58 protein-coding genes, 1 tRNA gene and 1 pseudogene (2 of these 60 running past the window's edge) are annotated in these 55,448 nt (G+C 69.4%); 39 read left to right on the forward strand and 21 right to left on the reverse strand.

What is annotated here, in order from left to right; all coding sequences use genetic code 11:
• From ACWESM_RS27965 to ACWESM_RS27975, 3 genes are all read right to left on the reverse strand, one after another.
• A protein-coding gene (locus tag ACWESM_RS27965; protein WP_364430501.1) for a winged helix DNA-binding domain-containing protein crosses the window boundary here: on the reverse strand, positions 1-612 show its 5' portion. 567 nt of this gene lie to the left of the window's left edge; the window shows 612 of its 1,179 coding nt (coding positions 1-612); the start codon lies at positions 610-612; its stop codon lies off the left edge, out of view.
• The gene (locus tag ACWESM_RS27970; protein ID WP_452494253.1) at positions 599-1,012 is read right to left on the reverse strand and encodes a hypothetical protein; all 414 of its coding nucleotides are present in this window, start codon (positions 1,010-1,012) and stop codon (positions 599-601) included. Before ACWESM_RS27970 ends, ACWESM_RS27965 begins: the two co-directional genes overlap by 14 nt.
• A gap of 116 nt (positions 1,013-1,128) precedes the next feature.
• Positions 1,129-1,476, reverse strand: coding sequence for an ArsR/SmtB family transcription factor (locus ACWESM_RS27975; protein ID WP_356967776.1), 348 nt, complete (start codon positions 1,474-1,476; stop codon positions 1,129-1,131).
• Between the two features lie 106 nt (positions 1,477-1,582).
• Here ACWESM_RS27975 and ACWESM_RS27980 point away from each other — a divergent pair, with 106 nt between their 5' ends.
• The 9 genes from ACWESM_RS27980 to hisH all read left to right on the forward strand — a co-directional run bounded on the left by ACWESM_RS27980 (position 1,583) and on the right by hisH (position 12,243).
• Complete coding sequence (locus ACWESM_RS27980; protein ID WP_452494255.1) at positions 1,583-2,803, forward strand: MFS transporter; 1,221 nt, start codon at positions 1,583-1,585, stop codon at positions 2,801-2,803.
• 123 nt (positions 2,804-2,926) lie between these two features.
• Positions 2,927-3,811, forward strand: a complete 885-nt coding sequence (locus tag ACWESM_RS27985) for an alpha/beta hydrolase family protein (protein ID WP_355078278.1) — start codon at positions 2,927-2,929, stop codon at positions 3,809-3,811.
• Positions 3,812-3,873: 62 nt separating this feature from the next.
• Positions 3,874-4,734 (forward strand): arylamine N-acetyltransferase family protein, encoded by an 861-nt coding sequence (locus tag ACWESM_RS27990; protein ID WP_412806503.1) that lies wholly within the window; start codon positions 3,874-3,876, stop codon positions 4,732-4,734.
• 26 nt (positions 4,735-4,760) lie between these two features.
• The gene (locus ACWESM_RS27995) at positions 4,761-6,542 is read left to right on the forward strand and encodes a penicillin-binding transpeptidase domain-containing protein (RefSeq protein ID WP_397279436.1); all 1,782 of its coding nucleotides are present in this window, start codon (positions 4,761-4,763) and stop codon (positions 6,540-6,542) included.
• A 99-nt stretch (positions 6,543-6,641) separates the two neighbouring features.
• Positions 6,642-8,273, forward strand: coding sequence for a serine/threonine-protein kinase (locus ACWESM_RS28000; RefSeq protein WP_364430482.1), 1,632 nt, complete (start codon positions 6,642-6,644; stop codon positions 8,271-8,273).
• A 210-nt stretch (positions 8,274-8,483) separates the two neighbouring features.
• Positions 8,484-9,821: a histidinol dehydrogenase gene (gene hisD, locus ACWESM_RS28005; protein ID WP_452494258.1), complete on the forward strand. Its 1,338-nt coding sequence runs from the start codon at positions 8,484-8,486 to the stop codon at positions 9,819-9,821.
• Positions 9,818-10,951, forward strand: a complete 1,134-nt coding sequence (locus ACWESM_RS28010; protein ID WP_364430478.1) for a histidinol-phosphate transaminase — start codon at positions 9,818-9,820, stop codon at positions 10,949-10,951. Before hisD ends, ACWESM_RS28010 begins: the two co-directional genes overlap by 4 nt.
• A gap of 45 nt (positions 10,952-10,996) precedes the next feature.
• On the forward strand, positions 10,997-11,611 hold the full coding sequence (gene hisB / locus ACWESM_RS28015; protein WP_039797249.1) for an imidazoleglycerol-phosphate dehydratase HisB: 615 nt from the start codon (positions 10,997-10,999) through the stop codon (positions 11,609-11,611).
• Positions 11,608-12,243, forward strand: coding sequence for an imidazole glycerol phosphate synthase subunit HisH (gene hisH, locus ACWESM_RS28020; RefSeq protein ID WP_452494260.1), 636 nt, complete (start codon positions 11,608-11,610; stop codon positions 12,241-12,243). Before hisB ends, hisH begins: the two co-directional genes overlap by 4 nt.
• Before the next feature lie 40 nt (positions 12,244-12,283).
• Here the strand turns inward: hisH and ACWESM_RS28025 are convergent, their stop codons facing one another.
• Both ACWESM_RS28025 and ACWESM_RS28030 read right to left on the reverse strand, forming a co-directional pair.
• On the reverse strand, positions 12,284-12,745 hold the full coding sequence (locus ACWESM_RS28025; RefSeq protein WP_364430473.1) for a hypothetical protein: 462 nt from the start codon (positions 12,743-12,745) through the stop codon (positions 12,284-12,286).
• Between the two features lie 436 nt (positions 12,746-13,181).
• On the reverse strand, positions 13,182-13,700 hold the full coding sequence (locus ACWESM_RS28030; protein WP_397279429.1) for a nuclear transport factor 2 family protein: 519 nt from the start codon (positions 13,698-13,700) through the stop codon (positions 13,182-13,184).
• Positions 13,701-13,956: 256 nt separating this feature from the next.
• On the opposite strand from ACWESM_RS28030, the gene priA reads away from it, so the two are divergent.
• The 5 genes from priA to hisI are packed head-to-tail and all read left to right on the forward strand — an operon-like array spanning position 13,957 to position 17,681.
• The gene (priA, locus tag ACWESM_RS28035; RefSeq protein ID WP_355078269.1) at positions 13,957-14,688 is read left to right on the forward strand and encodes a bifunctional 1-(5-phosphoribosyl)-5-((5-phosphoribosylamino)methylideneamino)imidazole-4-carboxamide isomerase/phosphoribosylanthranilate isomerase PriA; all 732 of its coding nucleotides are present in this window, start codon (positions 13,957-13,959) and stop codon (positions 14,686-14,688) included.
• Positions 14,685-15,500 (forward strand): inositol monophosphatase family protein, encoded by an 816-nt coding sequence (locus tag ACWESM_RS28040; RefSeq protein ID WP_355078268.1) that lies wholly within the window; start codon positions 14,685-14,687, stop codon positions 15,498-15,500. The genes priA and ACWESM_RS28040 overlap by 4 nt, the downstream gene beginning before the upstream one ends.
• A 4-nt stretch (positions 15,501-15,504) precedes the next feature.
• Positions 15,505-16,278, forward strand: a complete 774-nt coding sequence (gene hisF, locus ACWESM_RS28045) for an imidazole glycerol phosphate synthase subunit HisF (RefSeq protein ID WP_355078267.1) — start codon at positions 15,505-15,507, stop codon at positions 16,276-16,278.
• 59 nt (positions 16,279-16,337) lie between these two features.
• The gene (locus ACWESM_RS28050; RefSeq protein ID WP_397279426.1) at positions 16,338-17,282 is read left to right on the forward strand and encodes a TIGR03564 family F420-dependent LLM class oxidoreductase; all 945 of its coding nucleotides are present in this window, start codon (positions 16,338-16,340) and stop codon (positions 17,280-17,282) included.
• 51 nt (positions 17,283-17,333) lie between these two features.
• Complete coding sequence (gene hisI / locus ACWESM_RS28055; protein WP_195082714.1) at positions 17,334-17,681, forward strand: phosphoribosyl-AMP cyclohydrolase; 348 nt, start codon at positions 17,334-17,336, stop codon at positions 17,679-17,681.
• A gap of 81 nt (positions 17,682-17,762) precedes the next feature.
• Here the strand turns inward: hisI and ACWESM_RS28060 are convergent, their stop codons facing one another.
• The 4 genes from ACWESM_RS28060 to ACWESM_RS28075 form a co-directional block, all read right to left on the reverse strand.
• The gene (locus tag ACWESM_RS28060) at positions 17,763-18,215 is read right to left on the reverse strand and encodes a MarR family winged helix-turn-helix transcriptional regulator (RefSeq protein ID WP_452494323.1); all 453 of its coding nucleotides are present in this window, start codon (positions 18,213-18,215) and stop codon (positions 17,763-17,765) included.
• Positions 18,216-18,416: 201 nt separating this feature from the next.
• Entirely contained in the window at positions 18,417-18,971 is a 555-nt protein-coding gene (locus ACWESM_RS28065; RefSeq protein WP_356967798.1) for a permease, read from the reverse strand.
• Between the two features lie 118 nt (positions 18,972-19,089).
• Positions 19,090-19,545: a peroxiredoxin gene (locus tag ACWESM_RS28070; protein ID WP_452494265.1), complete on the reverse strand. Its 456-nt coding sequence runs from the start codon at positions 19,543-19,545 to the stop codon at positions 19,090-19,092.
• 135 nt (positions 19,546-19,680) lie between these two features.
• Positions 19,681-19,992 (reverse strand): hypothetical protein, encoded by a 312-nt coding sequence (locus ACWESM_RS28075; RefSeq protein WP_355078262.1) that lies wholly within the window; start codon positions 19,990-19,992, stop codon positions 19,681-19,683.
• Positions 19,993-20,181: 189 nt separating this feature from the next.
• On the opposite strand from ACWESM_RS28075, the gene ACWESM_RS28080 reads away from it, so the two are divergent.
• The 11 genes from ACWESM_RS28080 to ACWESM_RS28130 all read left to right on the forward strand — a co-directional run bounded on the left by ACWESM_RS28080 (position 20,182) and on the right by ACWESM_RS28130 (position 31,715).
• The gene (locus tag ACWESM_RS28080; protein WP_452494267.1) at positions 20,182-21,741 is read left to right on the forward strand and encodes an anthranilate synthase component I; all 1,560 of its coding nucleotides are present in this window, start codon (positions 20,182-20,184) and stop codon (positions 21,739-21,741) included.
• Positions 21,738-22,553, forward strand: a complete 816-nt coding sequence (locus ACWESM_RS28085; protein ID WP_452494269.1) for a TIGR02234 family membrane protein — start codon at positions 21,738-21,740, stop codon at positions 22,551-22,553. Before ACWESM_RS28080 ends, ACWESM_RS28085 begins: the two co-directional genes overlap by 4 nt.
• A gap of 183 nt (positions 22,554-22,736) precedes the next feature.
• Positions 22,737-23,555 carry an indole-3-glycerol phosphate synthase TrpC gene (gene trpC / locus ACWESM_RS28090; RefSeq protein WP_039797261.1) on the forward strand — a complete coding sequence of 273 codons (819 nt, stop codon included), beginning with the start codon at positions 22,737-22,739 and terminating at the stop codon, positions 23,553-23,555.
• Positions 23,552-24,817, forward strand: coding sequence for a tryptophan synthase subunit beta (gene trpB, locus ACWESM_RS28095; RefSeq protein ID WP_356967806.1), 1,266 nt, complete (start codon positions 23,552-23,554; stop codon positions 24,815-24,817). Before trpC ends, trpB begins: the two co-directional genes overlap by 4 nt.
• Entirely contained in the window at positions 24,814-25,614 is an 801-nt protein-coding gene (gene trpA, locus ACWESM_RS28100; protein WP_452494272.1) for a tryptophan synthase subunit alpha, read from the forward strand. The genes trpB and trpA overlap by 4 nt, the downstream gene beginning before the upstream one ends.
• A gap of 202 nt (positions 25,615-25,816) precedes the next feature.
• Positions 25,817-26,941: a prolipoprotein diacylglyceryl transferase gene (lgt, locus tag ACWESM_RS28105; protein ID WP_452494274.1), complete on the forward strand. Its 1,125-nt coding sequence runs from the start codon at positions 25,817-25,819 to the stop codon at positions 26,939-26,941.
• A 231-nt stretch (positions 26,942-27,172) separates the two neighbouring features.
• A complete protein-coding gene (locus ACWESM_RS28110; RefSeq protein ID WP_452494276.1) occupies positions 27,173-27,670 on the forward strand; it encodes an NINE protein in 498 nt (165 codons plus the stop codon).
• Positions 27,671-27,854: 184 nt separating this feature from the next.
• The gene (locus ACWESM_RS28115) at positions 27,855-28,607 is read left to right on the forward strand and encodes an amino acid ABC transporter substrate-binding protein (protein WP_452494278.1); all 753 of its coding nucleotides are present in this window, start codon (positions 27,855-27,857) and stop codon (positions 28,605-28,607) included.
• A gap of 12 nt (positions 28,608-28,619) precedes the next feature.
• On the forward strand, positions 28,620-29,288 hold the full coding sequence (locus ACWESM_RS28120) for an amino acid ABC transporter permease (RefSeq protein WP_355078255.1): 669 nt from the start codon (positions 28,620-28,622) through the stop codon (positions 29,286-29,288).
• Between the two features lie 103 nt (positions 29,289-29,391).
• Positions 29,392-30,810 carry a pyruvate kinase gene (gene pyk / locus ACWESM_RS28125; protein WP_355078254.1) on the forward strand — a complete coding sequence of 473 codons (1,419 nt, stop codon included), beginning with the start codon at positions 29,392-29,394 and terminating at the stop codon, positions 30,808-30,810.
• Between the two features lie 92 nt (positions 30,811-30,902).
• Complete coding sequence (locus ACWESM_RS28130; protein ID WP_355078346.1) at positions 30,903-31,715, forward strand: acyl-CoA thioesterase; 813 nt, start codon at positions 30,903-30,905, stop codon at positions 31,713-31,715.
• Between the two features lie 9 nt (positions 31,716-31,724).
• On the opposite strand, the gene ACWESM_RS28135 is transcribed toward ACWESM_RS28130, so the two are convergent.
• From ACWESM_RS28135 to ACWESM_RS28150, 4 genes are all read right to left on the reverse strand, one after another.
• Positions 31,725-32,111, reverse strand: coding sequence for a hypothetical protein (locus ACWESM_RS28135; RefSeq protein WP_364430437.1), 387 nt, complete (start codon positions 32,109-32,111; stop codon positions 31,725-31,727).
• Between the two features lie 192 nt (positions 32,112-32,303).
• Positions 32,304-32,924, reverse strand: coding sequence for an arsenate reductase/protein-tyrosine-phosphatase family protein (locus ACWESM_RS28140; RefSeq protein WP_355078252.1), 621 nt, complete (start codon positions 32,922-32,924; stop codon positions 32,304-32,306).
• 245 nt (positions 32,925-33,169) lie between these two features.
• A complete protein-coding gene (locus tag ACWESM_RS28145; protein WP_452494281.1) occupies positions 33,170-33,682 on the reverse strand; it encodes a monooxygenase family protein in 513 nt (170 codons plus the stop codon).
• A gap of 224 nt (positions 33,683-33,906) precedes the next feature.
• Positions 33,907-34,692 carry an amidohydrolase family protein gene (locus ACWESM_RS28150; protein WP_364430430.1) on the reverse strand — a complete coding sequence of 262 codons (786 nt, stop codon included), beginning with the start codon at positions 34,690-34,692 and terminating at the stop codon, positions 33,907-33,909.
• A gap of 93 nt (positions 34,693-34,785) precedes the next feature.
• On the opposite strand from ACWESM_RS28150, the gene ACWESM_RS28155 reads away from it, so the two are divergent.
• Complete coding sequence (locus tag ACWESM_RS28155) at positions 34,786-35,187, forward strand: MerR family transcriptional regulator (protein ID WP_355078249.1); 402 nt, start codon at positions 34,786-34,788, stop codon at positions 35,185-35,187.
• A gap of 106 nt (positions 35,188-35,293) precedes the next feature.
• On the opposite strand, the gene ACWESM_RS28160 is transcribed toward ACWESM_RS28155, so the two are convergent.
• Positions 35,294-35,380: transfer RNA gene (locus ACWESM_RS28160), tRNA-Leu, on the reverse strand.
• A 224-nt stretch (positions 35,381-35,604) separates the two neighbouring features.
• Between ACWESM_RS28160 and ACWESM_RS28165 the strand changes: the two genes are divergently transcribed.
• The 9 genes and pseudogenes from ACWESM_RS28165 (at position 35,605) to ACWESM_RS28205 (ending at position 47,338) form a co-directional block, all read left to right on the forward strand.
• Positions 35,605-36,222, forward strand: a complete 618-nt coding sequence (locus ACWESM_RS28165; protein WP_039797267.1) for an ANTAR domain-containing response regulator — start codon at positions 35,605-35,607, stop codon at positions 36,220-36,222.
• A 186-nt stretch (positions 36,223-36,408) separates the two neighbouring features.
• The gene (locus ACWESM_RS28170) at positions 36,409-37,650 is read left to right on the forward strand and encodes a branched-chain amino acid ABC transporter substrate-binding protein (protein ID WP_379255589.1); all 1,242 of its coding nucleotides are present in this window, start codon (positions 36,409-36,411) and stop codon (positions 37,648-37,650) included.
• Positions 37,651-37,743: 93 nt separating this feature from the next.
• Positions 37,744-38,781: a branched-chain amino acid ABC transporter permease gene (locus ACWESM_RS28175; protein WP_355078248.1), complete on the forward strand. Its 1,038-nt coding sequence runs from the start codon at positions 37,744-37,746 to the stop codon at positions 38,779-38,781.
• Positions 38,778-40,196 (forward strand): branched-chain amino acid ABC transporter permease, encoded by a 1,419-nt coding sequence (locus ACWESM_RS28180; protein WP_452494285.1) that lies wholly within the window; start codon positions 38,778-38,780, stop codon positions 40,194-40,196. Before ACWESM_RS28175 ends, ACWESM_RS28180 begins: the two co-directional genes overlap by 4 nt.
• Positions 40,193-41,149, forward strand: a pseudogene (locus ACWESM_RS28185) (ABC transporter ATP-binding protein); the annotation flags it as partial. The gene ACWESM_RS28180 and the pseudogene ACWESM_RS28185, both read left to right, overlap by 4 nt.
• A gap of 162 nt (positions 41,150-41,311) precedes the next feature.
• Positions 41,312-42,007: an ABC transporter ATP-binding protein gene (locus tag ACWESM_RS28190; RefSeq protein WP_245562527.1), complete on the forward strand. Its 696-nt coding sequence runs from the start codon at positions 41,312-41,314 to the stop codon at positions 42,005-42,007.
• 87 nt (positions 42,008-42,094) lie between these two features.
• Positions 42,095-43,783, forward strand: coding sequence for a DUF885 domain-containing protein (locus tag ACWESM_RS28195; RefSeq protein ID WP_452494287.1), 1,689 nt, complete (start codon positions 42,095-42,097; stop codon positions 43,781-43,783).
• Between the two features lie 115 nt (positions 43,784-43,898).
• Positions 43,899-46,643 (forward strand): DNA polymerase I, encoded by a 2,745-nt coding sequence (gene polA, locus ACWESM_RS28200; RefSeq protein ID WP_364430418.1) that lies wholly within the window; start codon positions 43,899-43,901, stop codon positions 46,641-46,643.
• A gap of 200 nt (positions 46,644-46,843) precedes the next feature.
• Entirely contained in the window at positions 46,844-47,338 is a 495-nt protein-coding gene (locus ACWESM_RS28205; RefSeq protein WP_355078244.1) for a beta-class carbonic anhydrase, read from the forward strand.
• Positions 47,339-47,407: 69 nt separating this feature from the next.
• Here the strand turns inward: ACWESM_RS28205 and ACWESM_RS28210 are convergent, their stop codons facing one another.
• Positions 47,408-47,722, reverse strand: coding sequence for a DUF6191 domain-containing protein (locus ACWESM_RS28210; RefSeq protein WP_355078243.1), 315 nt, complete (start codon positions 47,720-47,722; stop codon positions 47,408-47,410).
• 453 nt (positions 47,723-48,175) lie between these two features.
• On the opposite strand from ACWESM_RS28210, the gene ACWESM_RS28215 reads away from it, so the two are divergent.
• The gene (locus ACWESM_RS28215; RefSeq protein ID WP_452494290.1) at positions 48,176-48,586 is read left to right on the forward strand and encodes a 2-keto-3-deoxygluconate kinase; all 411 of its coding nucleotides are present in this window, start codon (positions 48,176-48,178) and stop codon (positions 48,584-48,586) included.
• Between the two features lie 160 nt (positions 48,587-48,746).
• Here ACWESM_RS28215 and trxA read toward each other — a convergent pair whose 3' ends face one another.
• The gene (gene trxA, locus ACWESM_RS28220) at positions 48,747-49,118 is read right to left on the reverse strand and encodes a thioredoxin (protein ID WP_355078241.1); all 372 of its coding nucleotides are present in this window, start codon (positions 49,116-49,118) and stop codon (positions 48,747-48,749) included.
• Between the two features lie 47 nt (positions 49,119-49,165).
• Positions 49,166-49,696, reverse strand: a complete 531-nt coding sequence (locus ACWESM_RS28225; protein ID WP_355078240.1) for a 2'-5' RNA ligase family protein — start codon at positions 49,694-49,696, stop codon at positions 49,166-49,168.
• 79 nt (positions 49,697-49,775) lie between these two features.
• Here ACWESM_RS28225 and ACWESM_RS28230 point away from each other — a divergent pair, with 79 nt between their 5' ends.
• Positions 49,776-50,870 carry an isocitrate/isopropylmalate dehydrogenase family protein gene (locus tag ACWESM_RS28230; RefSeq protein WP_355078239.1) on the forward strand — a complete coding sequence of 365 codons (1,095 nt, stop codon included), beginning with the start codon at positions 49,776-49,778 and terminating at the stop codon, positions 50,868-50,870.
• Between the two features lie 3 nt (positions 50,871-50,873).
• Here ACWESM_RS28230 and ACWESM_RS28235 read toward each other — a convergent pair whose 3' ends face one another.
• From ACWESM_RS28235 to ACWESM_RS28245, 3 genes are read right to left on the reverse strand one after another with little or no spacing between them, the layout of a single operon-like run.
• Positions 50,874-52,205: a diacylglycerol/lipid kinase family protein gene (locus ACWESM_RS28235; RefSeq protein WP_452494293.1), complete on the reverse strand. Its 1,332-nt coding sequence runs from the start codon at positions 52,203-52,205 to the stop codon at positions 50,874-50,876.
• Entirely contained in the window at positions 52,205-53,617 is a 1,413-nt protein-coding gene (locus ACWESM_RS28240) for a hypothetical protein (protein WP_355078238.1), read from the reverse strand. The genes ACWESM_RS28235 and ACWESM_RS28240 overlap by 1 nt, the downstream gene beginning before the upstream one ends.
• 58 nt (positions 53,618-53,675) lie before the next feature.
• Complete coding sequence (locus tag ACWESM_RS28245) at positions 53,676-54,155, reverse strand: DUF7144 family membrane protein (RefSeq protein WP_356967835.1); 480 nt, start codon at positions 54,153-54,155, stop codon at positions 53,676-53,678.
• A 295-nt stretch (positions 54,156-54,450) separates the two neighbouring features.
• On the opposite strand from ACWESM_RS28245, the gene ACWESM_RS28250 reads away from it, so the two are divergent.
• Both ACWESM_RS28250 and ACWESM_RS28255 read left to right on the forward strand, forming a co-directional pair.
• Complete coding sequence (locus tag ACWESM_RS28250) at positions 54,451-54,903, forward strand: DUF6325 family protein (RefSeq protein WP_364430402.1); 453 nt, start codon at positions 54,451-54,453, stop codon at positions 54,901-54,903.
• Between the two features lie 9 nt (positions 54,904-54,912).
• The gene (locus ACWESM_RS28255) at positions 54,913-55,239 is read left to right on the forward strand and encodes an SHOCT domain-containing protein (RefSeq protein ID WP_364430399.1); all 327 of its coding nucleotides are present in this window, start codon (positions 54,913-54,915) and stop codon (positions 55,237-55,239) included.
• Between the two features lie 18 nt (positions 55,240-55,257).
• Here ACWESM_RS28255 and ACWESM_RS28260 read toward each other — a convergent pair whose 3' ends face one another.
• Positions 55,258-55,448 carry the 3' end of a PLDc N-terminal domain-containing protein gene (locus ACWESM_RS28260; protein WP_452494296.1) on the reverse strand. The gene runs 277 nt beyond the window's last position, so the window shows 191 of its 468 coding nt (coding positions 278-468); its start codon lies beyond the right edge, outside the window; it ends in the stop codon at positions 55,258-55,260.

The raw sequence follows: 55,448 nt of genomic DNA on the forward strand, positions 1-55,448 counted from the left end.
CCAGGTGTACTGGCTGCTGGTCCAACTGCCGTTCGGCCGCCCGCGCACGATGCGGCCTTCGCAGCCGAGCGTCACCAGTACCCAGGTGGTGATGTTCGTCGGCTTCGAATACGGCTTGTCCGGCGCGGTGTTCACCTGGGTGCGCAAGCGGGGGACGTCCTTGCTCAGCTGCGCGCCGGTCGCCGCGCCGCGATCGAGCAGCGCCTTGTGCGTCTCGGTCTCGACTTCGGCCCACCAGCGCCGCACATCGCCGTCCCCGATGCCCGCCTGTTCCAGGTACTTGCCGTAGGTGCGCCGCTGTTTGTGCGCCAGCGCGTCCGCGCACGAACCCTGCAGGATCGCGACCAGCTCCACCGGCACGACGAACATGGTGCGGCGCATGGCCAGCATCCGCAGCAGCGAACGGTCGTCGTAGAGCGCCTGTTCGACATCCGCGGGCGCCAGCCCCTCGGCGCGGGCCGCGACGGAGAGAAAGACAGTCGCCGGATCGGTCGCGTGCAGGGCGACCAGCGAGCGGGCGATCTCCGCGACCTGTCCGGCCCGCTCCGGGATGGCCAGCCGGTGTCGCACCGCCAGCCGGGCGCGCCGCTCGGCGACATCAATCGAACGCATAGGCGAATCGTAGCGTTCGCACCGTCGGGTCAGAGGCCGAAGCGCTCCGGAGCCGGGTGCAGCGTCCGGCAGGCGTCGGGGACGGCCTCGGTCGCCGCCGGGCCGCACGCGCCCGCCTCGCCGCCGGGCCGCACGCGCCCGCCTCGCCGCCGATCAGGATGCCGGTGCGGACGACCGCGTCCGCCTCGGCCGGCTTGTGCATCGCTTTGGCGATCTGCCGCAGCACGTGCGCGCAGCCGAGGACCGGATCGTTCGCCAGCCGATCGCAGTTGTCCTCGAACAAGGCGCGCAAGTCGTCGACCGGGAAGTTGCGCAGCACCGGATCCGCCGCGACCAGTTCGGCGACGGTGCCGCGTCCGCCGCCGACGTCGCGTCGTCGGCCACGGCGACCAGCGCGCACAGGGCCACGGCGGCGTCGCGAAAGGACCCGCCGCGCAATTCGTTCCGCCTGGCGAGCAGTTGTTCGCGCCAGGTCGCGGCGATCTCGGGCGTCGGGTCCTGCCCCAAAGTTCTGGATCAGTCGGCGGGCTCCCAGGCGCGGACCAGGTCGAGCAAGCCGGGAAAGCGCGCCTCGAGATCGTCGACGCGGACCTGGCTGCGGCGTTCGAGTCCGTAGCGTCGCTGCCGGGTGACGCCCGCCTCGCGCAGGACCCGGAAGTGGTGCGTCAACGTGGATTTGGGGCGATCGATGCCGAACCAGGAGCACGACCGGTCGGTGTCGGGGGAGTCCAGTAGCAACCGGCGGACCATGGTCAGGCGCAGCGGGTCGCTCAGCGCGGCCAGCACGTGATCCAGTCGCAGGTCGGCGCGGGCCGGCTCGGGCAGGACGGAGGTGGCATCGGCGGTGTCGGCGGCCGCTGGCATCGCGTTCTCCTCGGATTTCGGACGACTTGTACGACTTCTATCGTACTAGGCGCTAAGTTCGATTACTGTCGTACCAGTACGAAAAAATTCGAACCAAGGAGTGGTGATGGGATCGACGGTGACGGTGCCACGCACGGAAGCACCACGGACGGGCGGACGTTCGGTGTGGGCGGCGGCGTGGCCGGTGTTCGCGGTGTTCGTGTTGTCGAACGCGCCGACCCCGCTGTACGTGGTGTGGCAGCGGGCGATCGGCTTCTCCGCCGGGACGCTGACCGCGGTGTTCGCCTGCTACATCGCCGGATTGCTGGGTGCGCTGCTGGTCGCGGGCGTGGTGTCGGACCGGGTGGGTCGCAAACCGGTGCTGCTGCCCGCGGTGGCGGCGGCGGTGGCGGCCTGTGTATTGTTCGCGGTCGCGCAGTCGGTCCCGCTGCTGGCCCTGGCGCGGCTGCTGACCGGCCTGGCGGTCGGCGCGACGGTGTCGGCGGGAATGGCGGCGGTCACCGATGTGGGCGGGTCCGACCGCAAACGGGTCGCCGCGCTGGCCGCGTCCACGGCGATGGTGCTGGGAGCCGGGAGCGGGCCATTGCTGGCAGGCATCCTGTCCGAAGCGCTGCCCGGCCCGACGGTGACGGTCTTCCTGGTCGAGATCGCCGTGCTCACTGCGGCTTTCGCGGTAGTGGCCCGGTTGCCTCTGCCCGCCGGTGCCGGCGGGCGCGGACCGTGGATCCGGATCCCGTCGGTCGTAAGGGAAGGCCGCACCGCGGTGCTGCTGGGGATCGCGGTGTTCGGACCGGGCATCACCGCGACGTCGTTCGTCCTGTCGCTGGGGCCGTCGGTGCTGGCACATCTGCTCGGTGTCGCCGACCGGGTGCTCGCCGGTGCGGTGGCGTTCGCGATGTTCCTGGCCGCGACCGGAGTCCAGTTCGCGGCCCGGCGGTTCGGTGTGGGCGTCATCCTGCTCGGCGGCACGATCGCGACCGTGACGAGCATGGCCGCGCTGGTGCTCTCACTGGTCGCGACCTCGCTTCCGCTGTTCGTGACGGCGGCCGTGCTCGCCGGTGCCGGTCAGGGGCTCGGCCAGTTCGGCGGACTGACGGCGATCAGCGCGAGCGTGCCGGGCGAGCGGCTGGCCGAGGCCAACGCCGCGCAGAACGTCGGGGGGTATCTCCCCGCCGCGGTGCTACCGCTGGCCGCCGGGTTTCTCGGCGACGCTTATGGATTGAGCGCAGGTGTCATCGCGTTCGGTGTGGTGGTCGGCCTCGCGGCCGCAGCGGGCGGACTGCTCGTCGTGGCGCGCCTGCGCCGCGATGCCGCGCTGACGGCGTGACATCATCCAGGGATGCGATGGGCATCTCTCGTATCGTGCTGCGCGTTGGCCGGTGTGCTCCTGACGACAGTTCTTGTGGCGCCACGAGTTTCGGCGGATGGGGACTGCGCCGTCGATGTGGCGGTGCGCCCTGTTTCGCTGACCGTGGACGGGGAGGAGGCGACCGGCCGGGTATACGAGCCCTATCGGTGCGCCGAGGACGACGCGACCGCGCACGCGCTCGTGGTCGCGGTGCACGGGCACGACGGGTCGTCGGCCGATTTCGCGGGCTACCTCGAGTCGATCGCCCGGCGCACCGCGACGCCGATCCTGTCGATGGATCTGCGCTCGGCGCAGAGCATGTGGCGCACCGGAGAATGGAATCTGTGGGCAGGGTGGCGCGACATCGTCGCCGCGACCACGTGGTACCGGGATACCCATCGCTCGATCACCCGCACGGTGCTGTGGGGCTGGAGCCAGGGCGGCATCACCAGTGGTCTCGCGGTGGCGCACGGCCCGCGCGGGATGTTCGACTACTGGGTCGACAATTACGGTCCCGCCGACGATTTCACGATGTGGTTGGGCGCCGGGTCCGTGGATCCGGCGCTGCCCGCGCAGATCGAGCGCGACGCGGGTGGCTGCCCGCCCGCCACCTGCCCGCTCGCCTACGCCGAACGCTCGCCCGCGCTGCTGGCGGCCCGGATGGACGTGCGGCGGGCGTTTCTCGTGCACGGCACCGCCGACGACGTGGTGCCGTATGCCACCAGCGTCGAGATGCGCGCGGGGCTGCTCGCCGCGGGCCGACCCACCTCGATGTACACCGTCGTGACCGGGCGCGATCTGAACGGGCAAGTGGTTCCCGGCGACCACAGCGTCGGACCGGCCCTCTTCGAGGGCGGTTGCGTCGTCGAGCGCCTGCTGCTCGGCGCGGAGCCGGTCGACGGCCCGGATCGCGACTACCTCGTGGACGTCGCGCACGACGTCGTCACCGCACCGGCCGCCCCGCCGGGCGCGAAGTGCGCGGCGTGAGGGAACACGATCGCCGTTGCGCGCAGTTGACCGAGAAGAACCGACGACGAAGTGAGGACGCGATGAGCAAACCCGCCGACCCGGCTTACCACTGGAACGGAGCGGATCTCGATCTGGACGCCTACCTGGCCCGGATCGGGTTCGACGGCGAGCGCGCCCCCACCGTCCGGACGCTGCACGAGCTGGTGCGGGCGCACACCACCGCGATCCCGTTCGAGAACCTGGAGATCATCCTGGGCCGGTCGATCCCCCTGGATCTGGCGACCTTGCAGGACAAACTCGTGCGGCGCCGCCGCGGCGGTTACTGCTACGAGAACGTCGGACTGTTCGCGGCCGCGCTGGAACGGCTCGGATTCGGTGTCACCGGCCTCAGCGGTCGCGTGAGCATGGGCGCGGGCACGGCGCTGCGGCCTGCCACCCATGCCTTGCTGCGCGTGACGACCGCCGACGACGACCGCGTCTGGCTGTGCGACGTCGGCTTCGGCGCCGGACCGCTGGTGCCGTTCGAGTTGTCCGCGGGCGAATTCACCGGCGGCGACTGGCAGTTCCGGCTGGAGAGCAGGCGCGGCGAGCTGGATTCCGACCTGTGGGTACTGCACCAATTCGGCCGAGACGGTTGGATCGACCGGTACAGTTTCACCTTGAATCCGCAGTACGGCATCGACTACGCCGTCGGCAACCATTTCGTGTCGACCTCGCCGCGTTCCCCGTTCACCACCCGGCCGTTCGTGCAGCGTTTCCACCCGGAGGCCCACCACGTGCTGGACGGCACCACGCTCGTCACCGAGTACCCCGACGGCACCGGCAACACAAGGGAACTGGAGCCGACCGAGCTGCCCAAGGTCCTCGCGGAGGTGTTCGACATCGACCTCACCGAGGCCGATGCCGCCGCACTCGCGAATGCTCCGTGGATACGCGACTGACCCCGCGAGCGGGCTGTTGACCGGTGATGTCCGGCTGCGCCCATTATGGTCGTCGGGTGCGTACCAACCGGAAAGCCCTCGTCCTGTTCGCCGCACCGCTGCTCGTGGTCGCCGCCTGCTCGTCAGGGCCGGACCAGCCCGATACCGTGGCAGGGCAGTTCGCCGAGGCGTTGAACCGCGACGATATCGCCGCCGCGGCCGCGCTCACCGACAATCCGGCCGTAGCCGCCGACACCCTCGGCGCGCTGTACGACGGCCTCGGCAAGGACGTGCGCTTCGACGTCCGCTCGGTCGACGACAACCGCTTCGCCCTGGCCGCCACCTGGAAGCTGGGCGCGGACGGCAAGTCGGAGTGGACCTACACCACCAACGGCGCCGCGCACGACGACGGGAACGGATGGCGGGTGAAGTGGGATCCCGCCACGGTCGCCCCCGGGCTCGCGGCCGGGCCGTTGAGCTACGGCAGGGTTTATCCGCAACCGGCCCGCATCCTCGATTCCGCAGGCGGCGAGCTGATGACCGAACAGGTCGTCACGCTGGTCGACGTCGGCCCCGGCGCCGACATCCCCGCGGTCGCGGATCTGCTCGGCCCGCTCGCGCCCGGCCTCACCGCCGGGTCGGTGCAAACGGAACTGGCGGCGGCGCAAGGAAAGCCGATCACCGCGATCACCTTGCGCGATTCCGATCTCGCCCCGATCCGAGACCGCCTGGCCGCGCTGCCCGGTGTCACCCTCGCGCCGCAGACCCGCCTGCTGACGACCGACAAGGCGTTGGCCGCCCCGACCCTGTCCGGACTGGCCGAGTTGTGGCAGCAGTCCGCCGACGCGCACGCCGGGTGGGCCGTGCGCGCCCAGACGCCGCAGGGCACCGAGCGGGTCGCGGGAACGGATCCCACGCCCACCGCCGACATCGCGACCACGCTCGATCTCGGCTTGCAGCGCGCGGCCGAGGCGGCGCTCGCCCCGATCGCACAGCCCGCGGCGATCGTCGCCCTGCGTCCGTCGACCGGCGAGGTCGTCGCGATCGCGCAGAACGCCCCCGCCGACGCGCAGGGCCCGATCGCGCTGACCGGGCTGTACCCGCCGGGTTCGACGTTCAAGACGGTCACCGTCTCCGCCGCGTTGCAGGCGGGGACGGTCACACCCGACACCGTGCTGCCCTGCCCCGGCACCGCGAACATCGAGGGTCGCCGCATCCCCAACGACAACAATTTCGATCTCGGCGCGGTTCCGCTGCACACCGCGTTCGCCCGCTCGTGCAACACCACGATGGGCGCCCTCGCCGTGCGATTGCCCGCCGACGCGCTGACGAAAGCGGCCACACAACTCGGCCTCGGCATCGATTACGTCACACCGGGCCTGACCACGGTCACGGGGAAGGTGCCCGCGGCCGAGACCTCCGCGTTACGTGTGGAGTCGGCGATCGGTCAAGGGCAGGTGACAGCGTCGCCGTTCGGCATGGCCCTGGTCGCCGCGTCCATCGCTCGCGGCTCGGTGCCCGCGCCCACCCTGGTCGCGGGCAAGCCGGGCACCCCGGACCGCACCTCGGACGCGCTGCCGCCGCAGGTCGACGACCAGCTGAAAGCCATGATGCGCGAGACCGTCACCGGTGGCACCGCGACCCAATTGCGCGACATTCCCGGCCTGCTCGGCAAAACGGGCACCGCGGAGTACATCGATGACGCCCACGCCCACGGCTGGTTCGTCGGCATCGACGGCGACCTGGCCTTTTCCGTGTTCATCAGCGACGCGGGCAGTTCGGCTCCCGCGGTGGACGCGGCGGGCCGGATGCTGCGTGCTCGCGGTTAGTCCCTTTCGGGCGATTCGAGGCAGTGTGAAGGCCCGGCTGACGCGTGCGAGCATTCCTACGCCCGCTACACTCATCCCCGGACCGCGTGAGTAATCAATATGCGGGATGTCACGATTTCGAGAAGGTTCGGAGTAGGCGCCATCGATACCGGTCAGTTGATCGCGGAGCATTACCGCCTGGTCGAGCGGATTGGTAGCGGCGGCACGGGCGTGGTCTGGCGTGCCGTCGACGAACGCCTCCAGCGCTCCGTGGCCGTCAAGCAGATCCACATCCAGCCGAGCCTGCCCGAGGCCGAACGCGACGTGGTACGCCAGCGCGCGATCCGGGAGGCCCGCAACGCCGCCCGCTTCCAGCATCCGAACGCGATCGTCGTGTTCGACATCACCGAGCACGAGGGCGACCCCTGCCTGGTGATGGAGTACTTGAAGTCCAAGAGCCTCGCCGCGGTGATCGCCGCGCAGGGCACCTTGCCGCTGACCCAGGTCGCGCGGATCGGCGAGCAGGTCGCCTCGGCGCTGATCGCCGCGCATCAGGCGGGCATCGTGCACCGTGACGTGAAACCGGGCAACATCCTGCTCGACGATCACGGCACGGTGAAGATCACCGACTTCGGCATCTCCCGCGCCACCGGCGACGTCACCCTCACCGAGACCGGGCTGATCTGCGGCACCGCCGCCTACCTCGCGCCCGAGGTCGCCCGTGGCTCCGATCCGAGTCCCGCCTCCGATGTGTTCGCGCTGGGCGCCACGCTGTTCCACGCGCTCGAGGGCGAACCGCCCTACGGTGCGGGCTCCAATCCGCTCGCGGTGCTCTACGCGGCCGCGAACGGTCAGCTGAGCGAACCGCGCAACGCGGGCCCCGCCACGGACTTCCTGCTCGACCTGCTCAGCCCCGAGCCGCGCGAGCGTCCGAGCATGCGGGCGGCGCGCGAGCACCTCGCCGCGTTCGCCGACGCGGGCCCGGCCCCGGTGGCCGCCGGATTCGTGCCCGCCAGCGAGGCATTCGCCCGGCCGAGGGCGGGCCAGTCCGAATCGGCGACCCGCGAGCTGCGGCCTTCGGCGATGGCGTCGACGCCTTACACGCCGACCGAGCGCCAGCCGCGCTCCCGTCCGGTCCCCCCGCCGCCACCCGCCCACCCGGACACCGCGACGCACCCCCGCACCATGGCCCAGCCGCGGCCGCAGTCCCGGCAGGGCTCGGGCGGCAAACGTCGCGCGATCTTGATCGGCGCACTGATCGGCGCGGTCGCCGTCGTCGGGGCCATCGTGGTGAACATGATGAGTTCGTCGGGTTCGGGCACCAGCACGGCCCAGGGCAGCACGTCTTCCGTGGTCGCGTCGACGCGCCCAGGCGCGAACACGACGTCGGCCGCCGCCTCGGTCGGGGAGACGAAGAGCGTCGGCAAGGCCGACTCGCGGCAGTCCATCGATCTAGTGGTGAACTTCTACAACAATCTGACGTACTCGAGCTTCTCCGCTGCTTGGAAACAGCTGACCCCCGCTGCCCAGCAGGTATACGGCAGCCAGCAAGCCTTCGAGGACTATTGGACGCAGAATCGGGTGTCGACGTTCAACACCGTCGACACCGGCGGCGGTTCGGGCGTCAACGCGGACGGTTCGGTGGACGTCAACGTGGCCAGCGTGTCCTACGGGAGCCGGAACAAGTCGGTGACGCTCCGGTTGATCAATCCCGGAAACGGGTCTGTGCTCATCGACAGCGACACCCGCTGACGCGTGAACCCGGCGCACCCCCCGCGATAGATCGAGAGCGGTGCCGGACTCGGCGCGCCGCGAGAACACCCCGCCGCCCGGACCTGCGCACATGGGTCCACTGCGGCCCCGCCGCCCGGACCACGCGGATAACGGCTGGCGTCGGCCCATTAGGCTGGTAGCGGCAACTTTCCTGTTGCGGAATCAGCTGGAGACAAGGACCGACACCACATGACAACCCGCATCGAGCTCGCCCGCGTCGATCTGCGCGGTCGTACTCCCTCCGTCGCCGAGCTGCGCGCCGCGCTGCCGCGCGGGGGAGTCGACGTGGACTCGGTGCTGCATCAGGTGCGCCCGGTGGTCGAGGCGATCCGTGATCACGGTGTGTCGGCGGCGCTGGAGTTCAGCGAGCGCTTCGACGGGGTCATCCCGGCGACGGTGCGGGTGCCCGCGGCCGAGCTGGAAGCCGCGCTGGAGCGGCTGGATCCGGCGGTCCGCGCCGCGCTGGAGGAATCCATCGCCAGGGCGCGCAAGGTGCACGCCGACCAGCGGCGCGCCGACAAGACCACCGAGGTGGTGCCGGGCGGCACCGTCACCGAGCGCTGGGTGCCCGTCGAGCGGGTCGGCCTGTACGTGCCGGGCGGGAACGCCGTCTACCCGTCCAGCGTCGTGATGAACGCGGTGCCCGCGCAGACCGCGGGCGTCGGCTCGCTGGTGGTGGCCTCGCCGCCGCAGGCCCAGTTCGGCGGGCTGCCGCACCCCACCATCCTGGCCGCCGCGCAACTGCTCGGCGTCGACGAGGTGTGGGCGGTCGGCGGCGCCCAGGGCGTCGCGCTGCTGTCCTACGGCGGCGTCGACGCCGATGGCGCGCAGCTGGAACCGGTCGATCTGATCACCGGGCCGGGCAACATCTACGTCACCGCGGCCAAGCGGCTGTGCCGCGGCCTGGTCGGCATCGACGCCGAGGCGGGGCCCACCGAGATCGCCATCCTCGCCGACGCGACCGCCGATCCGGTGCACGTCGCCGCCGACCTGATCAGCCAGGCCGAGCACGATGTCCTCGCCGCGAGCGTGCTGGTCACCGACAGCGAGCAGCTGGCCGACGCGGTGGACGCGGCGCTCACCACGCAACTGGCCGTGGTCAAGCACGCCCACCGGGTGACCGAGGCGCTGCGCGGCAAGCAGTCCGGCACCGTCCTGGTCGACGACATCGAGCAGGGCCTGCGCGTGGTGAACGCCTACGCCGCCGAGCACCTGGAGATCCAGACCGCCGACGCGCCCGCGGTCGCGGCCAGGGTGCGCAGCGCCGGCGCGGTGTTCGTCGGCGCGTACGCGCCGGTCAGCCTCGGTGACTACTGCGCGGGCTCCAACCACGTGCTGCCCACCGCGGGCTGCGCGCGGCACTCCTCCGGCCTGAGCGTGCAGACCTTCCTGCGCGGCATCCACGTCGTGGAGTACACCGAAGCGGCGCTGAAGGACGTGGCAGGCCACGTGGTGGCGCTGGCGAACGCCGAGGACCTGCCCGCACACGGCCAGGCCGTGCAGGCGCGTTTCGAGGCCCTGTCGTGACGCGCGCGGTGAGCGCGCCCGGCGCGGACCTGACCCTGGAAGATCTGCCGCTGCGGGAGAACCTGCGTGGCAGGAAACCCTACGGCGCACCGCAATTGACGGTCCCCGTGCAGTTGAACACGAACGAGAACCCGCATCCGCCGAGCCGGGCGCTGATCGACGATGTCGCCGAATCGATCCGGGCGGCCGCCGCGGACCTGCACCGCTATCCGGACCGCGACGCCGTCGCGCTGCGCACCGACCTGGCGCGGTATCTGACCGCGCAGACCGGTGTCGCGGTGCAGACCGGCAACGTCTGGGCGGCCAACGGCTCCAACGAGATCCTGCAGCAGCTGCTGCAGGCCTTCGGCGGACCGGGCCGCAGCGCACTGGGTTTCGTGCCCTCGTACTCGATGCACCCGATCATCTCCGAGGGCATCGACACCGAGTGGATCGAGGCCAAGCGCAACGCCGACTTCTCCCTCGACATCGAGCACGCGCTGGCCGCCATCGCCGAGCGCAGGCCGGATGTGGTGTTCGTGACCAGCCCGAACAATCCCACCGGGCACAGCATCCCGCAGGACGACCTCGCGCGCATCCTCGCGGCCGCCCCCGGCATCGTGGTGGTCGACGAGGCCTACGGCGAATTCTCCGCGCAGCCGAGCGCCATCGGGCTGATCGACCGTTTCCCCGCGAAGCTCGTGGTGACCAGGACGATGAGCAAGGCCTTCGCGTTCGCCGGTGGGCGTCTGGGCTATCTGGTCGCCGCACCCGCGGTGATCGACGCGATGCTGTTGGTGCGGCTGCCCTACCACCTGTCGGTGGTCACCCAGGCCGCCGCGCGCGCCGCCCTGCGGCACGCCGAGGAGACCCTCGGCAGCGTCGCCGAACTGGCCGCGCAGCGCGACCGGGTGGCGGCGGCGCTGCGAGAACTCGGTTACGACGTGATCCCCAGCGACGCCAACTTCCTGCTGTTCGGCCGCTTCACCGACGCGGCGCGCAGCTGGCAGCGCTACCTCGATCACGGCGTGCTGATCCGTGATGTCGGCCTGCCCGGCTACCTGCGCACCACGATCGGCCTAGCCGCCGAGAACGACGAACTGTTGCGGGTCAGCGGACTGCTGGCGGGCACCGACCTGGCGCCGCGATGAACCAGCGCCGGACATCCCTAGGCGACGATTCGATTGGACGTGAGCATGAGTAGGACCGCCCGGGTGGAGCGGGTCACCAAGGAATCCAGCATCGTGGTCGAGCTGGATCTCGACGGCACCGGCAAGACCGAGATCGCCACCGGCGTCCCCTTCTACGACCACATGCTGACCGCGCTCGGCGCGCACGCGAGCTTCGACCTGACCGTGCGCGCGGAGGGCGACATCGAGATCGAGGCGCATCACACGGTCGAGGACACCGCGATCGTGTTCGGTCAGGCACTGGGCAAGGCGCTGGGCGACAAGGCGGGCATTCGCCGGTTCGGCGACGCCTACATCCCGATGGACGAGACGCTGGCGCACGCCGCGGTCGACGTGTCCGGCCGCCCCTACTGCGTGCACACCGGCGAGCCGGATCACCTGCTGCACACGGTGATTCCCGGTTCCGGGCCCGGCGCGCCGTACTCAACGGTGCTCAACCGCCACGTCTTCGAGTCGATCGCGCTGAACGCGCGCATCGCGCTGCACGTGCGGGTGCTCTACGGCCGCGACCAGCACCACGTCACCGAGGCCGAGTTCAAGGCGGTGGCGCGTGCGCTGCGCACCGCGGTGGAACTCGATCCCCGGGTGAGCGGGATTCCGTCGACGAAGGGAACCCTGTGAGCGGCAAGTCCGTGGCCCTGCTCGACTACGGCTCCGGAAACCTGCACTCCGCCGAACGAGCGCTGGCGAGGGCGGGCGCGCGGGTGGAGGTGACCGCCGACCCCGAAGCGGTGCTGGCCGCCGACGGTCTGGTCGTGCCCGGCGTCGGAGCGTTCGGCGCGTGCATGGCGGGACTGCGCGGGGTGCGGGGCGAGCGCCTGATCGGTCAGCGGCTGGCAGGCGGGCGGCCGGTGCTCGGCATCTGCGTCGGCATGCAGATCCTGTTCGAGCGCGGCGTCGAGTTCGGCGAGGAGACCGACGGGTGCGCCGAATGGCCCGGCACGGTCGAACGGCTGTCCGCGCCGGTGCTGCCGCACATGGGGTGGAACACCGTCTCCGCCCCGTCCGACAGCGTGCTGTTCGCGGGCCTCGACGCCGACACCCGGTTCTACTTCGTGCACTCCTACGCCGCCCAGACGTGGGATCTGCCGCCCAGCGAGCACTTCGCCGCACCCAAGCTGACCTGGGCCGAGCACGGAGTGCCGTTCCTGGCGGCGGTGGAGAACGGTGCGCTGTCGGCGACCCAGTTCCACCCGGAGAAGTCCGGTGACGCGGGTGCACACCTGCTGCGCAACTGGGTGAACGCGCTGTAGGCCGGTCCCGCGCACCGAGCGCCCGAGACCGGCCGTCCGGTCAGTGCTTCCTGACCTTGCTGACCAGCCAGCGCCCGTCGACCCGGTCCACCGTCACGGTCATCGACATGCGGCTGGTCTGCGGGAGACCGTCGGTCTCGTCGCTGGTCACCGTCCGTACCACGTCGACGTCCACCTCGGCCCGGTTGTCGTCACCCGAGACGATGCGGCAATCGGCCGAGTTGGCCTCGGCGCGAATGTGCGCGGCCTCCGCGCTCGACTGGATGTTGGCGCGGAAGTTCTCGAACTCGGTCCGGAATTCCCCGGTGCTGAGGTCGAGCATCCGCCGCGCGTGGTCGCCGAACCGCGCGTAGTCGTAGGTCGCCGCGGCGGAACCGAATTCGCATCCCGCCAGCCGCGCCTCCTCGGGCGGGGCGGCGGTGGCGGCGGGAGCGGCGACGAAGGCCGCGGAGCATGCGGCTGCCGAAAGAGACAGGGCGGCAGCGAGTTTGGATCGTGACATGCACTTCCTCGGTGCGAAATGGAAGCGGCGACCGGGGTGATCGCCGAGCGGAGACGATACCGCCCGCGCCACCGGGGATCGCGGCGATCTCGCGGCGGATCACGACATCCCGGCTTCGCTGAAACCATCGAGCGATTCGCGAGCACCGTCCCCGGCGAGGACCTCACCTCGGCGCAGCGCCGACGCTGCGCCCTGATCGCGGGCACGGTGTCGCCTGCGCACCGGACCGGGCGGCAGTAACTCGGCGCTATTCGTGACCGCGGGGCTGGATCCTGTTCGACCGCCGGAGCACGCCCACGCCCACGCTCACCGAGATCGAACGGACGGCGAAGGGAGGTCCAGGTCGACCGGGGTGCGCGGATCGCGGCGGCCGTGGTGACGGCCGTGCTCGCCGCTGCGGCCCGGAACCGCTCTCGCGTGTTCGACGCGCCCCTGATCACGGGCGCGTGCCGGTGGACCAGATCGGGGTCGTCTGCACCCGGGACAGACGCCACCCTTCGCCGGTGCGGATCGCGTCGAAGCGGTAGACCTCGCCGAGGGTGTAGACCGGCTGCGGAGGTGTGCCGTCGGAGGCGGCGAGCGCGAAGGTGGCGATCAGGTTGGCCCGCACCTCCGCCGTGTCGCCGCGCAGGTCGATCAGCACATTGCCGATGACGTGCTGGATGCGCAGATGTTCGCCGTGGTTGCGGCTCGCCTGGGCGATCAGCGCGTCGCGGCCCTCGGCCGTGCCGCCGGGTGTCTTCGCGGTCGCGTCGGGGGTGTAGATCGTCCGCAGTTCGTCGAATCGTCCCTCGTCCAGGGCGCGACCGAGCCGGTCGACCAACGCGGTGATCTGCCCGCGGTCCAGCAGTTCGCGCACCTCCGCCGTCGGCGTCGCGGTGGCCGAGGCGCAGGCGGCGGTGAGTGCGGCCAGCGGGAGGGTCAGCAGGGGGAGGGCGAGCCGGACTTTGCGCATCGAACGCACCTTTCAGGATAACGTTGGTGATTCCAACATTGGCTACGCCAACTTAACAGATTGTGGGCGCAGCCAACAAATTTTGGCGAGGTGGCCGCGTGGACGTCGCGCAGGTGAAGGTCCGCGGGGTACCCGCCAGGCTGGGTCGCACACCGGCGGCCACCGGCTCGCGTCGATCGGCCCGAATCCGTGATCGAGCTCCCATCCGCCCAGGCCCTGCACTCGGACGCGGCCGGGTAACCACTAGGCTGCTCTCGTGAGTCTTGTGCTGCTACCCGCCGTCGATGTCGCCAACGGAGAGGCCGTGCGCCTCGTGCAAGGAGAAGCCGGAAGCGAAACCAGCTACGGCTCGCCTCGTGAGGCGGCGCTGGCCTGGCAGGAAGCCGGCGCGGAATGGGTGCACCTGGTCGACCTGGACGCGGCCTTCGGGCGCGGCTCGAACCGGGAACTGCTCGCCGGCGTCGTCGGCGAACTCGACGTCAAGGTGGAACTGTCCGGAGGCATCCGCGACGACGAGAGCCTGGAAGCGGCCCTGAGCACCGGTTGCGCCCGGGTCAACCTCGGTACCGCCGCGTTGGAGGACCCGGTCTGGTGCGCGAAGGCCATCGCCCGCCACGGCGAGCGCATCGCCGTCGGCCTCGACGTGCGCATCGTCGACGGCGAACACCGGTTGCGGGGACGCGGCTGGGTGAGCGACGGCGGCGACCTGTGGGAGGTGCTCGAGCGCTTGGAGCGCGACGGCTGCTCGCGCTACGTGGTGACCGACGTGACCAAGGACGGCACGCTCACCGGCCCGAACCTGGACCTGCTGCGCGAGGTCTGCGCGGCCACCGACGCCCCGGTGATCGCCTCCGGCGGCGTCTCCACCATCGCGGACCTGGTCGCGATCGCCGAACTGGTGCCGGAAGGCGTCGAGGGGTCGATCGTCGGCAAGGCGCTCTACGCGGGCCGGTTCACCCTGCCCGAGGCGCTGGCCGCGGTGAGATGACCCAGGAGCTGTCGGCACTGCTCGCGGAGGCGAGCGAGATCCTGGACTCGGTGCGCCCGCGGTTCATCGAGGGCATCGGCGCGCCGAGCGCGGTCGCCAAGGGCCGCAACGACTTCGCCACCGAGCTGGACTTGGAACTGGAACGCACCGTCTCCGCCGAACTGCGCAGACGCACCGGCATCGAGGTGCATGGTGAGGAGTTCGGCGGACCGCAACTCACCTCGGGCACCGCATGGGTGCTCGACCCGATCGACGGCACCTTCAACTACTCGTCCGGGCATCCGCTCTCCGGCATGTTGCTCGCGCTGGTTCGCGACGGCGAGCCGGTGCTCGGGCTGACCTGGCTGCCGCTGCTCGACCGCCGCTACGCCGCCATGACCGGAGGCCCAGTGCTGCTGGACGGGCGACCGCTGCCGCCGCTGCCGCGCGGCAAGCTGGCCGAGGCGATGATCGGTTTCGGCGCGTTCAACGTCGACTCGCACGGCCGCATCCCCGGCCAGTTCCGCTTCGACCTGCTCGGCCCGCTGAGCAGGCTGTCCTCCCGGGTGCGCATGCACGGCTCGACCGGCATCGATCTGGCGTTCACCGCCTCGGGCGTGCTCGGCGGCGCGATCGTGTTCGGGCACCATCCCTGGGACAACGCGGCGGGCGTCGCGCTGGTGCGCGCGGCGGGCGGAGTGGTCACCGACCTGGTGGGCGAGCCGTGGACCATCGCCTCCGGCTCCGTGCTCGCGGCCGCGCCCGGCGTGCACGAGGAACTGCTCGACATGATCTGCACGGTCGCCGATCCGGCGGCCGCGGAGAAAGGGTGAGGCAATGACGTTGGCCGTACGGGTGATCCCGTGTCTGGACGTCGACGCGGGACGCGTGGTGAAGGGCGTCAACTTCGAGAACCTGCGGGACGCGGGTGATCCCGTCGAACTGGCCGCGCTCTACGACGCGCAGGGCGCCGACGAGCTGACCTTCCTCGACGTGACCGCCTCCACCGGCGACCGCGGCACCATGATCGACGTGGTGACCCGCACCGCCGAGCAGATCTTCATCCCGCTCACCGTGGGCGGCGGGGTGCGCACGGTCGAGGACGTGGACCGCCTGCTGCGCGCGGGCGCGGACAAGGTCTCGGTGAACACCGCCGCGATCGCGCGGCCGGAGGTGCTGCGCGAGATGTCCGAGCGATTCGGCTCCCAGTGCATCGTGCTTTCGGTGGACGCGCGCACCGTGCCGCAGGGGCAACCCGACACCCCCTCCGGGTGGGAGGTGACCACCCACGGCGGCAAACGCGGCACCGGCATCGACGCCGTCGAATGGGCCGTGCGCGGCGCCGAACTCGGTGTCGGCGAGATCCTGCTCAATTCCATGGACGCTGATGGCACCAAGGCCGGTTTCGACCTGTCGATGATCCGTGCCGTGCGGGCGGCGGTCACCGTCCCGGTGATCGCCAGCGGCGGCGCCGGCGCGGTCGAGCACTTCGCCCCTGCGGTGCACGCGGGCGCCGACGCGGTGCTCGCGGCCAGCGTGTTCCACTTCGGCGATCTGACCATCGGCCAGGTCAAGGATTCGATGCGGGCGGAGAAGATCGTCGTCCGGTAGCGACTGGCGGAAATTCGCCGACCAGGAAGGCGGGTCGAAGCGGCGCGGTTGCATCGGGCATGACCATCGGAATCGCGCTGTCGCCGTTCGCCCTCGACGCCCCCGGCAACGCCGTGGACACGGCGGTGTCGCTGGGTGAGTCGGCGCTCGCCGCCGGAGTGTCGTCCGTGTGGTTCGGCCAGACGCTCAGCTACGACGCCATCGCGCTGGCCGGGATCGTCGGCCGCGCCGTGCCGGGACTCACGGTCGGCACGTCCGCGGTGCCGATCACGGCGCGTCATCCGCTGCTGATCTCCAGCCAGGCGCAGACCGCGCAGGCGGCCACCGGCGGCCGGTTCACCCTCGGGCTCGGCCTGGGCGCGAAATTCCTCGCCGACCCGGTCTTCGGCGGATCCTTCGACCGGCCGATCACCCGGCTGCGCGAGTTCCTCACCGCGCTGCGCACCGTGTTGCACACCGGCACGGTGGATTTCCACGGCGAGACGCTCACCGCCGCCACGCCGCTGCCCGCCGCGGTGGCCGGCGCACAGCCGCCGGTGCCGATCCTGGCGGCCGCCATGGGCCCGCAGGCCCTGCGCGTCACGGGTGAGCTGGCCGACGGCACCCTGCCCTTCCTGGTCGGCCCGAAGGCGCTGGCCGAGCACATCGTCGCACCGCTCACCGCCGCGGCCGAGCGGGCCGGGCGGCCCGCACCCCGGATCACCGTCCTGGTGCCCGGCGTGATCACCGCCGACCTCGATGCCGCCCGTGCGGCCGCCGCGGCCCAGACGACGTTCTACGACGACATCCCCTCCTATGCGCGGGTGATCGAGCTGTCCGGTGCCTCGCGGGCGGCGGAACTCGTGGTGATCGGCGACGAGGACCTGATCGCGGCCCGCGTCGCGGAGTACTTCGCGGCGGGCGCGACGGAGGTCGTGTTCTCGCAGACCGATCTGACCACCCCGGAGGACCAGCGGCGCACCTGGGCGGTGCTCGGCGAACTCCAGCGCTCCCGGGTGGGCTGATCGTGCACTCCCGGCGCGCTCGGTCGCGGGCGCCCTTGTTATAACGGTGCTATGAGTCTCGACCCCGCCATCGCCGCCCGTCTCAAGCGCAACGACGCCGGATTGGTTTCGGCCGTCGCGCAGGAACGCGCCACCGGTGACGTGCTGATGGTCGCGTGGATGGACGACGAGGCGCTGGCGCGCACGCTGGAAACCCGTAAGGCCACGTACTATTCGCGTTCCCGTCGGCAGTACTGGGTCAAGGGGGAGACTTCCGGCCACACCCAGTACGTGCACGAAGTACGACTCGACTGCGACGGCGACACGATCCTGCTGATCGTCGACCAAGAAGGCGCGGCCTGCCACACCGGCACGCACACCTGCTTCGACTCGGACGTGCTCCTGGCCGCGCGATCCTGAACCGGGGATGCCCCGAATGGGCGCTGTCGGACATCGTTCGTTCTCAGCCCGCGCATGGCCGCAGTGAAGGCGGAGGTACGTTCAGGAGCCGTTCGGTTGCTGGTCGTCCCGGCTCGCGGGCGTGAGTTCGCCGAGCCGGTCGAGTGCGTCGGCCAGCCGCTCGACCAGCAGTTCGCCGAGTTCGGCGACCTGCGCCTTCTGCGCCTCGTCCAAGCCGTCGAACACCAAGTGCCGCACGGCTTCCAGATATCCGGGTGCGGCCTCGACGACCTTCAGGTACCCGTCGTCGGTGAGTACCGCGTGCACGCCGCGCCGCCCCGCCGTCGCCGAACGCTGTGCCCAGCCCATGCGCTCCAATTTGGACACCACATGCGACAATCGCGATAGCGATGCATTTGCCTTGTGGGCAAGCTCACTCATCTGCAGGCGATGGCCCGGTTCCTCCGACAACAGCGTCAGTACCCAGTACTCGAAATGCGTCACGCCGGACTCGCGCTGCAGCTGGGTGTCCAAGGCTCCTGGCAGCCGCGTCATCAGCGCCACGATCGCACGCCACGCGCGTTGTTCGACCGGGTCGAGCCACTTCGTCACTGTGTGCCTTCTTTCAAGCCAAGTGACGTGGTTTTGTTCGTTGTCCTAGTGATTGTCGAAAATCTTGTGCACAGTCACCCGCGACATTGAGTTTGCCACGACTTCGCTCGACCGTCATAAAGATGCCGCATGACGTGAGTTCACTCACACGTGGCGCGGCGGCGTGTCCTCGGCCTTCGGTTTCGCCGGGTGGGTGCGCCGCCACCTGCGCAGCAGCAACAGCGCCACGGCGACGAGGAACAACAGCGTCGCGATGACGGCGCCGGTGAGCGCGGCGCCACGGAAGGCGGGCGCGTCGACATCCAAGATCCGCTGACCCGCGTGGGCGGCACTGCTGTTGCCCAGCACGATGGTCAGCGTCATCAGGTTGGGGATGGCGCACAGGATCGCGACCACCGCGGCCGCTCCGGCCAGGAACCTGCCTGCCTTACGCCGCCACACCAGCACGGCGAACAGCAGCAGGAAAAGCGTGACGACGGTACAGAATCCGCCGTAGAACAGCCCCCAGCCGATGCCCTTGGCGAAGCTTCCGTGCACCATCGACCCGACCCGCTGCGCCCACCAGCGCGGGACGAACGCGGACAGGACGAAGTACGAGACGACCAGCACCGCGAGAATCGCCGCGCCGACGATGATCCGCGTGCGCCAGACGGCTGCCGCGGGTTTGCGCTCGCCCGGCTGCACGTCGGTCGAAGTCATGCGTCCAGCCTAGGCCGCGCCGTCATCGGGAAGCGGTCACGGCGCGCGCTCTTTACGTACCTCCGGCCTTGGCTGCGGCCATGCGAAGGGCTGATACGGACTGCCCGGCAGCGCTCGTCTACCGGTTGCGCAGGTAGTTCAGCGCTTCGTCGGCGTGGACGGCGGCGCGCAGCTCGCCGGTGATGATCTTGCGGATGGTGCGGTCGGTGTCGATGACGAACGTTTGCCGCTTCACCGGTGCGAGTTTGCCGAGCAGCCCGCGCTTGACGCCGAACCTCGCGGCGACGGCGCCGTCGGCGTCGGAGAGCAACGGGTAGCCGAGGCGCTGTTTCTCGGCGAACCCGGCCTGGGTGTCCACGTTGTCGGCGCTGATGCCGACACAGGTGGCGCCGAGTGCGGCGAATTCGGCGGAGAGGTCGCGGAAGTGACAGGCCTCGGCCGTGCAGACGGGCGTGTTCGCCGCGGGATAGAAGAAGAGGACCAGAGGGCCGTCCGCCAGCAGCGCGTCGAGCGAGCGGCGAGTGCCGGATTGATCGGGAAGCTCGAAATCAGGGGCGAGCTGTCCTTGCTGCATACCCGGGAACACTACCGCGCGGTCGGTCGAATCGGGTATTTCGTGCGCGCCGGACCTGGTGCTCGTGCCCGCCGTGCGCTGTCCGCGATCCGATCGCGGCGCCGGTCATCGGGCACGAGCCGAGGGGCAGGGCGGCTACGCGCCGATGAGCGCCGCCACCTCAGGGTTCTTGATCGCCATCACATCGAGGATGCCGTGGGCCCGCAGGAACGGCCTCAGCTCTTTGATGCGGTCGCTGTGGACGGCGTATTCGTCGGGGAAGCGGTTCTTGTCGAGGGACTCCAGTGCTTTGACGTAGGTGACGAAGGACGCGAGCGCGTTGGCCGGGGCGCTTTGCTGGTAGGCCGGATGACTCGTGCCCCCGGTGCGCGGGGCGTGCGGGCGCGGGACGCTGTGGTTCGGGATGTGCCGAGAACCCTCGGGCGCTACCGATTGCGAGGGGTACATCAGTTGTCTCCTCTCGAGATGGATACCGCATGCGACGTGGAACGCCGCGAGTGTAGTGAGCCTCGCCACACCTTCGGCGACCGCGTGAGAACCGGACGGTCGACCTGATTTGTCGGGTTTGTCGCGCCGGGTCGCCGCGTCGGCGGCACCGCTCAATCGCCGGTCGGTCCGGCCTGGGATGATGAGTACATGGCAGGCGCGTCCACTCCCACCACCACGACCCGCGAGCAGTTCCATCAGCTGGCCGCGGAGCACCGGGTGGTCCCGGTCACCCGAAAGGTACTGGCGGACTCGGAGACTCCGCTGTCGGCCTACCGCAAACTCGCGGCCGACCGGGCGGGCACCTTCCTGTTCGAGTCCGCGGAGAACGGCCGGTCGTGGTCGCGCTGGTCGTTCATCGGCGCGGGCAGCCCCTCGGCGCTGACCGTCGTGGACGGCGAGGCGGCCTGGCTGGGCAATGTCCCGGCCGACGCGCCCTCCGGCGGCGATCCGCTGGTCGCGTTGCGCGAGACGCTGGAGCTGCTGCGCACCGAGCGGCTGCCCGGGCTGCCGCCGCTGACCGGCGGCATGGTCGGCTACCTCGGCTACGACGCGGTGCGCCGGATCGAGCGGCTGCCCGCCCTGGCGCTGGACGATCTGCGACTGCCGGAGATGGTGCTGCTGCTCGCCACCGACCTGGCCGCGTTCGACCACCACGAGGGCGCGATCACGCTGATCGCCAACGCGGTGAACTGGAACGGCACCGCCGAGCGCGTCGACGAGGCCTACGACGACGCGGTGGCCCGCCTGGACCGGATGACCGCCGCGCTCGGCGCGCCCGCCGACTCGACCGTGTCGGTGTTCGACCGGCCCGAGCCGCGATACCGGCGCAAGCGCACCACCGAGGAGTTCGGCGCGGGCGTGCGCCGCCTGGTCAAGGAGATCGAGGCGGGCGAAGCGTTCCAGGTGGTGCTGTCCCAGCGTTTCGAGATGGATTACGACGGTGCGCCGATCGATCTGTACCGGATGCTGCGCGCGTCGAATCCGAGCCCCTACATGTACCTGCTGCACATCCCCGACGGCGCTGGCGGCACCGCGTTCTCCATCGTCGGCTCCAGTCCGGAATCGCTGGTGACCGTGAAAGACGGTGTGGCGACGACACATCCGATCGCGGGCACCCGCTGGCGCGGCGTCACCGAGGAGGAGGACCTGCTGCTGGAGAAGGGCCTGCTCGCCGACGAGAAGGAGAACGCCGAGCACCTCATGCTCGTCGACCTCGGCCGCAACGACCTGGGCCGGGTGTGCGAGCCGGGCACCGTGCGGGTCACCGAGTACCGGCACATCGAGCGCTACAGCCATGTCATGCACCTCGTGTCGACGGTGTCGGGCCGGTTGGCGCCCGGACGGATCGCGCTGGACGCGGTGCGGGCGTGCTTCCCGGCGGGCACCCTGTCCGGCGCTCCCAAGGTGCGCGCGATGGAACTGATCGAGGAACTCGAGCCGACCCGGCGCGGCGTCTACGGCGGCGTCGTCGGGTACCTGGACTTCGCCGGTGACGCCGACACCGCCATCGCCATCCGCACCGCGCTGCTGAAGGACGGCACGGCCTACGTGCAGGCGGGCGCGGGCATCGTCGCGGACTCGGACCCGGAGTACGAGGACGTGGAGTCCCGCAACAAGGCGATGGCGGTGCTCAAGGCGATCGCGGCGGCCGGAACGGTGCGGGCCTACGGCACGGAACCCGGCGCGGCGGACGGCGGCACGCGATGACGGCTGCCCATCCCGGAGACGAACCGGACCGAGGGCGAGAACCGACGCCGGACACCGCGGGGCCACAAGCCGTTCCAGCGGCCGACGGCTCGGCCGGATCGGCGAGCGCGGAAGGCCATTCGCGCCGCAACTACCCCGTCGCTCCAGTGGCGTTGCTCGCCCTCGCCGCCGCCGCGCTGTGGGCGTCGTCCCGGATGACCTGGGTGACGGTCACCTCGTCGGACGGTCTGACCCAGCCCCGCACCGATCATCTGAACGGCGGCGTGTGGTTCGGCGCGCTGACACCGCTGGCGCTGGTCCTGCTCGCCTCGATCGCGGCCGTGCTGGCCACCAAGGGCTGGTTGCGTCGCGTGGTCGGCGTGCTGATCGCGTTGGTCGCCGCGGCGGCCGCGGTACCCGCGTTCGCGTTGCTGACCGATTCCGGCAAGACCGCCGAGCGGGCCGCGAAGCTCGCGGAGCTCCCGGCGCGCGCGCAGGTCGAGACGGCGACCACCTCGGCGTTCCCCGCCGTGCTCGCGCTGCTCGGCGCGATCGCCGCGTTCGGCGCTGGCGCCCTGCTGGCCCGCATGCCCGCCGAGACGGCGCGGCTGTCCGGCAAGTACGACAACCCGGTCTTCCGGCGCGCCGCCGCCACGGCCGAGGTCACGCAGCGGCGCGCGCAGTCTCCGGACGACCGGTCGGCACCTCAGCTGTCCGAGCGCGTGCTGTGGGACGCGCTGGACGCGGGCACCGACCCGACCGACGAACCGCAGGCCGGGCAGGCGTCCCCAGAAGATTCCGACCCGGGCGAGGCGGGCCGACGTGGCCGCTGAGCTGTCTCCGCGCGGCGGGTGTGGCGGGTGCCACCTTGCGCGGAGCCCTTCCGCATGGTTCAACCCCAGCCCCGGCGCGAACGCGCCCGGTAGGTCCATTTATTCTTTGACAGCATCGGTGAGACAGCGCCTGGGGGGATTCTCAGGTAGCAAGTCCGTCTCCCCAGAAAGGATTCGAGCCAGATGACGGTACTCGACTCGATTCTCGACGGGGTCCGCGCGGATGTGGCCGCTCGGGAAGCCCTGCTGGACTTCCAGGCGGTCAAGGCGGCCGCCGCGGCGGCTCCCGCGCCGCTGGACGCCCGCGCGGCGCTGCTCGAGGACGGCATCGGCGTGATCGCCGAGGTCAAGCGAGCAAGTCCGTCCAAGGGCGAGCTGGCGGACATCCCGGACCCGGCGAGTCTGGCCAAGGCCTACGAGGACGGTGGCGCGCGGATCATCAGCGTGCTCACCGAGGGCCGCCGCTTCAACGGGTCGCTGGACGACCTGGACGCGGTCCGCGCCACGGTGAGCATCCCGATCCTGCGCAAGGACTTCGTCGTCGGCCCGTACCAGATCCACGAGGCGCGCGCGCACGGCGCGGACGTCATCCTGCTGATCGTCGCGGCGCTGGAACAGGACGTGCTGTCCTCCCTGATCGACCGCACCGAGTCGCTTGGCATGACCGCGCTGGTCGAGGTGCACACCGAGGAGGAGGCCGACCGCGCGCTGGAGGCGGGCGCGTCGGTGATCGGCGTCAACGCCCGCAACCTCAAGACACTCGAGGTCGACCGCGACGTGTTCGCGCGGATCGCGCCCGGATTGCCCACCGAGGTCATCCGGATCGCCGAGTCCGGCATCCGCGGCACCGCCGACCTGCTGGCCTACGCGGGCGCGGGCGCGGACGCCGTGCTCGTCGGCGAGGGGCTGGTGACCAGTGGCGACCCCCGCGCGGCGGTCTCCGAGCTGGTGACCGCGGGCACCCACCCGTCCTGCCCGAAGCCGGCACGGCGGGGTCGGTGACCGGCGTGGCGGCGGTACCTCAGGCCAGCGACGGCGTCGCCCAGCGCAGCGGCCACGAGCCCGACGTGGGCGGGCACTTCGGCGTCTACGGCGGCAGGCACGTGCCGGAAGCGCTGATGGCCGTCATCGAGGAGGTCACCGCCGAGTACGAGAAGTCCCGGCTCGACGACTCCTTCCTCAACGAACTCGATCGGCTGCAGCGCGACTACACCGGCCGCCCGTCGCCGGTGTTCGAGTGCAAGCGGCTGTCCGAGCAGGCGGGCGGCGCCCGCATCCTGCTCAAGCGCGAAGACCTCAACCACACCGGCTCGCACAAGATCAACAATGTGCTCGGCCAGGCGCTGCTCGCCAAGCGGATGGGCAAGACCAGGGTGATCGCGGAGACCGGCGCGGGCCAGCACGGCGTCGCCACGGCGACCGCCTGCGCGCTGCTGGGCCTGGACTGCGTCGTCTACATGGGCGCGGTCGACACCGCGCGCCAGGCGCTCAACGTGGCCAGGATGCGCCTGCTCGGCGCCGAGGTGATCTCGGTGACCTCCGGTTCGCAGACGCTCAAGGACGCCATCAACGAGGCGCTGCGCGACTGGGTGACCAACGCCGACGACACCTACTACTGCTTCGGCACCGCCGCGGGCCCGCACCCGTTCCCGATGCTGGTGCGCGATTTCCAGCGCATCATCGGCCTGGAGGCCCGCGCCCAGGTGCAAGCCACCACCGGCCGGTTGCCCGACGCGGTCGTCGCCTGCGTCGGCGGCGGATCCAACGCCATCGGCATCTTCCACGCGTTCCTCGACGACCCCGACGTCCGGCTGATCGGTTACGAAGCGGCCGGTGACGGCGTCGACACCGGCAGGCACGCGGCCACATTCACCGGCGGGACGCCGGGAGCGTTCCAGGGCGCCTACTCGTACCTGCTGCAGGACGAGGACGGCCAGACCATCGAGTCGCATTCGATCTCGGCGGGCCTGGACTATCCGGGCGTCGGACCCGAGCACGCCTACCTCAAGGACGTCGGCCGCGCCGAATACCGGCCGATCACCGACACCGAGGCGATGGACGCCCTGCTGCTGCTCAGTCGCAAGGAGGGCATCATCCCCGCGATCGAGTCGGCGCACGCGGTGGCAGGCGCCCTGCAACTGGGCAAGGAACTCGGCGAGGGCGCGATCATCCTGGTAAACCTCTCCGGCCGGGGCGACAAGGACATGGACACGGCAGCGCGGTGGTTCGGGCTGTTCGACGAGCCGAAGGAGGAGGGCCGGTGAGCCAGCAGTCCCGCTTGGCGAACACCTTCGCCGCCTGCCGAGCCGAGGGCCGCGCGGCACTGATCGGCTACCTGCCCGCGGGCTACCCCGACCTGGCCGGTTCGATCGAGGTCGTGCGCGCGATGGTCGAAGCCGGATGCGACATCATCGAGGTCGGCGTAGCCTACTCCGATCCCGTGATGGACGGCCCGACCATCCAGGCCGCCGCCGAACAGGCGCTGCGCGGCGGTGTGCGGGTACGCGACGTGTTCGCGGTGGTCGAGGCGATCACCGAAGCCGGGGGCAAGGCCGTCGTGATGAGCTACTGGAATCCCGTGCTCCAGTACGGCGTGGATCGCTTCGCGCGGGATCTGGCCGCCGCGGGCGGCGCGGGCATCATCACCCCGAACCTGATTCCGGAAGAGGCCGACGACTGGTTCATCGCCTCGTCCACGCACAACCTGGACCGCATCTTCCTGGTCGCGCCGTCGTCCACCGAGGAACGCCTGGTGAAGACGCTCGAGGCCAGTCGCGGCTTCGTCTACGCGGCCTCGACCATGGGCGTGACCGGCGCGCGGGACGTGGTGTCCTCGGCCGCACCCGCCCTGTGCGCGCGGATCCGGGCCCACTCCGACATCCCGATCGGCGTCGGCCTCGGCGTCCGCTCGGGCGAGCAGGCCGCCGAGATCGCGTCCTACTCCGACGGCGTCATCGTCGGCTCGGCGCTGGTGAGCGCGGCGGGCCGAGGGCTGGACGCGGTGCGAGCACTCACCGCGGAGCTGGCCGAAGGCGTGCGGTCGGCGACCGTCGCGTCCTAGCAACCGGTCGGAGTCCAGCGCAGCGCACGGTTCCGAAGCGCGTCCGACGGGCTCCGACTCCCGGACTCCGGACCCGGTAGCCGCCGAATCGCCATGATCGGGCTCGGCACGGGCCTGCTCTGGGCGTCTTCGGCGAACCCCGACGCGGCGAGGGCGGTGCGGTGGTGGCGGGACGGTCGAGCATCTCCGCTACGGTGGCCCCGTGACGTTACGAGTCCTCGCAGACAGTGTCCTGGCCGACGGCGGCGTCAGCGGCGCCGTGCTGGCCTACCTCCCCAGCCCCGCGCGCGGCGTCTGGCAGCTCGGTCCGTTTCCGCTGCGGGCGTATGCCCTGTGCATCATCCTCGGCATCATCGTCGCGATCTGGTGGGGCGAACGGCGCTGGCGCGCTCGCGGCGGCCAGCCCGGCGCGATCCTGGACGTCGCGATGTTCGCGGTGCCGTTCGGCCTGGTCGGCGGCAGGCTCTACCACGTGGCCACCGACTGGCAGAAATACTTCGGCGCGGGCGGGCACCCGGTCGACGCGCTGAAGATCTACCAAGGCGGGCTCGGCATCTGGGGTGCGGTGCTGCTGGGCGGCATCGGAGCGTGGATCGGCTGCCGGGTATACAAGATCCCGTTGCCCGCTCTGGGTGACGCGGTCGCGCCGCCGATCCTGCTGGCGCAGGCCATCGGCAGGCTCGGCAACTACTTCAACCAAGAGCTCTACGGGCGCGAGACCGACCTGCCGTGGGGCCTGGAGATCTACCGGCGGGTGGGCGACGACGGTCAGCTCGACATGATGAACGGCGCCTCCACCGGCGTGGTCGAAAAGATCGTGCACCCCACCTTCCTGTACGAGCTGCTGTGGAACCTGCTGGTCGTCGTGCTGCTGGTGTACGTGGACCGACGTTTCCGGATCGGTCACGGACGCCTGTTCGCCCTGTACGTCGCCGGCTACTGCTTCGGACGGTTCTTCGTCGAACTGATGCGCGCCGACGAGGCGACGAAGATCGCGGGCATCCGGATCAACTCGTTCACCTCCGCCCTCGTGTTCCTGGCCGCGATCGCCTACTTCGTGTTCGCCACCAAGGGACGCGAGACGCCCGAGCAGTTGCAACCCGGCGCGAGCCCCCGGCCCTGGCCGTGGCAGCGCCGCGCGCTGCGTGCCGCCGCAGCGGCGCCGACCGAGAAGTCCTCGGGTACCGGCGAATTCGAGAAGGCCGGGTCCACCGCCGACGCAGCCGACACCGGGACGTCCGCCGCCCAGCTGGGCGGACATCCCGATGGCTCCGAAAACGGTTCGGCGAAAACGAATTCCGGCACGGCCGCGTCGGACAAGGGCTGATCGCCGCCGGTCGCCGCGACGGCCCGATCCGTCACGGGCGGCCTCGACTCTCCTCCGCGGCAACGATCGGGCGATCCGCCGCGATAACCATTGGTAGCGCCGAACGCTCCGGAGGCGACAACCCGGTCGCTCCCGGTGACAATGACTCGTGATCGTGACGAGCCGCGGTTCGGCGATCCAGTGAGGCCGGGGGCCGACAAGAGGGTGCCCGCACTAATGAGGAGGACATGAGTGACCGACCCTTACCAGCAGAATCCGGGCGCCGGGGGCCCGCAGTACGGCCCGCCGGGCACCGGCCCTGATCTGACCAAACCGCTGGAGGAGCAGAGCCAGCCGCAGTACAGCCCGCCGTCGGACCCCTACAACCAGCAGGCGCAGTACGGCCAGCCCGTCGGCGGCTACGGCCAGCACCCGGGCGGCTACCCGCAGGCGCCGTACCCGATGGGCCTGCAGGGCTACAACCCGAACGACCCGGAGGCGCCCTGGGGCCGCGACCCGTTCGGTGTTCCGCTGTCGGACAAGCAGAAGCTGGTCGCGGGCCTGCTGCAGATCTTCCTCGGCAGTTTCGGTGTCGGCCGCTTCTACCTCGGGTACACCGGCCTCGGCATCGCCCAGCTGGTGGTCACGATCCTGACCTGTGGTCTCGGCGGCATCTGGGGTCTCATCGACGGCGTCATGATCTTGGTCGGCAAGGTCCCCGATTCGCAGGGCCGTCCGCTGCGCGACTGACCGCCGCGGTATCGACTATGCCGGGAGGTGGGGATACCCGCCTCCCGGTCGTTCGGGCGAAATCAATGAGCACAACCTTTTCGAGCGTGGTGATCGCGATACTGTCGCGCGCACGGGTCCGGGCGTAGCATGGCCGGACTCGCGTGCCGTGTGTGGAGGTCCACGCACCGAAGAGAGGATTTCCGTGCGTCGCAAGCTGTTCGCCGCCGCCATGCTCGCCATCGTCGCCGCCACCGGACTGAGCGCGTGCGGTGACAGCGACCCGAATGTGCTGAAGGTCGGCACCGAGGGCACCTACTCCCCGTTCAGCTTTCAGGGCTCCGACGGCAAGCTCACCGGCTACGACGTCGAGGTGATCCAGGCGGTCGGTGCCAAGCTCGGCAAGAAGGTCGAGTTCGTGCAGACTCCGTGGGACGCCATCTTCGCGGGCCTGGAATCCAAGCGCTTCGACCTGGTGGCCAACCAGGTGACCGTGAACGACGAGCGCACGGTCAAGTACGCGCTGTCGGCGCCCTACACCACATCGGCGGGCGTGATCGTCACCCGCGCCGACAACAACGCCGTCACCGGCCTCGCCGATCTCAACGGTAAGACCTGCGCGCAGTCGGCCACCAGCAACTGGAGCAAGGTCGCCACCGACGCGGGTGCGAAGGTCGAGGCCGTCGAAGGTTTCGTGCAGGCCATCCAGCTGCTGAAGAACGGCCGCGTGGACGCCACCGTCAACGACAATCTCGCCGTCGCCGAATACACCAAGAAGACCGGCGACACCAGCGTGAAGATCGCGGGCCGGACCGGATCGGTGAGCAAGCAGGCGTTCGCCGCGCGCAAGGGCGACGCGCTGATCACCGACGTGGACAACGCGCTGAACCAGCTGCGCGCCGACGGCACCTTGGCGAAGATCTCCGAGAAGTATTTCGGGACAGACGTCAGCCAGTAGCCGACATCGTTCATGGACGCCGCCACCCGGGACCTCATCTGGCACAACCTGTGGCCGATGCTGCAGGCCACCGTCACCAAGACCCTTCCGCTCACCGCCATCAGCTTCGCCATCGGCCTTGCGCTCGCGTTGTTCGTCGCGCTGGCCAGGATGTCGCCGGTGCGGCCGTTGTCGGCGGCGGCCCGCTTCTACATCTCCCTCATTCGCGGCACACCGCTGCTGGTGCAGCTGTTCATCGTGTTCTACGCGCTGCCGCAGTTCGACATCGTGATCGACCCCTTTCCCGCCGCGGTGATCGCGTTCAGCCTCAATGTCGGCGGGTACGCGGCCGAGGTGGTGCGCGCCGCCATCCTGAGCGTCGCCACGGGGCAATGGGAGGCGGCGCAGGCGCTCGGCATGTCGTACCCGATGATGCTGCGGCTGGTCATCCTGCCGCAGGCCGCGCGCATCGCCGTGCCGCCGCTGTCGAACACCTTGATCTCCTTGGTGAAGGACACCTCACTGGCCTCCACCATCCTGGTGACCGAACTGCTGCGCGTCGCCCAGCTCGCCGCCGCCCCCACTTTCGACTTCTTCGCGCTCTACGGAGTCGCGGCGCTGTATTACTGGGTGATCTGCCTGATCCTCGGGTTCGGGCAGACCCGGCTGGAAACGAGGTTGGCCCGTCATGTCGCTCGCTGAATATCCGTTTGTACCTGCTATGGAGCTGTCGTTCATTTTTTTCACCAAGGATTCACCATGGCCACGGCGGGACCTGCCCACCGAGCGGGACTAGGCTCTACCCGTGATGCGACGGACGAAGATTGTGTGCACGCTCGGACCGGCCACTGCCACCGAGGACCGTATCCGCGAACTCGTCGAGAGCGGCATGGACGTGGCTCGGCTGAACTTCAGCCATGGCGAGCACGCGGACCATGCCGAGAACTACAAGAAGGTGCGTCAGGCCTCCGACCACCTCGGCCGGGCGGTCGGCATTCTCGCCGACCTGCAGGGTCCCAAGATCCGCCTCGGCCGCTTTCTGGAAGGCAAGACCGTCTGGGCGACGGGTGAAGAGGTCCGCATCACCGTCGACGACATCGACGGGACCCACGACCGCGTGTCCACCACCTACAAGGAACTCGCGCAGGACGCCAAGCCCGGCGATCGCCTGCTGGTCGACGACGGCAAGGTCGGCCTCATCGTCACCCGCGTCGATGGCAACGACGTGGTCTGCCGGGTCACCGAGGGTGGGCCGGTCTCCAACAACAAGGGCGTCTCGCTGCCGGGCATGGACGTGTCGGTCCCCGCGCTCTCGGAGAAGGACATCGAGGACCTGGAATTCGCGCTGAAGCTCGGCGTGGACTTCATCGCGCTGTCGTTCGTGCGGTCCCCGTCCGATGTCGAGCTCGTGCACGACGTGATGGACCGGGTGGGCCGCCGGGTGCCGGTGATCGGCAAGCTGGAGAAGCCGGAGGCGATCGACAACCTGGAGGCCGTCGTCCTGGCCTTCGACGCGGTCATGGTCGCGCGCGGCGATCTCGGTGTCGAGTTGCCCCTGGAGCAGGTTCCGATCGTGCAGAAGCGCGCCATCCAGATGGCCCGCGAGAATGCCAAGCCGGTCATCGTCGCCACGCAGATGCTGGAATCGATGATCGAGAACTCCCGCCCCACCCGCGCCGAGGCCTCCGACGTCGCGAACGCGGTGCTCGACGGCGCCGACGCGGTGATGCTGTCGGGCGAGACCTCGGTGGGCAAGTACCCGATCGAGACGGTGCGCACGATGGCGCGCATCGTGCACGCGGTGGAGACCGAGTCGACCCGGGTGCCGCCGCTGACCCACGTGCCGCGCACCAAGCGCGGCGTGATCTCCTACGCCGCCCGCGACATCGGCGAGCGGCTCAACGCCAAGGCGCTGGTCGCGTTCACCCAGTCGGGCGACACGGTGCGCCGCCTGGCCCGCCTGCACACCCCGCTGCCGCTGCTGGCGTTCACGCCGCTGCCGGAGGTCCGCAGCCAGCTGGCGCTCACCTGGGGCACCGAGACCTTCATCGTGCCGACCGTGAGCAGCACCGACGCGATGATCCACCAGGTGGATGTAGCACTTTTGTCGATGGACCGATACCAGAAGGGTGACCTGGTGGTCATCGTCGCCGGGTCGCCGCCCGGTACCGTCGGTTCCACCAACCTGATCCACGTTCACCGAATCGGTGAGGAGGACCATTAGTGAGTGCTTCCCTGAGCAGCCCCGTCGACGTCGCGGACGGCACGCAGCGTTCCGACCTGGATGTGCTGCTTGCCCTGCTCGATCTCGAGCAGATGGACGAGGACGTGTTCGTCGGCCAGCACCCGGAGAAGGTGTGGAGCCGTACCTTCGGCGGTCAGCTCGTCTCGCAGGCGATCATCGCCGCGGGCCGCACGGTCGGCGACCGGCCGGTGCACGCGGTCAACGCGCACTTCGTGCGCGGCGGCGATGTGAAGAAGCCGATCGAGTACCGGGTGGACCGTCATCGCGACGGCCGGGCGTTCGCCAACCGCACGGTCACCGCCAGCCAGGACGGCCAGGAGCTGTTCGTCATGCTCGCCGCGTTCCAGGACTGGGGCAGGGGACTCGAGCACGCGCACGCCCAGCCGGAGGTGCCGGACCCGGAGACACTGCCGCGGGTCGAGGAGAGCTTCGAAGGCTTGGAGGACAAGCTGGAGATGTTCGTCAAGGCGCCGCATCCGATCGACATGCGCTACACCAACGATCCGGCGTGGATCCTGAAGGGCACGGGGGAGCGGCTCAACCACAACCGGGTGTGGATGCGCGCGGACGGCAGGCTGCCCGACGATCCGCTGATCCATGTGGCGACGCTGGGCTACTCGTCCGACACCACGGTGCTGGACTCGATCATCACCACCCACGGGCTGTCGTGGGGTCTGGACCGCATCGTCGCGGCCACGGTCAACCATTCGATCTGGTTCCACCGCCCGTTCCGTTTCGACGAGTGGGCGCTGTACTGCACCGAATCGCCGGTGGCCGCGGGCTCCCGTGGCCTGGCGACCGGCCGCTTCTACTCCCGCAGCGGCGATCTGCTGGCCACCACGGTGCAAGAGGGACTCATCCGCCACTTCCCCTCGCGGCGCTGAGGTCCGGAGTTACAGCAGTTCGAGATCGCGATCGATGTCGAGATCGACGTCGGTGCGTTGCGATGCGCGGATCGAGACCGGGATATCCGATCCCGGCTCGGTTCGCGCCAGCCCTGAGATGCGCTGCAGCAGTTGGCGTTCCAGTGCGGCCATATGGTCGTCGGTCAGCTGGTCGGGTGCGCCGACCAGACTGAGCGCGATCTCGTAGGTGCTGCGACGGTCCGAGCGGTCGCCGGGCGGATCCGCGGGGCAGCGGCTCTCGAGAGCCGCGTGGGCCGGGTCGTCGGCGTCGACCGGCAGGGTGAAGCGCCAGGCGAACACGTCCCGGTCGGTGAGATGGTCGTCGACCACCTCGCGCACGGTGTCGACGACGCGTTCGAGAGTTTCCGGTGTCACATAAACATGGAGCGAAACATCCGAAATGCGTTTCGGCATGTCTGATTCCTGTCCTGTGTCGAACCAGCAACGGCGGAGAGTGTTGTCCGGCGGGAGTTTAGTGCGTCCGATGCGGAAATGAACACAGCCCGTTGATAACAGGTTCGATACGCGACGGCTGCGTGCGCTGTCGCGTGCGGTTTTCGCCTGCGGTCACCGGGTGCGTTGGGCGGCGAGGAATGTCGCCAGCGGCGCCGGTGCGCCGCCGGGGCGGATCACCAGTCCACGGCGCTCGTCGTGCGGCCAGCGCGGCTGCTCGTGCGGGGCGAGCGCGAGCAGCAGCGGCACCAGCGCCTCGGCGATGCGGTCGCCGACCTCGCAGAACGCCTGGGGGGACAGCCCGACCGGGTCGGCGATGTTCTCCCGGCCGACCAGCGACAGATCGTTGCGCGCCCGGTGCAATTCGGCGACCGTGCGCGCGCCGGTGACGTGCGCGATGCGATGGGCCTCCAGCAGCGTGAAGGTGCGCGCTCCGGCGCCGAAAGCCAGGTCGACCACCTGGTCGCGGATCTGCTCGGTCATCGTGAGCACCAGGTCGGCCTTGTCGACCAGCTCCGGCTTCAGGCGACGTGCCCGGAAGTTGCTCGCGTCGGCGCCGAGCCCGGTGATGGTCTGCGCGGCCAGTGGCTCGACGGGAAATCCCACCAGCGCACGGGTTCCCGCGCTTTCGGCGGTGAGGTAGGGGAGATCGTGTTCGACCGCGAGGGCGCGCGTGAGCCGCTCGGCGATCACCGAACGGCAAACGTTGCCGTTGCAGACGAACAAGACGTGCATACCGATAACGATAAACGGCGCAGAGGCTATCAGAAGGGCATGAGTCGTTAGTCCCACATGTGGGAACAACATATTCATCTGCTCGTAGCGCGCCGTACACGAAGTACGCCGCTTCCGGCCTCTGGCCTGCGACGTACGTCACTCCGAGGAGTGGTGCTGTTCGATTCTCCTTCTTGCTGTACCCCGGCGCGCAGGCATTCAAACGCTGCATTGTGATTGCTTCGTGATATGACAGCGCGCGCAGACTACTCGGATTTGCTGCCGTAGTAAACGTTTTCGCTCACCACGGGCTCGACCCCGGCCGGTCTGCCCTGGACCCGACCGCGAGTGGAGAAGCGCTGACCGCGCGAGGCGACCACGGGCGCGAACCGCGCGAGTCCTGTCGCGGGGTCCATGTCGTCGTACATGGCATCGATGCCGCCACGAGCGAAGTACGCCTCGTGCCAGAAGCCGGTGCCGCCGGAGTCGCGCAGGAACTCCCGCCACCAGTCCCGATGTGGCGCCGTCCGGGTCCAGGCTTCGAGGCTCTCGAGATCACGCCAGTACTGCCGTGCGCCCCAATGCGGCGGGAACAGCGCCCACACGAGATCTTCGTGCAGCAGCAACCCGTCCGGACGATCCTTGTGCGAGCGATAGAGTTTCGGCCCCAGCCCGAGCAACCGCAGCATCCCCCGAGGCCGCCGCACCCGCATGCCGATATAGATGACCACCAGATCCGGATACTCCGACAGATCCACGGTGGTCCTGTTCACTCGCATCGCATACCTCCGCTGGCCCCGGATGTCGAATGCCGCCACAGGGACAACGATTCGACACTCGGATCGGTTCGATGAGGACGCATGCTCGCCATCCGCGATATCGCCCCGGCCGTCGAGTACCCATCGCCATCCGCTGGTACACGGTTGGCTGCGACAGTGGCCGGGGCGTGTCGATCACGGCTTCGGCGGGTGTCGGCAGTTGCCATCGCAGTGACCGGTCGGTGTCAGAGTTCCAGTAGCCGGGCGATGGTTCCGCCGAGCACGCGTTCCCGCACTTCGCCCGAAGCGGTGACGCGTTCCACCGTGGCGCGGGCCAGGAAAGGGTCGCCGTAGGGGGCGTCCGAGCCGAACAGAGTACGGTCGGGAATTTCGTCGATCGCGAGCCGAACAGCGAATATGACGTTGGCGGTGGACAGTTCGAGGTACATGTTCGGAATTTCACGGACCAATTCGATGGCCGACAGCCAGTTGAGCCCGCCCATCTGGCTGATGATCAGTGGAACGGTCGAATGCCGACGTGCGAGGTCCGCCAGAGTTCTCAAGTCCCGGGCCGTGGTCGGGGCGAATCCATGGACCACCACCGGAAGGCCCCCGTGGTCGGCGGCGGCTCGCAGGACCGGTTCGATCCGCGCCGCGTTGTCGGGCTGTGGTGTCAGTTCGCCGATGCCGCGCAGGCCTCGGCCGACCACCTCGCGGTACACGTACTCGGCGATCTCCGACGCGGGCAGATCGAGCCGCACCGTGCCGAAGCCGATGAAACGATCGGGATATGCCGCGAGCGCCGCGTCGAGTTCCTGCCACGCCAGGCGGTAGCTGTCGGCGTCTTTCCCGCGCCCGTCGAGGGCAGCGGTCAAAGCGCTCATCTCGTTTCGGAGCGACACGAGATCGGTCGCCCGTTCCGGATGCGGACGTGTGGCGAACAGCACCGCCCGGTCCACTCCCGCTTCGTCCATGAGTTCGATATGAGTCCGCACCGGGTCGTGAACATGGCTGTGCGCGTCGATGATCAAGGGATGCCTCCCGTGGCGTTCGAGGAATAGGGCCGCGGGTGCAGTGTTGAAGGTTGACGCAGTGCAAGGTCAAGAGATCGGGAGTGACGTCGCATGTTGATCGGAGAATTGGCCGAACGCACCGGCGCCAGCGAACGTCAGCTGCGCTACTACGAGCACGCCGGTTTGCTCACACCGCAGCGGCAGGCCAATGGCTACCGCGACTACGACCGCACCGCGGAACAGACCGTCCGGCAGATCCGGGCCTTACTGGCCGCGGGCCTGTCGACGCGCTTGGTTCGACAAGTGCTGCCCTGCGCTCTGGACGAGGGCTCCCTGCGCCCTTGCCCCGGGGTGCTGGAGAAGCTACGCACCCAGCTGGTCCGGCTCGATCACCGTGCGACCGACCTGGCGCAGGCCCGGGAAACCCTTCGCGAGGTGATCAGAACCGCCGAAGACGCCGAAGCACGGCAACCACGGCCGAAGCTGCGGCAGCCGACGACGCCGGACGTTTAGGCGGAGGCGTGGCCGTGGCATCACGTGGTGTGGCACCGCGCTTGCGCTCGGCGGGGGCCGCGTGACGGGATCAGGGAGTGGCAATCGCAGAGATCGCGTTCCACCTTGGTGCCGAGTGTGGGACTCGAACCCACACGTCCTTTCGGACAACGGTTTTTGAGACCGTCGCGTCTGCCAGTTCCGCCAACTCGGCGCACCGGGTGGAACTATAGCGGGTCGGGTGGCGTGGACGGAAATGGGTTGGCCCGAACGGCGCGGAGGCGCGGTTTGCGCAGGGTATATGCGTTCTATGCCGAAGTGAAAGGTACTCTTTACATCACTCGACAGCCCGAAGGATGGCCGGAGCTCGCCCCGTGCGAGCGCGGCTTTCCTTTGGTTGGGTCGGGTACAGGGCATCGGAACCAGAGGGGTCTACCTATGAGCACAGCAGCTGGGGGCGCCGGCACCAAGAAGGACGCCGGGGCGAAGCGGGTCGTCGTCGCCGAGGACGAGGCGCTCATTCGCATGGATCTGGTCGAGATGCTGACCGAAGAGGGCTATCAGGTGGTCGGCGAGGCGGGTGACGGCCAGCAGGCGGTGGACCTCGCCGTCGAGCACCGGCCCGATCTGGTCATCATGGACGTGAAGATGCCGCGCCGTGACGGGATCGACGCGGCGGCGGAGATCGCGTCGAAACGCGTTGCCCCGGTGGTCATCCTGACCGCGTTCAGCCAGCGCGATCTGGTGGAGCGGGCCCGTGACGCGGGTGCGATGGCCTACCTGGTGAAGCCGTTCACGAAATCGGATCTGGTGCCCGCCATCGAATTGGCCGCCAGTCGCTTCCACGAGATCACCGCGCTGGAGAGCGAGGTCGCGAATCTCGCCGAGCGACTCGAGACGCGCAAACTGGTGGAGCGTGCCAAGGGTGTGCTGATGCAGACGCAGGGCCTTTCGGAGCCGCAGGCGTTCAAGTGGATTCAGCGCACCGCAATGGACCGCCGCACGACGATGAAGGCGGTCGCCGAGGTAGTGCTGGAGAACCTGACACCGAAGTGACGGCGCCGTTCGCGGGAAAATTTACGCGAACGAAACGTAGTCGTGAACAAGAATTCGAAACGATGTCGCGCGCATGATCCGAATGTGATGCGGAACTAACGTACCGACGCTATGTTCTGACCGGGCTGATGTGAGTCGGCCTCCTCGGCGATCCCGGGGGAGCACAGAACTTAGATGAGGTGAAACGTGCTTAGTTCGACATGGCGCAGTCGCTCGACGCGAGCTGTTCTGGCCGTCGGCGCCGCCGCCGCGCTGGTGCTGACGGGTTGTAGCGACAAATCCACCAGCAGCGGTTCGGATTCCTCGGGTACCAGCGGGGCGGGCGGCCTCTCCATCCAGCCGGTTCTGCAGGTCGACCAGCAGGGCAAGGAAGTGCCGAAGGCCGACGCGGCCACGGCGGCCGATCCCGCGGGCGACGGCAAGGCGACCTGCGCGCCGGGCACGGCCATCGCGATGGCGGGCGCGCTGACCGGCCCCGACGCCGCGCTCGGCATCAACATCGTCAACGGCGTCAAGCTGGCCCTGGACAAGCACAACAAGGCCAACCCCGGCTGCAAGATCGAGCTCAAGCAGTTCGACACCGAGGGCGACCCGCAGAAGGCCACCCAGGTGATCCCGCAGATCGTCAACGACCGCTCGATCATCGGCCTGGTCGGTCCCGCCTTCTCCGGTGAGACGAAGGCGACCGGCAAGATCCTCAGCGACGCGGGCCTGGTCTCGGTCACTTCGTCGGCGACCAACGCGACGCTGACCCAGAACGGCTGGACCACCTTCTTCCGCGGTCTGGCCAACGACGACGTGCAGGGTCCCTCGGTGGCGAAGTACCTGGTCAACAGTGCCGGCTACAAGAAGGTCTGCGTCATCCAGGACAACACCGACTACGGCACCGGCCTGGCGAAGTCCATCACCGAAGGCCTCGGCGCCGCCGCGGACCCGGCGTGCGCGGCCAGCATCAAGAAGGGCGACAAGGACTTCTCCGCGACGGTCACCAAGGTGGCGGCGGCGAATCCGGACGCCATCTTCTACTCCGGCTACTACTCCGAGGCCGCGCCGCTGGCCCAGCAGTTGAAGTCCGGTGGCGTGAAGGCGGTCTTCGTCTCCGCCGACGGCACCAACGACCCGCAGTTCGTCGCCCAGGCGGGCAGCGCGGCCAAGGGCGCGAAGCTGTCGTGCCCGTGCGGTCCGGCCCCGGAGAAGTTCGCCAAGGACTACGAGGCGCTCAACGGTCAGGCGCCGGGCGTCTACTCGGTCGAGGCCTACGACCTGACCACGATCCTGGCCAAGGGCATCGACGGCGGGAAGGTCACCCGCCCGGACCTGCTCGACTATGTGCGGACGTACGACGGTGCCGGCCTCGCGCGTCAGTACAAGTGGAACCCGAACGGTGAACTGTCGAACGCGCTGATCTGGGTGTACGAGGTCAAGTAGCCCCGGATCCCGGGCGCACGGCACGTACGGGGATTCGGACGAATCCCCGTACGTGCCGTTGTTCGGTGGGCGAATGGATGAGGGCAGAAATAAATGAAACAAACGGCATTGGCCGCCGGGGTACAACTTGCGGCCGGCTCGGTCGACTTCAACTACGAGGGCCTGATCGATAATTTCTGGCGGCTGACCGTCGACGGCGTGACCTATGGCGCCATCTATGCCTTGGTCGCCGTGGGCTACACCTTGGTGTACGGCGTATTGCGGCTGATCAATTTCGCCCATTCGGAAATTTTCATGCTCGGGTTGTTCGGCCAGTTGATCGGATTGATGATCTTCGGATTCACGGCAGGCCCCGACGCCTACACCCAGGGCGTGGCGCTCACGGTCGTGTACCTGGGCTTGGCGATGGTGGTGGGCATGCTCGTATCCGGAGGCGCGGCCGTCGGATTGGAGCGGGTGGCCTATCGTCCGCTGCGCAAGCGCGGCGCCAAACCGCTGGCCTTCCTGATCACCGCGATCGGCATGTCGTTCGTCCTCCAGGAACTGGTGCACTTCGTGCTGCCGAAGATCCGCCCCGATCTCGGCGGCACCAACGCGCAGCAGGCCATCCGGCTCGTCGAGCCCACCGTGCAGTTCAGTTTCGGCGGCGCGGACGTCACCAACATCATGCTGCTCATCGTGATCGCGGCCGTGGCGCTGGCGATCGTCACCGAGGTCCTGATCAACCGGACCAAGTTCGGGCGCGGTATCCGCGCCGTGGCGCAGGATCCCGACACCGCGACGTTGATGGGCGTTTCGCGGGAGCGGGTCATCATGCTGACCTTCCTCATCGGCGGTGTGCTCGCGGGCGCGGCGGCGATGCTGTACACGCTGAAGATCCCGAACGGGATCATCTACTCCGGCGGATTCATCCTCGGTATCAAGGCGTTCAGCGCCGCGGTGCTCGGCGGCATCGGCAACCTGCGCGGCGCGCTGCTGGGCGGTCTGGTGCTCGGCGTGGTGGAGCAGTACGGCCAGATGCTGTTCGGCACCGAGTGGCGTGACGTGGTCGCGTTCGTGGTGCTCGTTCTGGTGCTGATGGTTCGCCCGACGGGCATCCTCGGCGAGAGTCTCGGAAGGGCGCGCGCATGACCGACACGACTACGACGGCGTCCACGCCGGACCCCGCGCGCCGCGGCCTCGGGGACGCGATCAGGACCTGGTGGGACGGCTTGAGCAGGCCCGCGCAGTGGGGCGTCGGCGTCCCGATCCTGCTCCTGCTCGCCTTGCTCCCGCTGTTCCCGCCGCCGCTGCTGAACACCCCTTCCTACAATTTCGGCCTGGTGATGGCGCAGGTCGCGATGTACGCGCTGCTGGCCATCGGCCTCAATGTCGTGGTCGGGCAGGCGGGCCTGCTCGATCTCGGCTACGTCGGCTTCTACGCGGTCGGCGCCTACACCGTCGGCCTGCTCACCAGCCCCAACAGCCCGTGGAACCAGACCGACGGCGGCTGGCTCGATCCGAAATGGGCCTGGCTGGCGTGCCTGCCGATCGCGGTCGCGGTGACCGCGGTGTCCGGTCTGATCCTCGGTTCGCCGACGCTGCGCCTGCGCGGCGACTACCTGGCGATCGTGACGCTCGGCTTCGGTGAGATCGTCCGGTTGCTCGCGGAGAACCTCACCGAGATCACCAACGGCAGCCTCGGCCTGTCGGGTGTCGCGTACCCGCACGTCGGCGAGTCCGCGAGCAGACCGGAAGGCGTGTTCTCCGGCGGCAACAGCGGCAACCCGGACAGCGCCGACCTGCTCGACCGCGCCGGCTACGGCACCTATTGGTACTGGCTCGGCATGGTGCTGGTGGTGATCGTGCTGCTGGTGGTCGGGAACCTGGAGCGCAGCCGCGTCGGCCGCGCTTGGGTCGCCATCCGCGAGGACGAGGACGCGGCCGAGATCATGGGCGTGCCGACGTTCAAGTTCAAGCTGTGGGCGTTCATGATCGGCGCCGCGGTGGGCGGCATGTCCGGCGCGATCTACGCCGGACAGGTGCAGTTCATCAATCCCACCGGGTTCAACATCATCAACTCGATGCTGTTCCTGTGCGCGGTGGTCATCGGCGGGCAGGGCAACAAGCTCGGGGTGATCTTCGGCGCGTTCGTGATCGCCTATCTGCCCGCAAGGTTGCAGTCGGTGAACCTGGTGAGCAACGAGTCGACCGGGTACGTCCTGCTGGCGATCGATGTCGCGGTGTTCGTCGCGCTGATCGTCGCGTGGCGGCTGTGGTCGGGCCGGCTGAGCGTATGGCCGCGGCGCGGCGTGATCACCGCGATGGTGGTGACCGGCGTGCTGGCATTGCTGCTGCTCGGCAGTGTGCTGCTGTTCCGCAAGGGCGGCGCGCAGTCGCTGGGCGACCTCAAATATCTGTACTTCGGCATCGCGTTGGTGGTGATGATGATTCTGCGTCCGCAGGGTCTGTTCCCGGTGCGGCAGAAGCTGCTCACCTACGGCAGGCAGGTGTACCAGGCCGTGCGCAGACCGGCCCCCGTCGAGCCGATCGGAGCGGGCCGATGACCGGGCCGGGTGCGGGCGACGCGCTGTTCGACAACGAGGACATGGCCGCGGGCTACGCTGCCGAGCCACAGGCCGAGTCCGCGGGCACGGTCGACGTCACCCAGGTGATCCCGGAACTCGCCGACGCGGAGACCGTGGCGGAAGTGGTCGCCCCGCGCCGCGAGATCGAGACCGCGGTGGGTGCGCCGCTGCTGCGGACCGAGGGCCTCACGGTGCAGTTCGGCGGGCTCACCGCGCTGGACCAGGTGAGCTTCGAGATCCGCCGCGGCGAGATCCTCGGTCTCATCGGACCCAACGGCGCCGGCAAGACCACGTGCTTCAACGCGATCACCGGCGTCTACCAACCCGCCTCCGGACTGGTCTACTTCGACGGCAAACCGCTGACCAAGACCAAACGCAACGCGATCACTCGCCTCGGCATCGCCCGCACGTTCCAGAACGTGCGCCTGTTCGGTGAGATGACCGCGCTGGAGAACGTTGTGGTCGGCACCGACGCGCGGCACAAGACCTCGGTGCCGGGCGCGGTGTTCCGGACGCCGCGGCATCGGCGCGAGGAACGCGACGCCATCGAGCGCGGTATGGCGCTGCTGGAGTTCGTCGGGATCGCTCCGCGCGCGGTGGAGAAGGCGCGCAACCTGTCCTACGGCGACCAGCGTCGCCTGGAGATCGCCCGCGCGCTGGCCACCGAGCCGAAGCTGCTGTGCCTGGACGAGCCAGCGGCCGGGTTCAATCCGAGCGAGAAGTCCGCGCTCATGGACCTGATCCGCAAGATCCGCGACGACGGGTTCACCGTGCTGCTCATCGAGCACGACATGCGGCTGGTGATGGGCGTGACCGACCGGATCGTGGTGCTGGAGTTCGGCCGCAAGATCGCCGACGGGCTCCCCGGGGACATCAAGGACGACCCCGCCGTGATCGCCGCGTATCTCGGCGTGCCGGACGCCGAAGCGGTCGAAACCGGCTCCGCCACGGGCGAAGACGGCGCGTCCGGGGATGTCGCGCCGTCCGGGCCCGAGCCGGATGCGGTGCCGCTCGCCAAGGCGGCGGCCACCGAGCCGGTGGCGGAGACGGCACGCGAGACCGCAGCGGGCACACCGCTGCTCGAAGTCGAGGGCATGGTCGTCAACTACGGCAGGATCCAAGCGCTGCACGGGATCTCGCTGACCGTCGCGGAGGGCGAGCTGGTCACCCTGCTCGGCGCCAACGGCGCGGGCAAGACGACCACGATGCGCGCGATGTCGGGACTGCTGCCGTTGACGCGTGGCCGGATCCTGTTCGAGGGTCGCGACATCACCCAGATGAAGGCGCACGAGCGGGTGCTGCACGGGTTGATCCAAGCGCCGGAGGGCCGGGGCGTCTTCCCCGGCATGACGGTGCAGGAAAACCTCGACATGGGTTGCTACGGACGAGGTTTCAAGCAGAAGGCCGAGTACGACCGGACCTTGGAGTGGGTGTTCGAGCTCTTTCCCCGGTTGCTGGAGCGGCGCAAGCAGGTCGGCGGCACGCTCTCCGGCGGTGAGCAGCAGATGCTGGCCATCGCCCGCGCGCTGATGGCGCGGCCGCGGCTGCTGCTGCTCGACGAACCGTCGATGGGGTTGGCGCCCATGGTGATCCAGCAGATCTTCCGGATCATCGGCGAGATCAACCAGCAGGGCACCACGGTGCTGCTGGTGGAGCAGAACGCACAGCAGGCGCTGGCCCGCAGCGACCGCGCCTACATCATGGAGACCGGTGAGGTCACCAAGACCGGCCGCGGCGCGGAATTGCTCACCGATCCCGCGGTGAAATCGGCGTATCTCGGCGTGGGCTAGGCGTGGGCTAGGCGTACCTCCGCCTTCGCTAGGGCGGCTTCGCCTGGCTCGCCGCAGACTCCGGTGCCGCGCGGCCTGGCTCGAGGCATGATCGTGACCATGGATGGTCACGACGAGCTGATGAGCTTGGCCGAGCGGTACTGGGACAGCGTCCTCGAGGCGGCGCCGAGCGAGGCGACCCTGCTCGGCGACCGCCGCTTCGACGATCGGATCGAGGATCTGTCCGTCGACGCCGAACAGCGGTTGCTGTCGACCTGGCGCGACCTGCTGCGCGCGGTCGACGCGCTCGACGCCGAGGGGTTGAGCCAGGGCGACCGCATCACCCGCAGCTTGCTGCGCACCGAATTGAACGGTGCGGTCGAGCATCTGGAGTGGCGGCCGCTGGAACTGGCCTCCGACCAGATGAACGGCGTGCACGCGGGCGTGCTGATGGTGGCGCCGCAGACGAACGCGCCGCGGCCGGAGCACGCGCTGGCGCTGGTACGCCGCTACCGCCAGTTCGGGGACATGCTCGGCCAGGCCGTGGAGCGGTTCCGCGCGGGACTGGCCGCGGGCCGCACGCCCGCCCGGATCGCCATCGAGCGCTCGCTCAATCAGCTGGACGGCTACCTGGATTCCGACGTGGCCGCCGATCCGTTCGTCACCTTCGCCGGTCCGGAGGGCTGGGACGGCGAGGCCGCATGGCGCTCGGAATTGACCGAGGTGACGCGGGATGTCATCCGGCCTGCGTTCCAGGTCTACCGCGACGCGCTGTACGACGAACTGCTGCCCGCCGCGCGTCCCGACGACCAGCCGGGCCTGTGCTGGCTCGGCGCCGACGGCGAGGACATCTACCGGCGGCTGCTGCGCCACCACACCACGCTGCCCGATCTCGGCGCCGACGAGATCCACGAACTCGGCCTCGCCGAGCTGGCGAAGCTGCGCGAGGAATACGCGACGGTGGGCGCGCGCCTGTTCGGCACCGGCGATCTCGGTGCGATCTTCGGTCGGCTGCGCGACGATCCCGCGCTGCGCTACGACGACGCCGAGCAGATCATGTTCGACGCCCGCCGCGCCCTGGCCGTGGCGACCGCCGAAATGGGGAACTGGTTCGGGCGCCTGCCGAAGGAGTCCTGCGACATCGTCCCGGTGCCGGAGTTCCTGGCCGCGGATTCGCCTGCGGCGTATTACTTCCCGCCGGCCGCCGACGGGTCCAGGCCGGGCACGTACTTCGTCAACCAGCACCATCCCTCCGGCCGTGGGCGCTTCGAGACCGCGTCGGTGGCCTACCACGAGGCGATCCCCGGTCATCATCTGCAACTCACCATCGCCAACGAACTCGATCACCTGCCGCGTTTCCAGCGCCAGTCCTTCGCCAACACCGCCTTCGTCGAGGGCTGGGCACTCTACACCGAGCGGCTTGCCGACGAGATGGGTTTGTACGAGGACGATCTCGGCCGCCTGGGCATGCTGGCGGGCGATTCCTGGCGCTCCTGCCGGTTGGTGGTCGACACCGGCCTGCACGCGAAAGGCTGGAGCAGGCAGCAGGCCATCGACTTCATGGTGGCCAACGCGCCGGTCGGGCTGGCCGAGATCACCGTGGAGGTGGACCGCTACATCGCGATGCCGGGGCAGGCGGTCGGCTACAAGATCGGGCAGCTGGAAATCCTGCGCCAGCGGGTGGCGGCCACCGAGCGGCTCGGCGCGGACTTCGACATCAAGGCCTTCCACGACGTGGTGCTCGGCTCCGGATCGGTGAGTCTGCCGGTGCTGCGGGAACTGGCGGGCACACTCTGACGGCGCGGGGCGCGACCGGTACTCGCGCCCCGCGGACCGGAATCCGGTCCCGGCGGCTCCGGCTGCCGGGTGTCGGCGTATCGCCTTGTCGGTGCCGGTCCCTAGACTCTGGGGCGTGAGTTCACCCACGACCGCTCCGCGTCCTGCCCCCGCGTCCGGCTCCGGCGATCCCGGCTCGGGAGACCGGCCGACGCTGCTGTTGCTGGACGGGCATTCGATCGCCTATCGCGCGTTCTTCGCGCTACCGGCGGAGAATTTCAAGACGGTCACCGGGCAGACCACCAACGCGGTCTACGGCTTCACCGCGATGCTGATCAACCTGCTGCGCGACGAGAAGCCGACGCATGTGGCCGCGGCGTTCGACGTGTCGCGCCAGACCTTCCGCGCCGAGGCGTATCCGGAGTACAAAGCCAACCGCACCACCACGCCGGACGAGTTCCGCGGGCAGGTGGAACTCACCAAGGACGTATTGGGCGCGCTGGGCATTCCGGTGATGGCGATCGAGGGCTTCGAGGCCGACGACATCATCGCCACGCTCACCACGCAGGCGACGGCCGCGGGTTTCCGCGTGCTCATCGTCACCGGCGACCGGGACTCCATCCAGTTGGTGAACGAGAACGTCACGGTGCTGTACCCGCGCAAGGGCGTGTCCGACCTCACCCGGTTCACCCCTGACGAAGTGATGGCCAAATACGGCCTCACGCCCAACCAGTACCCCGACTACGCGGCGCTGCGCGGCGATCCGAGTGACAACCTGCCCGGCATTCCCGGCGTGGGGGAGAAGACCGCGGCCAAGTGGATCCGCGAGTACGGCGACCTGAACACGCTGGTCGAGAAGGTCGACCAGGTGAAAGGCAAGGTCGGCGACGCGCTGCGGGCCAATCTGAGCAGCGTGGTGCTCAACCGGCAGCTCACCGAGCTGATGCGGGAGGTGCCGCTGCCGTACACCCCCGATCAGCTGGCGCAGGGGCCGTGGGATCGCGAGAAGATCCATCAGCTGTTCGACGATCTCGAATTCCGCGTGCTGCGCGACCGGCTGTTCGAGACGCTGGCTCCGCCGGAGCCGGAGGCGGAGGCCGGTTTCGAGATCAGCGGCGGCGCGCTGGAGATCGGCGCGGTCGCGGACTGGCTCGCCGAGCACGCGAAAGCCGGTGTGCGCCACGGTGTCTCGATCCTCGGCACCGGCTCCCCGGCTGGCGGTGACGTTCGTGCGCTCGCCATCGCCGCAGGTGACGGCGAGAGCGGCTACATCGACGTCACGGTGCTCACCCCCGAGGACGAGGCGGCGCTGGGCGCCTGGCTGGCCGACCCGGCCGTGCCGAAGGCGCTGCACGAGGCCAAGGCCGCCCTGCACGCCCTGCGCGGCCGCGGCTGGGCACTGGGCGGGCTGACCAGCGACACCGCGCTGGCGGCGTATCTGGTCCGCCCGGGCCAGCGCACGTTCAACCTCGACGACCTGTCACTGCGCTACCTGCACCGCGAGTTGCGCGCCGAGACCGGCGAGACCGCGCAGCTGTCGCTGCTCGACGACGAGGACGCCGTCGACGCCGAGCTCGCGCGGGCGCAGATGCTGCGCGCGCGTGCCGTCGCCGACCTGGCCGACGCGCTCGACGGGGAACTGGCCCAGATCGAGTCCACCCCGCTGCTGGCGGACATGGAGCTGCCGCTGCTGGGTGTGCTGTCCACCTTGGAGGAAGCGGGCATCGCGGTGGACACCGACCAGTTGGCGACGCTGCAGCGGCAGTTCGCCGACCGGGTGGCCGAGGCGGCCGAGGCGGCCTACGAGGTGATCGGCAAGCAGATCAACCTGGGCTCGCCCAAGCAGTTGCAGGTGGTGTTGTTCGACGAGCTGGACATGCCGAAGACCAAGCGCACCAAGACCGGCTACACCACCGACGCGGACGCGCTGGAATCGCTCTACGAGAAGACCCAGCACCCCTTCCTGGAGCATCTGCTCACGCACCGCGACGCCACGCGCTTGAAGGTCACCGTCGACGGCCTGCTCAAGTGCGTCGCCGAGGACGGTCGCATCCACACCACGTTCAACCAGACGATCGCGGCCACCGGGCGGCTGTCCTCCACCGAACCGAACTTGCAGAACATCCCGATCCGCACCGATACCGGCAGGCAGATCCGCGACACCTTCGTGGTCGGCTCCGGGTACCAGTCGCTGATGACCGCCGACTACAGCCAGATCGAGATGCGGATCATGGCGCACCTGTCCGGGGACGAGGGCCTGATCGAGGCGTTCAACTCGGGGGAGGACCTGCACAGCTTCGTGGCGTCGAAGGCCTTCGACATCCCGATCTCCGAGGTGAGCCCGGAACTGCGCCGCCGGATCAAGGCGATGTCCTACGGCCTGGCCTACGGGTTGAGCTCCTACGGTCTGTCCGCGCAGCTGAAGATCAGCACCACCGAGGCGAAGGAGCAGATGGAGGTCTACTTCGCCCGCTTCGGCCGCATCCGCGACTATCTGTACGAGGTGGTGGAGCAGGCACGCAAGGTCGGCTACACCGAGACGCTGTTCGGCCGCCGCCGGTACCTGCCCGATCTGGATTCCAGCAACCGGCAGCGCCGGGAGGCCGCCGAACGGATGGCGCTCAACGCCCCCATCCAGGGCACCGCGGCCGACATCATCAAGGTGGCGATGATCAACGTGCACCGGGCGATGCGCGAGGCGGGTTTGCGCTCCAGGATGCTGTTGCAGATCCACGACGAACTGCTGTTCGAGGTCGCCGACGGGGAACGAGAGACGCTCGAGGCGCTGGCGTGTGAGCAGATGTCCGCCGCGATCGCCCTCTCGGTGCCGCTGGAGGTCTCCGTCGGCGTCGGCCGCAGCTGGGACTCCGCCGCGCACTGACCGGCGCGGGCACACCGCACCGACATGCCGGGCCCCACCGCACGGGCCCGGCATCGGGCATCCCGAGAGCTATCATCGGGCCACCGCGCGCAAGTAAACGAATCACGGTGAACGGGATCCATGTCCCGTGCCGCGCGGCCACCTACCGTGGGGCTGGTCATACATAGGGATTCACGCATACCGAGCGCAGGGGATGGCCCATGACTGTCACCGATGAGTACCTGGAGAACAACGCGGCGTACGCGAGCACCTTCCAAGGCCCGCTGCCGCTGCCGCCCGCGAAGGGCGTGGCCGTGGTCGCGTGTATGGACGCGCGGCTCAATGTCTACGGCGCGCTCGGCCTCGCCGAGGGCGAGGCGCACGTCATCCGCAACGCCGGCGGCGTCGTCACAGCCGACGAGATCCGCTCGCTGGCCATCAGCCAGCGGCTGCTGGGAACCAGGGAGATCATCCTGATCCACCACACCGACTGCGGCATGCTCACCTTCACCGACGACGACTTCAAGGCGAGCATCCAGGAGGAGACCGGCATCAAGCCCGAGTGGTCGGCTGAGGCTTTCTCGGACCTGGAAACCGATGTGCGCCAATCGATCGCGCGCATCGTCGCGAGCCCGTTCGTGCCGCACAAGGACTCCATCCGCGGCTTCGTCTTCGACGTCGCCACCGGAAAGCTGAACGAGGTTCTGCCCCGATAGGGACGAATTTCACACTGCGCCAGTGGGATCCGGGTGAAGTCACCCGGATCGCACTGCGTGTGGCGTATTTCACGAGGGCTGTCGCACGATCAGGCGCGCCGATCCGGCGCCGAGATCCACCTCGTCGCGGGGTGGCGCGCCGTCGGATGCGTCCTCCCGATGCATCAGCGTCGTCATCCGCTGCTCGAACTCGTGGTGCTTGCCGCCTTGGAAAACCGCCGTGACCTCTTCGAACCCCGCCGCCGCGACCGGAAGCCCCGACCGCTTGCGAGTCCAGGGCAGCGCGCGGCCGCCGGTGAGTTTGTTCCAGGCGACTTCGGCGAAGGCGAACAGGATGAGCAGGACGGCCAGACCGGGAATGGTCATCGCCACGAGGAGACCCATGTCACCGACGCTACCCTTGCCCTGGCCGCACCGCGCTGAACTGCACGTTTGATACTCGCCAGTAGACAATTCGGGCATCGAATGTGGTTGCTATTGCGCCGCGATGTCCCTATCCTCGATGCCGTGCCGAAACCCGCCGACCGCCGCAGCGCAGCGCTCCATGTCGCAGACCGCGACAGCGCTTTGCTTTCGGCGTCGCTCATCGGGCCCTCCGTGGCAACGCAGGCTACCGCCTCCGTGTCCGAGGATCGCGCCGAGCTACTTCCGCTCACCGCGATGGTGGCGCCGCTTCCCCGAGTTCTCGTAGTAGCCCGCCGTAGCGGGGTCTGATTCGGGCCGGCCCCCTCGCTGCGGGCATTTCCACTTGTTAGTGCTGGTCCCCTCTGTCAACTGAGCCACGACATTCTTCGGGAAGACCTACTTTCAATGACCATCCTGACTCTTGATACAGACATGTTCCAGGCCGCCGCGCCCAAGGGCCTACGGGCCGAAGCCACCGGGCTGACCTCGGCGCAGTTCCACAGCCGTTACTGCGCGCACGGCGGTCCGATCCGGCTCGGCGAGTGGTCGCCCGCGGGCGCCAGAACCGCGGAGTTCACCGCCACGCTGGAGTTCGCCGGGCATCTGCGGACCGTCGTCGCCACCGGCAGCCCCGTCGCGGCGATGACCTCGGCCCTCTACGAGGAGGGCTACCCCGTCGAGATCCTGCAATTCCACCAGCGGCGCACCGCCGAGGGCACCGCCACCTTCGTGCAGTGCGAATGCAACGGCAGGCGCGGCTGGGGCGCGGCGATCGCCGACGACGGCGCCGAGTCGACGGTCCGCGCCATGATCGCGGGCGTCAACCTGCTCGGCGTGTCCTGACATCGGGTCATTCGGCCTCGGGGCGGCGGCCTGCCGCCCCGAGGTTCGCGCCCGGCCACTGACGTGCGACAGGCCCGGACACGGACTGCCGCTTTCGCGTGTCCGTCCCCGGGCCCGAGTGAATTCCGTTGTGGCGCAGTGCCGCACCGCGCCACGCGAACTACTGTTCGGCCTTCTGCTGCTCGGCGAGCTGCTTGCGCACCTCGTCCATGTCCAGCGCCTTGACCTGGGTCACCAGGTCCTCGAGCGCCGCGGGCGGCAGCGCGCCGGGCTGCGCGAACACCAGCACGCCCTCCCGGAAAGCCATGATGGTCGGGATGGAGCGGATGTTGGCAGCCGCCGCGAGGCCCTGCTCGGATTCGGTGTCGACCTTTCCGTGCACCACGTCGGGGTGCTTGGTGGAGGAGGCCTCGAAAGTCGGTGCGAAACTCTTGCACGGGCCGCACCAATCGGCCCAGAAATCGACGAGTACCACGTCGTTTCCGGTGACTACCTCATCGAAATTGTGCTGGGTCAGCGTCTGGGTGGCCATGACGTCCTCTCGTTTCGGTGTGCCTGCTACAACGCGGGCTGCCTCGGTTATCTTCCACGACGGATCCGGCCGACCGGCCACTCGCGTCGCTGATCCCCGTCCCATCGACGGATACCCAGCACCGTCGCGGGGAAATCCCGGTCCCGCGCGACGGCGTGGATGGCCTCGCCGAGCTGGTGCGGGGGCACCCGCCTGGCGAGGGTGATGTGCGGGGTCCACGCGTCCGGATGCAGGTTGGCCGGAACGCCGGGGCACGGGGAGATCGTGTGGAAGATCCGGCGGTGCAGGGCGAGCAGTGCCTCGGACGGGACCACCATCCGCACCAGGATGGAGCGGCGGGCGCCGAAGACCACCAGCCCGCCGAGCCGCACGGGGATCGGCGCGAAGGCCTGCTCGTCCAGCGCCTGCTCGATGCGCGGCCAGATCTGCCTGGCCACCCCTGCGGTGATGTGCGGGCGGTTGGACTCGTCGGTGCGCGCGGCGAGGCTCGGCACGCCTGCTTCCGCCAGCAGTTGCCACTGGCGGCGGATCTCCGTGTCGGCGGCCTCGTCGAGGAGTAGTTCGACCGACTGCACCATGGTCTCCCGAAGGTAGCCGCAACCGGCGTGTCCGCGGGCCGGTTCCGGCGGCCGGGCGCGCCGGCGGGAGGATGTCCCGGTGAACGACGTGAAGCGACCCCGGGCGCACCGGGCACTGCGACTCGGCCTGATCGACGGCGACGGCATCGGCCCCGAGGTGGTGCGATCCGCCAGGCAGGTCGTCGACGAGGCGCTGTCCGCGGCGGGCGCCGCCCCGGTCGAGTGGGTGCCGCTGGCCATGGGACACCAGGCCATCGCCGAGTTCGGCACTCCGCTGCCCGAGCAGACGCTCGAGCAGCTGGCCGGTGTGGACGCGTGGATTCTCGGCCCGCACGACAACGCGTCCTATCCGGCCGAACATCGCGTCGCGCCGGGCGGGGTGATCCGCAAGCATTTCGACCTCTACGCCAACATCCGTCCCGCGCGGGCCTTCGCGGGTGTGCACGCGGCGGCCCCGGATATCGACCTGGTGATCGTGCGGGAGAACAGCGAGGGGTTCTATGCCGACCGCAACATGTTCGCCGGGTCGGGGGAATTCCGGCCGACGCCGGACATCGCGATGTCGGTCGGACTGGTGACCCGGGCCGCCTGCGAGCGGATCGCGCATCAGGCGTTCCGGCTGGCCGCGACCCGGCGCAAACGGGTGACGATCGTGCACAAGGCCAACGTCCTGCCCCTGACCATGGGCCTGTTCCGCGACGTCTGCCGTGCGGTCGGCCAGGACTACCCGGGAATCGAGGTCGATGAGGAACACGTCGACGCGGCGGCCGCGCACTTGGTCCGCGCCGCCTCCGACTACGACGTCCTGGTCACCGAGAACCTGTTCGGCGACATCCTGTCCGACCTGGCCGGTGAGTTGAGCGGATCGCTCGGGCTGGCCGCATCGCTCAACTGTTCGGCCACCGCGGCCATGGCGCAGGCGGTGCACGGCGCGGCCCCGTCGCTGGCCGGGCACAACCGGGCGAACCCGGTGGCGCTGCAACTGTCGGCGGCGATGCTCTTGCGCTGGCTGGCGACCCGGGACGCCGAGATGGCCCTGGCGCGGGCGGGCGAGCGGATCGAACGCGCCGTCGCCGCGACCTTCGAGGCGGGCATCGCCACCGCCGACCTCGGCGGACTGGCATCCACCAGCGAATTCACCGAGCAGGTTTGCGCCAGGGTGCATCGCAGGTAGCGGTCAGCGAAATTTGCGCGGCCCGGCCAGTTCTCGCAACCGCGCCCAGTTCAGCGTCGGTGGCGGCACCCGCGTGCCCGGCCGGGTCCGCGGCACCCGCACCCGCAGCGCGCCCGGCGAGATCGCGCAGCGCACCGGCGTTTCGAGGCGGAGGGATTCGCCGTCCACACCGGCCGGGATCTCGGCCCGGTCCGCGTCGACGACCACCTCGGTGGCGGTGAGCCGCACCAGACCGCGATCGTGCGCCCTCCGCAGCAGGCCCACCGCTTGGCGCGTGCTCGCCACCGTGACCGTCACCACGCCGAGCAGCCCCGCGTCCAACCGGGCGCGGCGGCCGAGGCCCGCGAGATCGCCGGTGGCGTAAGGGCCGTTGCTGACCAGGACCGCCTGGGGCCCGTCCACGGACACGTTGCCGATGCGTGCTCGCAACCCGGTGTCGGAGCCACGTCCGAGCAGGTCGGGTAGCAGGCGCAACACGGTCCCGGTCTTGTCGTCGCGATACTGCGGACTCCGCACCACCTCCGCGTAGACGCCGAAGGAGGCGTTGTTGACGAACGTGCGCCCGTTGACGGTGCCGAGGTCGACCAGGATCTCGACACCGTCGCGCAGCGCAGCCAAGCCCGCGGCCGGGTTCTTCGTATCCAGTCCGAGATCCCGCGCGAAATGGTTTCGTGTACCGGCGCCGATCACCACGAACGGTAGCCGGTGTTCCGCGGCGACCGCCGCGACCGAGGCCTGCGTTCCGTCGCCGCCTGCCACGCCGAGGAGGTCGGCGCCCCGCTGAACCGCTCGCCGGGCCAGCGCGGCGACATCGATCGGATGCGACCCGGACAGCAGCGCCACTTCGGCGCCGAGTTCCCTGGCCTTGCGTGGCAGCTCGAACTCGACCACTTTGCCCCCGCCGGAGCGGGGATTCATCACCAGGAACGGGTGTTGTGCCGGGGCGGCGGGGAACTCGGGCAGTCGCGACTCGCCGGGATCGTTCCGCAATGCCCGGCGTGCGCACGCCACGGCCACCGCGCCCAGGGCTCCGGAGACCAGCACCACCCACAGCTGACGCTCCCGGACGAAGAGAAGCGCCACCGCGACCGGCGCCAGGATCGCCAGAGCCGCCGAAGCGACCCGCACCGCGCCACGGTTGACCAAGGACCAGTAGATTCCGGCGACGCCGACCGCGACGCCGCCCGTCACGGCGATCAGCAAGGTGAGCAGACCGAGCAGCCCGGCCACCGCGAGTGGCAGCACGGCCGCGGCGATCACGGCGGCGAATGCCGCCCTGGCCCACCACTGCCCAGCCATCGGCGGCTGCGCCGAGCGGCGCTCCGCTCCCGCCATCACGTACCGGTCCCGGCCGTGGCCCCGTCCTTCGTTTCGGGCTCGGCTGGTTGTTGCCAGGCCCGAGCGGGACGAATCAACAGCTCCAGCAGGAGCAGCGCCAGCAGCGCGCCCAGGACGATCCACACCACCACGAGACCGGTGGGGTAGCGCCAGAACACCAGCAGCAGCGCGGCGATGCCGATGATCGCGCAGCGCAGCGCGGTGCGCGCCCGGAAAGCCCAGGTCTCCACGGGGTTCGGCGGACGCGATCGCCGCAGTCGCTGTACCGCGTCCATGGCACGCCCGAAATCGCGGCGCACCACGGTGGCCGAGGCCGAGCCTCCGGTGAGGTAAGCGCCCACCGCGATCACGAGACCGAGCACGGCGACCCCGCGCAGCGCGGTCCGCAGCGGAACCAGCACCGTGTCGATGAGAACGGTGGCCGCGTCCGGGGACAGCACATCGGGCGGCATTCTGTCCAAATACACCGCTCGCGCGATCATCAGCGCGATCGCCAAGATCAGCATGCCCACCGCAAGCGCGAGACCCACGAAGGCCAGGGCGCGGCGGCGACGGCCGACGGGTGCTGCGGCGATCGCGGCCACAGCGGCCGCGATCGTCACCCACGGCAGCACTGCCGAAGCTTTGTCGAGATTGTCGACCGCCCGTTGCGCCCGTACCAGTTCCGGCGACCGGAACAACACGAACTGTTTGTCGACCGCGGGGATCTTCTCGGCGAACGTGAAGCCGCGATCGATCAGCCGCGCCTTGACGTTCTCGATCACGGTGCGCAGCGAGAGGCTCACCGTGCCGTTCTCGTCGACGGTCACCGACTGCGGGCCGACGTGGCCGGTCAGCACCCCCACCAGCGCGGTGTGGGCGGCGCGGTTGGCTTGCACCCACAGATCCTCGAACTGGTCGCTGCGCACGAACGACAGCACGGTGTCGTTGACGAAGCCGCGGGCCTGCTGTGTGATCACCGGCGCCAGACCCTCGACCGCCCGGTCCACCCGAGGCCGGTTCGCGGTCGCCGGAACGGCGTCGGTCAGCGCGGCCAGGGCGTCCGCGGTCAGGCCCTCGATGTCGACGCGAGCGAAGATCTCGTCGGTGACCGTGTCGGCCACCTCCGTCTGCAGCGCCGGATCCGACCCCAGCGGCGCCACCGTGCTCAGGTACCGGTCGGTGTCGAGGATCTCGCCGCGCACGAAGCGCGCCAGCACCGTGGTGATCGCCAGGACGGCGACCAGCACCGTCAATATCACCACCGCGGTCCACCGCCACGCATGCCGCGGTGGCCGCGACACCCGCGGCGGCGCACCGCGCGCCTCCGTCCGCAGCGCGGCGACCTCGGCGCGCAGGCGCTCGAGCTCGGCGCGTTCGTCCGCGCTCAGCCGACGTTCGGGTGCATTGTCACTCGCGTTGGAATCCATGGGTTCCTCACTCCAGGAACGGATTCGGGCTGCGGGACGCGACCGGCAGCCGCGCTGCTCAGGCCGTCGCCGAGCCGGAGGGCGGCGCTCCGGGGCCAGCGGCGGAACCCGGCCCCTGGAACGTGGTCTCCGGGTTCCACGTCGTGACGGCCCAGATCACCACCACGTCCAGCGCGATGATCAGGATGGACCAACCCGGGTAGTACGGCAGCCACAGGAAGTTGGCGATGATCGACAGCGCCGCGATGACGATCGCCGACACCCGCGCCCAGGTCGCGCCGGTCATCAACGCGATGCCGACGACGATCATCACCACGCCGAGCACGATGTGCGTCCATCCCCAGGCGGTGAAGTCGAATTTGAAGGTGTACTGCTGGCCCTGGACGAACAACTCGTCCTCGGCGACCGCCGAGATTCCTTGGAACAGCTGAAGGAACCCGACGGTGGTCAGTATGATCGCGGCCGCAATCGATGTGCCCGCGGCGATGCCTTGCCGGACGCGGTGGTTTTCCTGGCCCACAGGCGTGTGTTGCGACATTTGCGGTTCCCTTTCGCGACGATTTCGTATCGGCATGGGATGTGCGCATGCACGCCATGTCGGGACGGGCTTCGAACCTGAGGGTCCGGGCCGGGCTGAAGGTTTCGCGACCGGGTAGCGGTCGGCGGCGTACGCTATGACTGAGATTAGCATCGGGATGGCAGCCGAGTTCGAAGTTGTCATTTCTCGGATCCGGGATGCCGGTGCGTATTCCGGCAGACCTGTGAGAGGCCGATCGGTACGGCGGCCCGATTCGAACGAATTTCTCCATTTCGCAACGGAAAAGAGGCTTCCGGTGACCGATACCGATATCGACGCGATAGGCCCTATTGACTATCTCGTTATCGAATTTCCCCCGGATCGACCCCCGGACGGTTCGGCGCTGCCCATGCTGGCCGACCTCGTCGAGCGCGGCATAGTCCGGGTCCTCGATCTGGCGTTCGTCCGCAAGGACACCGACGGTTCCCTCACCGGAATCGACATCGCCGACATGGGACTCGAAGGGGACTTCGACATCACCCTGTTCGCGGAGGCGGGCTCGGGCCTGCTCGACGAAGCCGACCGCAGGGAAGCCGGGGCGGCGCTCGAACCGGGATGTTCGGCCGCGATCCTGGTCTACGAGAACAGGTGGGCGGCGCCTTTCGCGTCCGCGTTGCGCCGCAACGGCGCTCAGCTCGTGGCCTCCGGGCGCATCCCGGTGCAAAGCCTTTTGTCGTCGTTGGATGCCCTCGAGGCACAGAGTCGATAGGAGACAGTCATGCCAGGTTTGCTTCGCGGAGTCGCCCGCACCGCCGTCGTCGCGGGCACCGCGACCGCCGTCTCCAATCGGGTCTCCCGACGTCAGGGGGACCGCTGGGCGGCGCAGGAACAGTCGCAGTACGACCCGTACGCGCAACAGCAGTACGCGCAGCAGCAGTATGCGCAGCAACCCGCCGCGCCGCAGCCCGCGCCCGCACCGCCGAGTGGCGGCGGTGCGGGCATGGACCGGATCACCGCGTTGAAGGAACTCGCCGAACTCAAAGCTCAGGGCGTACTCACGGAACCCGAATTCGAGGCCGAGAAGGCCCGCATCCTCGCTTCCTGAGCGCGAGACCGGCGCTGGTCACCGACCCGCAGGCCGGGTGGGCGCCCCGCTCGGTTGCGGCGTCGGCGTCGGCGCCGCGCCCGCTTGCGGCGCCGCACCGGGCTGCTGTCCTGCCAGTGCCTGGGCCTTGAGTTGCTCGAATTCGGCCACGGTGATCGCGCCGGAGTCGAGGAGGGCTTTGGCGTCGGCGATACTCTCCGCGGGAGACC

The organism is Nocardia sp. NPDC003999, from assembly GCF_053604885.1.

Excerpts from the sequence above, each read along its gene's own strand:
- ACWESM_RS28085 (WP_452494269.1), top strand. The coding sequence starts at position 21,738 with ATGACGGCTGCCCATCCCGGAGACGAACCGGACCGAGGGCGAGAACCG.
- ACWESM_RS28130 (WP_355078346.1), top strand. The coding sequence starts at position 30,903 with ATGGACGAGGACGTGTTCGTCGGCCAGCACCCGGAGAAGGTGTGGAGC.
- ACWESM_RS27995 (WP_397279436.1), top strand. The coding sequence starts at position 4,761 with ATGTCCGGCTGCGCCCATTATGGTCGTCGGGTGCGTACCAACCGGAAA.
- hisD (WP_452494258.1), top strand. The coding sequence starts at position 8,484 with ATGACAACCCGCATCGAGCTCGCCCGCGTCGATCTGCGCGGTCGTACT.
- ACWESM_RS28025 (WP_364430473.1), bottom strand. The coding sequence starts at position 12,745 with ATGTCACGATCCAAACTCGCTGCCGCCCTGTCTCTTTCGGCAGCCGCA.
- hisB (WP_039797249.1), top strand. The coding sequence starts at position 10,997 with ATGAGTAGGACCGCCCGGGTGGAGCGGGTCACCAAGGAATCCAGCATC.
- ACWESM_RS28165 (WP_039797267.1), top strand. The coding sequence starts at position 35,605 with ATGAGCACAGCAGCTGGGGGCGCCGGCACCAAGAAGGACGCCGGGGCG.
- ACWESM_RS28180 (WP_452494285.1), top strand. The coding sequence starts at position 38,778 with ATGACCGACACGACTACGACGGCGTCCACGCCGGACCCCGCGCGCCGC.
- ACWESM_RS28050 (WP_397279426.1), top strand. The coding sequence starts at position 16,338 with ATGACCATCGGAATCGCGCTGTCGCCGTTCGCCCTCGACGCCCCCGGC.
- ACWESM_RS28210 (WP_355078243.1), bottom strand. The coding sequence starts at position 47,722 with ATGGGTCTCCTCGTGGCGATGACCATTCCCGGTCTGGCCGTCCTGCTC.
- ACWESM_RS28245 (WP_356967835.1), bottom strand. The coding sequence starts at position 54,155 with ATGTCGCAACACACGCCTGTGGGCCAGGAAAACCACCGCGTCCGGCAA.
- ACWESM_RS28030 (WP_397279429.1), bottom strand. The coding sequence starts at position 13,700 with ATGCGCAAAGTCCGGCTCGCCCTCCCCCTGCTGACCCTCCCGCTGGCC.
- ACWESM_RS28240 (WP_355078238.1), bottom strand. The coding sequence starts at position 53,617 with ATGGATTCCAACGCGAGTGACAATGCACCCGAACGTCGGCTGAGCGCG.
- ACWESM_RS28145 (WP_452494281.1), bottom strand. The coding sequence starts at position 33,682 with ATGCGAGTGAACAGGACCACCGTGGATCTGTCGGAGTATCCGGATCTG.
- ACWESM_RS28070 (WP_452494265.1), bottom strand. The coding sequence starts at position 19,545 with ATGCAGCAAGGACAGCTCGCCCCTGATTTCGAGCTTCCCGATCAATCC.
- ACWESM_RS27975 (WP_356967776.1), bottom strand. The coding sequence starts at position 1,476 with ATGCCAGCGGCCGCCGACACCGCCGATGCCACCTCCGTCCTGCCCGAG.
- trxA (WP_355078241.1), bottom strand. The coding sequence starts at position 49,118 with ATGGCCACCCAGACGCTGACCCAGCACAATTTCGATGAGGTAGTCACC.
- ACWESM_RS27990 (WP_412806503.1), top strand. The coding sequence starts at position 3,874 with ATGAGCAAACCCGCCGACCCGGCTTACCACTGGAACGGAGCGGATCTC.
- ACWESM_RS28120 (WP_355078255.1), top strand. The coding sequence starts at position 28,620 with ATGGACGCCGCCACCCGGGACCTCATCTGGCACAACCTGTGGCCGATG.
- ACWESM_RS28080 (WP_452494267.1), top strand. The coding sequence starts at position 20,182 with ATGGCAGGCGCGTCCACTCCCACCACCACGACCCGCGAGCAGTTCCAT.
- ACWESM_RS28205 (WP_355078244.1), top strand. The coding sequence starts at position 46,844 with ATGACTGTCACCGATGAGTACCTGGAGAACAACGCGGCGTACGCGAGC.
- ACWESM_RS28060 (WP_452494323.1), bottom strand. The coding sequence starts at position 18,215 with ATGACGCGGCTGCCAGGAGCCTTGGACACCCAGCTGCAGCGCGAGTCC.
- ACWESM_RS28155 (WP_355078249.1), top strand. The coding sequence starts at position 34,786 with ATGTTGATCGGAGAATTGGCCGAACGCACCGGCGCCAGCGAACGTCAG.
- ACWESM_RS28255 (WP_364430399.1), top strand. The coding sequence starts at position 54,913 with ATGCCAGGTTTGCTTCGCGGAGTCGCCCGCACCGCCGTCGTCGCGGGC.
- trpC (WP_039797261.1), top strand. The coding sequence starts at position 22,737 with ATGACGGTACTCGACTCGATTCTCGACGGGGTCCGCGCGGATGTGGCC.
- ACWESM_RS28190 (WP_245562527.1), top strand. The coding sequence starts at position 41,312 with ATGGTCGTCAACTACGGCAGGATCCAAGCGCTGCACGGGATCTCGCTG.
- hisF (WP_355078267.1), top strand. The coding sequence starts at position 15,505 with ATGACGTTGGCCGTACGGGTGATCCCGTGTCTGGACGTCGACGCGGGA.
- ACWESM_RS28195 (WP_452494287.1), top strand. The coding sequence starts at position 42,095 with ATGATCGTGACCATGGATGGTCACGACGAGCTGATGAGCTTGGCCGAG.
- ACWESM_RS28040 (WP_355078268.1), top strand. The coding sequence starts at position 14,685 with ATGACCCAGGAGCTGTCGGCACTGCTCGCGGAGGCGAGCGAGATCCTG.
- ACWESM_RS28140 (WP_355078252.1), bottom strand. The coding sequence starts at position 32,924 with ATGCACGTCTTGTTCGTCTGCAACGGCAACGTTTGCCGTTCGGTGATC.
- ACWESM_RS28175 (WP_355078248.1), top strand. The coding sequence starts at position 37,744 with ATGAAACAAACGGCATTGGCCGCCGGGGTACAACTTGCGGCCGGCTCG.
- ACWESM_RS28065 (WP_356967798.1), bottom strand. The coding sequence starts at position 18,971 with ATGACTTCGACCGACGTGCAGCCGGGCGAGCGCAAACCCGCGGCAGCC.
- ACWESM_RS28075 (WP_355078262.1), bottom strand. The coding sequence starts at position 19,992 with ATGTACCCCTCGCAATCGGTAGCGCCCGAGGGTTCTCGGCACATCCCG.
- ACWESM_RS28235 (WP_452494293.1), bottom strand. The coding sequence starts at position 52,205 with ATGGCGGGAGCGGAGCGCCGCTCGGCGCAGCCGCCGATGGCTGGGCAG.
- ACWESM_RS28000 (WP_364430482.1), top strand. The coding sequence starts at position 6,642 with ATGCGGGATGTCACGATTTCGAGAAGGTTCGGAGTAGGCGCCATCGAT.
- hisI (WP_195082714.1), top strand. The coding sequence starts at position 17,334 with ATGAGTCTCGACCCCGCCATCGCCGCCCGTCTCAAGCGCAACGACGCC.
- ACWESM_RS28225 (WP_355078240.1), bottom strand. The coding sequence starts at position 49,696 with ATGGTGCAGTCGGTCGAACTACTCCTCGACGAGGCCGCCGACACGGAG.
- ACWESM_RS28215 (WP_452494290.1), top strand. The coding sequence starts at position 48,176 with ATGTTCCAGGCCGCCGCGCCCAAGGGCCTACGGGCCGAAGCCACCGGG.
- ACWESM_RS27980 (WP_452494255.1), top strand. The coding sequence starts at position 1,583 with ATGGGATCGACGGTGACGGTGCCACGCACGGAAGCACCACGGACGGGC.